Below are 57,671 nucleotides of genomic sequence, written 5' to 3'. Positions count from 1 at the left end.
GTTGGTCGGAGTGGCCGGTTTCAGGACAACGGTGTTTCCGGTGACAATGGCCGACGTGGTCATTCCCACCAAGATGGCAAGCGGGAAGTTCCACGGCGGAATGATGGCGCCAACTCCGAGCGGCCGGTAATAAAGATGGTTGTCTTCACCTGGAATGCGCACCAACGGTTGCCGCTCGCTTAAACGGATCATTTCCCGACCGTAAAACTCCATGAAATCGATGGCCTCAGCGGTATCCGCATCTGCTTCCACCCAGCTTTTTCCCGCTTCGAGCACCATCCAGGCGGAAAACTCATGCTTTTTGCGGCGGAGAATGGCAGCCGCCTTAAACAGCAGAGACGCCCGTGCCTCCGGTTTTACTTTTTTCCAGCTTTTAAAAGTTTCATATGCCGTTTGCATCGCTTTTTCGGCCAATTCGGTATCTGCTTCGTTAACAATCCCGATCACTTCATCCACATTGGACGGGTTGATTGATTTTACCTTGCGGCCGGTTTTGATCCGTTCCCCGCCGATAATAATGTCATACTCTTTGCCCATCTCCGCCTTTACTTTCAATAAAGCGGTTTCAAAAGCTTTCCGGTTTTCCTCTTTGGAGAAATCTGTAAAGGGTTCGTTTTTAAATTCGATCATCAGAGGTACCTCCTTTTTAGGCAAAAACCTTTGCGCAACAGGATAAATCGATTGGACCATTCCCGGACGTTTCCATTTTACCTTATTGTCATTAGGTTCATCAATGAGGGAATTATATACCTATTGTTTAATTTCATTTATGAACATATAATGAAAATGGTCTTTTTCACCTAAATAATATGTAATCAATTAATTTTCTCGAAGTGGAGGAATGGGAAATGTCCCTTTCGCGCAAAGTGGTGCTAACGTTGGCTGGAAATAAAGCGGTTACATCGTTTGTCTCCAACTATGGCATGAAACTGGGAGCCGCCCGTTTTGTCGCCGGAGAAAGCTTGCGTGCTGCAATGGACAGGGTCAAGCATTTGAATGACGAAGGATTGATCGTCACTTTGGATCACCTCGGCGAAAGCGTTACCAGCCGTGAAGAAGCCCTCGAAGCAACCCAGGCCGCCATCGACATTTTCGATGCCATCAAAGAAAACGGTGTCAACTCCAACGTATCAGTCAAATTGACGCAACTCGGTTTGGATATCGATCATGCATTCTGTTTGGAGAACATGAACCGGATTGCCCAAAAAGCAAAAGAAACCCAAAATTTTGTCCGCATCGACATGGAAGATACCCCGCGTTTGGATGTGACCATCGACATCTTTAACACACTGGTGGACAAATACGGAAAAGACCATATCGGATTGGTGATTCAATCCTATCTCTACCGATCTGAGCAGGATGTTATCAATCTGGGTAAGAAAAATGTGAATTTGCGCATTGTGAAAGGGGCATACAAAGAGCCTGCCAGCGTCGCTTTTCCGAACAAAAAAGATGTGGATCGCAACTATGTAAAACTGGTTCAGCTTCACTTGCAAAACGGAAACTATACGGCAATCGCCACCCATGACGAAGCGATCATTCATGAACTGAAAGCATGGTTGAAAGAAAACCGGATTCCTGACAATCTCTATGAATTTCAAATGCTCTACGGAGTGCGTAACGGCTTGCAGCGACAACTTGTCAGCGAAGGCTATAAAGTTCGTGTCTACACTCCGTACGGCAAGGACTGGTATCCCTATTTCACACGCCGGATCGCCGAGCGCCCGGCCAACGCCTTTTTCGTGTTAAAGAGCTTCTTCCAAAATTGATCACTTTTTCTGCTTCTGTTCCTTTTGTCGCTATCCTGGGAACGGGGTCGAGTGACTTTTCCTCCTTCCTGTCACCCGAACCCCAAGGACAGAAGCATTTTTTCCATAAAAAAGCAACACAGATCGGCTGGTTTGCCGCAAACTCCTCCTTTTGCGCCCCTTTTCGATTCTAACCGATCGACTCCTTTCATAAAATTTAGCAACTTTTCCAAAAGGAGCGATCGTATGCACCACCCTGATTCACATGCGTTTGAACAGCGCTTTTGGCTTCCGGTCTTAAAAGACCACTGCCAGTTTATCCTTGATGCCCTTTCCCCCGGAGAACAAGAGGAAATTCAAAAGGCTTCTGCCCTGCTGCAAACCTTCTTGCAACTGGCGAAACGGGCGGAAACAGCTGATTTGGAAGTGTGCCAGAAAGCAGCCGAGGAGCTGAGAGAATTTAAATTGCATCTTTTATGCCGGTTGCTTACCGACCAGTTTTCCTTTCATCTTCCCCCTACGTTCATCAATCACATGGTAAATGAGCTGGAAGAATATATGCGCATCCTGTCCAGCCTTCGCCGCGGTCAAACCCCTCCGCCCCTGCACCCGCTGCATCATCACCTGTTGTGGCTGCCGGACGCGGCCGGACACGCCGAAGGACTGCAAATCAACACGGACGGAGTGGAAAAGAAAATCAAGGAAAAGCAGCACCACTTTATCAAAACCTTTGAATCTTTTTATATTAAGGCGGTTGAGTTAACCGGATATCTGCGCACCCGTCTCCATCATTTCCCGTCCCTGGCCCGTTTCAATAAAGAAGTTGAACTGGAAATCATCCTGTTTCAGTCTTTTTTAAAAGAGCTGGTGGAAATGGGACTGACCAAAGAAGTGCTGGGGACGATTGCTCCGCTGATGGCCGACCATATGTATCGGGAAGAATGCTATTATCTGCACAAACTGGCACAAGTTTCTGCCGCCAGGCAACCCAAATGCTCCCCTTTTCCCAAAGAATGAGACGCATCCAATCAAGAAAGGCCGACCGGACATATTTTATTGAAAACAAACAGGAGGAGTCTGCGATGGGCAGCGTCATCAGTAAATGGGAAAACGCTCTTCTCATGCGGCAAGACGAATATGTGGCTCCGCATATCCCGATCACCCACCGGCTGAGTTCGGATACCCTGAAGCACATGCTTCAGTTTTTTCCCTTTGTCTATCTGAAGCCCGACAATTCCTGCCAGGGAAAGGGGCTGATGCGCATCGACCGGCTGGAAAGCGGACATTTTGCACTCCGCGTACGGGATGACGGAACCCGGTCCGTTCACGCATCGCATGCTTCCCTTCTGCAGGCGATTCACCGCAAAAAAATGAACCGCCGACACTATATCGTCCAGCAGGGAATCAACAGCAAAACACTGGGCGGTCGGATGTTTGACATCCGCACTCATCTCATGCGCATCGACGGCCGCTGGGTTGTCGTCGGCATCGTGGCGCGGATTGCCCGCGAAAAGGGATTTGTCACCAACGCCTACAGCGGTGGCAAGTCATACCACGTGTTTCCGCTCCTGGTCGAAAAACTGGGCTATGGCGAAATGGAAGCCCGCTTTCTGATCGATCAAATGATGCATCTTTCCCGCCGGGCAACCAAGCGGATCAGTTCGGTCTATCCCAAATGGTCCGAATTCGGGCTGGATATCGGAATCGATCAGGAGGGGCATTTATGGATTTACGAAATCAATGTCCATCCCGGAACCCTCGTTTTCAAAAACTTAGGCGACGCAGAACACCAACATATTCTGGAAATGCGAAAGCGGGCAGGGTAAACCGGGATTTTCCGGCGAAAATGCGTTGCAGGCCGGGCCATGTCTCCCTGCTCGCCTCCTCATGTTCCGGATGATCGCCCGGTAACCCCCCACGCTCCCCCCATTTTGCTTCACTTTCTTTATGTGTTCTTCTCTTTCAGCGCTTCCAGGTTGACGCATAAGGCGACGAGGCAATGGCACACTAAGAAAAAACAGGGAGGCGATTGATTTGAATCATGTCATGCACCTCATCATCAAATTTCTGCTGACCAGTATGATTTTATATGCCATCCTCGGCTTTATCTATGGCATCGATTCTTCCACCGTGTTGTTGACCAGCGTAATTTTGACCCTGATCGGCTATTTTGGAGATCTCTTTCTGCTTCCGCGCATGGGAAACGTTTTTACGACCGTGTCCGACTTAATCCTTTCTTTTATCGTTGTCTGGGCGTTGGGAACCTGGCTGTTTGACAGGGACATCGGTACGCAGGATTACCAAACCAATCTCGTTCCGCTGTTCCAAATCTCTCTGGTGATCGCGATCGTATATACCGTTGTTGATTGGTTTTACCACCGGTGGTTGTTTAAATATATGGGGAGAAAAGAAGTTTTTTCGCGATAAAAAATCCCCCGGCCGTCGTGGGCAGGGGGAGTCGGTGATTAACAAACATACTTCTCGGCATCGATAATCCGGGCGGCGATGTTCCGTTTGACAGCCACTTCATTGATCGGCTGGATGCGGGTGAATTTTTTGAGGATGGAAAGTTGGGTTCTCAGTGTATCCCCTTCTTCCAAGGCAGCCAATGTGTGGCGGGCAAGGGCATCCACTTTTTGCATCGAATCATAGACAAAGGCACGGGTATAATCGATTTTGAGCTGCTCTTTTTCTTCGCCATTTTTGGCGACCGCTTTTTTGGTACGGAGAAGAACGCTTTCCATGGCAAAGGTCTCAATTGCGATGTCCGCGATATCCCGCAAGATCTCCTGCTCTTTTTGCAATTCTTGTTCATATTTTTGCACAGCCAGCCCGGCAACCATCAGGAAGATTTTCTTCGCATTTTCTACATAATTTTCTTCCGCTTCCAACACCGGTGCCTCTTCATCCGGGAGGTACGGCATCAGTGTGAGCAAATCTTCCTGCAACTCCTGCGCTTTTTGGAGGAAGGGCAATTCGCCTTTTAACGTTTTGCGCATCAGCGTGGCCGGAATGATCAGGCGGTTAATTTCATTGGTTCCTTCAAAGATCCGGTTAATGCGGGAGTCACGGTACATGTTTTCGATCTCGTACTCTTGCATGAAACCGTATCCGCCGTGGATTTGTACCCCTTCGTCCACCACATAATCGAGCACTTCCGATCCGAATACCTTGGCGATGGAACATTCAATCGCCAATTCCCCGATCGCTTTGGCCGCAACGGCACCTTCGGCGTCTTCCACCCCTTCCAGTCCCGCCTCAAACATGCCGGCAATGCGGTAGACCAAGCTTTCCAACGCGTAGGTTTTTATGGCCATGTTGGCCAATTTTTCACGGATCAGTCCGAATTTGGCGATCGGAATCTTAAACTGTTTGCGCTGTTTGGCGTAGTTTGCGGAGATTTCAAGCGCCCGTTTGGAAGAACCGCAAGTTCCCACCGCCAGTTTGTAACGGCCGATATTCAGGATATTGAAGGCGATTTTATGTCCTTTCCCCGCTTCGCCCAAAAGGTTTTCCACCGGAACTTTTGCATCCTGCAATATCAGTGTTCGGGTGGATGATCCTTTGATCCCCATCTTTTTCTCTTCCGGGCCGACGGAAACGCCGGGGAAGTCGCGTTCGACGATAAACGCGGTGAATTGATCCCCGTCAATTTTCGCGTAAACGATAAAGACGTCGGCAAAGCCGGAGTTGGTGATCCACTGCTTTTCTCCGTTCAAAATGTAATATTTTCCGTCATCGCTCAAAACAGCGGTGGTTTTCGCTCCCAAAGCGTCTGAACCGGATCCCGGCTCCGTCAGGGCGTATGCAGCAATCTTCGCACCCGTTGCCAGGTCAGGCAGATATTTTTTCTTTTGTTCTTCATTGCCAAAGAAGACAATCGGCAAGGAACCGATTCCCACATGAGCCCCGTGGGAGAGTGCAAAGGAACGTCCCAAGGATAATTTCTCCGTAATCAGGCTGGAGCTGATTTTATCCAATCCGAGCCCGTTGTACTTTTCAGGAACGTCGGCGCCGAGCAACCCCAGTTCGCCGGCTTCTTTCAACAAGCGGACCGTATGTTCAAAACGATGCTCTTCAATTTCCGGAAGCACGGGCAAAACCTGATCCCTGACAAAATCCTCCGTCATTTTCGCAATCATTTTCTGCTCTTCGGTAAATTCTTCAGGGGTAAATACCTCTTCCGGTTCGGTTTGGGAAAGCAGATAAGCGCCGCCTTTGACTTTCTTATTTTCTGCCATATCTATCCCTCCAAATTCGATTTGGTCACCTTCAGACGCGTTCGATGAGCCCGGCCGCTCCCATGCCGCCGCCAATGCACATCGTCACCAGACCATACCGTTTATTGCGCCGTTTTAACTCATTCAAAATCGAAACCGTCAATTTCGCCCCGGTGCAGCCGAGCGGATGACCGAGGGCAATCGCCCCGCCGTTCACGTTGACGATATCCGGATTCAATCCAAGTTCCCGGATCACGGCGATCGCCTGGGAAGCAAAAGCTTCGTTTAACTCAACCAAATCGATCTCATCCAGGCTGACTCCCGTTTTCTTTAACAATTTGGGCACGGCTGCCACGGGCCCGATCCCCATCACATCCGGGTCTACCCCGCCGAGAACAAAGCCGCGGAAGACGGCCAAAGGCTCTACTCCCAGTTCCTCCGCCTTCTCGCGGGACATCACCATCACAGCTGCCGCTCCGTCGCTCGTTTGCGAAGAGTTTCCGGCCGTTACGGTTCCGCCCGATTGAAAGGCAGGGCGCAATTTGCCCAGAACCTCCAGGGACGTATCAGGCCGAACGCCTTCATCTGTATCAAAAACCCGTTCTTCCACCCGCAACTTGCCTTTTTCATCAAAAACATGTGTCTTGACCGTAACCGGGACGATTTCATCCTTGAATTTGCCCTCTTGAATGGCCGCATAAGCTTTTTGATGGCTGGCGAGGGCAAACCGGTCCTGATCTTCACGGGAGACATTGTAGCGCTTCGCCACCTCTTCCGCGGTATGCCCCATGGACATGTAGGCTTCCGGCAGATGATCCATCAGCCAGGGATTGGGCGCCGGCTTATAGCCCCCCATCGGCACCATGCTCATGCTCTCCACGCCGCCGGCGATGATGATATCAGCAAAGTTGCACATAATTTTCTCCGCGGCGATGGCAATTGTCTGCAATCCGGACGAACAGAAACGGTTCACCGTCATTCCCGGAACATCCGTGGGCAGCCCGGCTCGCAGCGCTACCAGGCGGGCCATGTTCATCCCTTGCTCCCCTTCGGGAAAAGCACACCCCAAAATCACGTCTTCCACTTCTTTCGGGTCTACCTGAGGAACCCGCCGCATGAGGTCTTTGACCACTTGAGCGGCCAGATCATCGGGACGGGTCGTTTTCAGCGTCCCTTTGTGGGCCTTGCCGACTGCGGTCCGGGCGCCGGCCACAATCACTGCTTCGCGCATGTTCTCTCCTCCCTTTTCTGTGATAATGCGTTGCTGTTGCAGGCCAGGTTGTGGTACCCACCCTCCCTGCGTTCCCAATGGTCGGTCAGGGGTTTACAGGATATGGATTTTTCTCCGGTCAGTTGCGGAGCGGTTTTCCTTTGGCAAGCATGTATTGCATCCGCGCCTGTGTTTTTGGTTCACCGATCAGGCTCAAAAACGCTTCCCGTTCCAGATCCAACAGGTATTGCTCGCTGACGAGCGTTCCTTCCGGAACCGCACCCCCGGCCAAGACATAAGCCAGTTTGCCGGCGATTTTGTAATCGTGCTCCGTGATATAGCCGGATTTCAGGAAACCGTACGCACCGAGTCGCAACACATTGTAACCCGTTTCACCGACAACTGGGATTTTGCGCGGTTTCGGCGCTTTGTAGCCGGCTTTATACAGCCCCAGTGCCACCTGTTTGGCCTCGTAAAGCAAGTGGTCGCGATTGATGGTGATTCCGTCATAAGGTCGCAGGTATTTGTATTTTTGGGCATCAGGCCCGCTCGTGGACACTTTGGCTTGCGCGATCGTCTCAAAAACGTGGTTTACCAACGGCTGCAACGCGACGCGGTCACCGGGGTCAATCCCTTCGGTCCAGCGGAGCAGCATTTCCTTGTTGCCGCCTCCTCCGGGGATCAATCCTACCCCGACTTCCACCAGACCCATATAGGTCTCGGCAGCAGCCTGTATCCTGTCACAGGGCATGCACACCTCGACACCTCCGCCCAAGGTCATTCCATAGGGAGCGGCCACCACGGGGCGATCCAGATACCGGAGGGAACCCATCGCATCCTGGAACTGGCGCACCATCAGATCGATTTCCGGCCAGTTGTAATCTTGCGCCTCCATCAGCATCAGCATCAGGTTTGCACCTACGCAGAAGTTCGGAGCTTCAGCACTGATCACCAAACCGCGGTAATTGGCGCTCACTTCTTTAACCGCTTTCCTAATCATGCTGATGATATCAGCCCCGATCGCCTGTTTGGGCGAGTGGAATTCCAGGCAGGCGATATCATCGCCGATATCGATCAGACTCGCCCCCTTGTTGCCGGCAATCTTTTTGCCCTGCTCTTTGAGACGGGAGAGAGAGATCACCTTTTCGCTTTCATCGACATCACCAAACTTGCCGCCGATGTTGAAAGATTGGACGCGACCCTCTTCCGTCTGGTAGAAGGAAGTCGCTCCGGAGGCGAGCAATTTTTCTACCAGCGGCGGAATCGTCTCCTCTTCTTCCCGCATGCGCGCCACCGATTTTTCAACCCCGATGGCATCCCAGAGTTCAAACGGCCCCAAATCCCAGTTGAATCCCCAGCGCATCGCCCGATCCACGCTCACGATATCGTCGGCGATCTCCTCCAGGTGCTCAGCCGTATAAAGGAGCGCTTTTTTCGTAATAATCCAGGCCAATTTGCCGGCAGGATCATTGGCATAAACCAGCGCCCGTAACTTTTCGGCTTGCGTTTTTCCCCGCTTCGCCTGCTCTAGTGAACGCGCTTTCAATTTTTTGCGCGGGCGATAATCGAGCGTCGCCGGGTCCAGGACGAGAATCTCTTTCCCTTTTTCCGTCTTGACTCGCTTGTAGAATCCCTGTCCTGTCTTCTCGCCCAGCCATTTGTTTTCCACCATTTTCACCAGCAGCGGGGAGACTTGGAATGCTTCTTGTTCTTCCGGGTTCGTCACATTTTCACGCACGTTGTCAGCCACATGGACAAAGGTATCCAATCCGACCAAATCCAGTGTGCGGAAAGTTGCACTCTTGGGTCGACCCATGGCACGCCCTGTTACATCGTCCACTTCATCAGGTCCCAGTCCCAGCTCTTCCATCGCTTTTAGCGTAACCTGCAAACCATACGTGCCGATCCGGTTGGCGATAAAGTTCGGCGTGTCTTTGCAGATTACAACCCCTTTCCCGAGCACCTCTTCGGCAAATGCCTTCATCTCCCGCAGGATGTTGACGTCAGTCAGCTCGTTGGGGATGATCTCCAATAATTTCAGATAGCGCGGCGGGTTGAAGAAATGGGTGCCGAGAAAATGTTTTCGGAACGCTTCCGACCGGCCTTCCACCATCTTGTTGATAGAAATCCCGGATGTATTGGAGCTGACCACCGTACCCGGTTTCCAAACGCTTTCTATGCGGGCGAACAAATCTTGTTTGATTTTCAGATTTTCCACCACGACCTCAATAATCCAGTCCACATCCTTCAAGGAATCAAAGTCATCCTCCAGATTGCCCACCTGGATCAGGTCTGCCGCTTCCTTTGTATACAATGGTGAAGGCTTTTCCTTAAACAATCGCTCTTTTCCCTTTTGCGCCAACCGGTTGCGAACCACCCGGTCTCCCAGCGTCAGCCCTTTGGCCTTCTCCTCCTCGGTCAAATCGCGGGGAACGATATCGAGAAGCAATGTCGGAATCCCCACATTGGCCAGATGTCCGGCGATGGCTGCACCCATCACCCCGGCGCCCAGCACGGCAGCTTTTTTTATTCGTTTCAATCGAGCTCCTCCTCTCTGCGGTTTACACCCAGCCATTCCTGTTCATCTGAATGAATAGTCATTCATAAAAAGGTGAGAAAAAAACCTCTCCTGGGCGGATCGGCTTATTTTGGAGAAAAATGTTTACAACATCAGAAATTTTATTTTGTTTGAAATTAATTTCAATAATATTATTTCTCTGTTTTCTCTCTTCGTCAAGGGGTTGCTTCATACTTTTTTGTCTCTTTTACACAATTGCAAATTCAATCTCAACTCCGGAGTACCGGACGTTCATAATTTCTTGTATACCCACACCCAGACCACGACACCGACGACAATCGCCACTGCGAGAGCGATGAGAAGGCGCACTTGGGCATTGAAAAACGGGTCGGGAGACACTGGAGGAGCAGCAGGGGGAGTAACCGTATCATCGGGTTCTGTCATTCCGGGATCATCCGGCTCCGGGTTCGGCGATGGGCTTTGCCCGGCCTGGAAGCCAAGCGAGTCCTTTAAAATCCGTTTCTTTCCGTCAACCGTTCCTGCAAAACGAATCAAAGCCTTATACTGCCCCGGGGCGAGATCGTGAAAAACATAGGATACTTCCGGTGTACTCTGACGGGATACCAGCGCAGAAGCGGCCGGTTTCCCTTTGCTGTCAACCAGGGTAAACAACCAGTCTCCTTTGGCCGAATTCCCGTAGAGCAGTCTTCCGGTCACTCTGATTGCATCATTGTCAGGAGAAACAGCCGCCTTAATCCCTTCGCGGGTAAAAGGACATGAGGCCTGCAAGAGATAATGGCCCGGTCCGATGATCCCGTCAAATTGAACGGTCGATTTCACCCTGCCCGGCTGATTGCCGATTTTGGCAAATGCCACATCGCGATCGGCGGCATAACGAAAGGCCTCTTTGGTGACAAGATCAACATAAGTCCAACTTCCTTCCACATTTAACCCGTTTGGCACGTCCAGCCGGGCATAGAGGTAAAAGCGCTCTGCAGCCAAATCATACGCCACACTGCAGCGGATCGGATAACTTTGTCTTTGTCCATAGGGCGGAGGAGCGGCAAAAGGCTGTTCCGCTTCGGCATGTTTCGGCACGTCACCCGGGCCGGCAGCATCAAAGGTCACCTTTGCCACATATTTTTTGCCCACGGTAAATAAATGTTGGTTAAACACCGCTTCACAGCTGATCCCCTGGCAAGTCGACACTGTCTGTTTGCCAACACCGTCAATGACATACGTCCAAGTTCCGTTTATTTCAGCATCTTGCCCGACATTAGTCAGTTCGGAGCGAACCACGACCCCCGGGCCCGGCTTTGAACCGGCAATCGTCACTTTGATCCCGGCTGGCCGTGTCTCAGCCAGTACCGGAGGCCAACTGCCCAAAACCAAACAGCAAAGGAGCATCAACACAGCAAAGAACCATCCGGCCAGTTTCCATTTCATCGATCCGCCTCCTCGATTTTTATTCAGAATATTTTATATATTATATTTATTATACCATGTTATTCTACTTAATGATTAAATGAAACCTGTTTAAGGGAAATGATTCCAAAAAAAGAAGTGCCGGTGAGCACTTCCACAATTAATGAAAATCCGATTTTGCGTTGAGGTTATGCATGTGGCGTCCGGGTGGTCCGGGGACGCAACGCCGGCGTCTGCGGAATAAATCCCTTCACCAGATATGCCGCAAAAACAACCCACCAAAGATAATTAAGGAACAAAAAAACAAGCCATTTTTGCCAGATCTCCAAAAAAGACAGCAGATCAAACGCGACAAAATATGCCGGAAGAATTGCTAACTGGGCCCGATCTCCCAATGTTTCAGCTAATTCCCAATAATATACTTCCTCCACCTTCAGCAATTTGTCCCGAAAATAGATCCCTACTATCGGGCGAACGCTGGAATAATAGAAAAAGCCGGGAATCCCTAACAACCGACGGTTGATCGACATAAAGATATAGGTCGCAATCAGAAGTAAAAGATAGGCCATGTGATCCCCCCGTTGCTACACCACCGATAAGTAGGCAAATGAAAAAGCAGTACTCAATTTGCATGCGATTGAAGATTCCTCATTCCATTACCCGACCAGCTCCAAACGCGGTAGGGAAAGAGCCCTTCCCGGACAATGGGATTTCCCGCTTTCATCCTTGATTTCACGATTCATCAAAATGCCTTGTCCATGTTATTATTCTTTGTCCCGATCCCCCTTCCTTCAAAGGAACTGACAAAATTCGCTAAAAATACCCAAAATCCGCTTGTGTCTTCCGTGAAAATGTGTTCCAGGGCGGTCGCCGGGTACTGTTACCCTCCCGAATTGGTGATACATTTATTCCCTGGTTGTGTTTGACAAGATGATCGATTCCGGGCAAGGGAAACAGAAAAAATCCATTGTTCCTTTGAGGCAATGGATTTCCTTCCTATGTATTCATCTTCATTTGGTAACATTCAGATTTTAACACATGTTTTGATTGGGAGAAAGTTCGTTTATTCAGCAATAACGGTTAAATTCACCGCGACGCTTGCTTTTCGTCTTCCTGAATCACTCGATTGCAGGAATGTCAGGATTTTTTGCCACTCCATTCGTTTGCAGATCCTTCCCCTTCAGCCCGATATTTACACCAAACCCGATTGAGTCCTTCATCCTTCTTATTACTATTTATAAGTGAAAGAACATTTTCTTTGATCCCGTTTTTTTCCCCAAAGCGTGAGGATATGAAAAGTCGCATAAATTCCCGATTTCGAGCGATACGCCCGATTATACCGCCTCATCACTTCCGTCAGCACATTTCGCTGCAAAATAAAATTTTGTTTGCTTTCGCTGTAACTTTCCCCGGCAGCTTTGATCCGCTCCAGCAAGGTGCGGCAATCTTCGTATTCGATCCGCTGCCAGCACTCTTCCGGTGTCACATCCGACAAACCGGCCCCGTCAAGCAACTGCACCCATTCCTCCGCAGTGCGAAACGGGAGAAAATGCCTTTGCGGGGGCAACTCCCATTCAAGCTCCACTTGCCTGAACGTCGCCTGCAGCTCCTGACACGTTTCGGGGCCAAAAACGGTCATGCCGTACCAGCCTTCTCCGTTCAGCATCTCTCTCACTTTTGCCAGCACCCTTTCCGGAGCTTGCAGCCAGTGACCCATCAGATTGGTGATAACCAGGTCAAACATACCGAGACCGGAAAGATCATCTTCTTCCACATCAGCCGCAACAAACTGAACGCGTGCAGAAGCAACCCGTTCCCGAGCCATCTCGATTCGCCGGGGGGACAAATCGAGCGCAACCAGCTCTGCCCGTGGGAAATATTCAAGCAACAATTCGGTAAAATAGCCTGTCCCGCAACCGAGATCCAGGATGCGGCCCGGATCAAACACCCGATCTTTTAAACTGAACAGAAGGCGATGGGCCATCCTTTTGTAAACAACCAGGAATTCGTCATATGAAATAGTTCGGTTCATCTGGCGAATGAATTGTTTTTTATTGATTTTCAAGCCCTTTCGCCCTCCATATCACGTACTTATTTTATCACGGCCTTTTTTTCTCCAATCAGTAATCAAACTCCTGCCCTGGTTCAATAAAAATGATCATGATTTGCGGGTACAAGCTGAAAATGAAAGCGAAGTGAAATCAGAGGGTCGTGGCGCCCCGCTGACCGCCATTCAAAACGGGGAAGATCATGCGTGGGGCACCACGGCCTGACCAGCAATGCACCTTTTGCACAAAAAATCTTTTTTATCCCGAAAATGCTTTATAGTTTGCGCTGGAAAAACTGGCGCAACGTTTCGGCGGCGTGTTCCAGCGTGGCCAATTCCTCGGCGGAGAAATGAAATCTGCCTTCTTTGCCCTTTAATTCATATGTACCGCTGATCCAATGGTCAACAGCGGCCGGCTGGTACTTGATCCTCAGAGTTTCGATCTCACCGGAAAGCCAGGAAGTGGGCCGGAAGTGAATGATTTGGAAACCGTCCTTTTCCTTTCCCGTATAAGCCTCATTATGATGTTTAAATCCCAGACGGGCAAATCCATCAAGGAAATGGCCCTGAAGCCCCGAAGCATAGACATCGACTATATCGCGATCTTCAGCATCGACACCGCTTTTGATTTCCAGATCCGTTTGGAAGAAAAAGCGCGTATTCACGGAAGAAACGGGGAGGTGGCGGGGACAGACAAATTCAAAGGGGTATTCTCTTAATTCCTCCGGCTTGATCACCACATCTTCTTCAAATACGGTGATCTTTGCCACCACTTCATTGACATCAACCCGCTGTCCTCCGCTCGGATAGGCAGATGCAAGGCAAAAATGCACCCTCAGCCCTTCCATGACTTGTTTTACTTCACCCCCCTTGAGGACGATCTTTCCCGTCACCGGTTCTCCCATCGTCAAGTTCTCCCGGTCCAGCACCAAATCGACCTGGGCCGCTCCAAAGCCAAGGGAAGCCAGAAAATTTTTGATCACGAGGCTCATCCTTTCAGTCGCTGGAATAAATCAGTTGGAAAATTGATAGCCCATATATCGTATCACAGAATCCCGTTTCAAATAACTGATTTCATTCCAGATCCGCAAACATACTTCCCTCTCTCGCAAGCGTTTCGTTTTTTGTTTTCAGGGGATATTCCAAAATTCCGAATCTCACCGGACGATTGAGTTTGTCCGATCAGGCAAAACAACACAACTTGATTGCCTCGATCGCCTGTCTTAAATCTTCCTCCCGATGGTTGGCCATCAGGGAGAAACGCAGGCGGGCGGTTCCGGCAGGAACAGTGGGCGGGCGAATCGCGACAGACAGGACTCCCTGCTCCTGAAGCCGGTGACTGAAAAGAAGCGCCTGTTCATTTTCCCCGACCACAACGGGAATGATCTGCGTGGCCGAACCAGCCACATCGAGCCCCAAACCGGTCAGCTGCCGGCGAAACCAGCCGCTTTTTTGCCGCAATTCCCGGCGCAACCGGTCTGCATCACGCACCAATCTCAATGAAGCACGAATGCCCGCAATAATGACCGGTGGCAAGGCGGTGGTATAGATGAAGGGACGACATTTATTGATCAGATAGCGAATCCAGTCGCGTTTCCCCGCCACATACGCCCCGTATACGCCAAAAGCTTTGCTGAAGGTGCCCATGTAAAGATCAATTTCCCGGTCAACCCCCAATTCATGCGCCATCCCTTTTCCCTCGTCTCCGAACACGCCCCCGCCATGCGCATCATCCACCACCAGGGCGGCATCATAACGTTTTTTCAGCTCCACCAGATCTCTCAGCGGGGCGACATCGCCATCCATGCTGAAAACAGTATCCGTCACAATTAGTTTCCGTCCGGCTCCCTGCTGATCCGCCGTTTTCAGCAGACTCTCCAGATGATCCGGATCCAAATGCCGGTAAATGTATTTTCGTGCTTTGCTCATGCGGATGCCATCCACAATGCTGGCATGATTCCACTGATCGCTGAAAACGGCATCCGACGGCTTGAGAAAGGCGGAGAGCAATCCTGCATTGGCCATATAACCATTGGGAAACAGGACAGCGGACTCTGTTCCTTTAAAAGCAGCCAATTCCTGTTCCAGCGCCTCCGCCTCCTCGCTATGCCCGATAATCAGACGCGAGGAACCGGCACCGCTTCCTTTTTCCGCCGCTTCACGCATCGCCTGAATCATGCGGGGATGCCCGGCCAGACCGAGGTAGTTGTTGGAGGAAAAATTGACCAGCCTCTTCCCTTTTCTGTGCAAAACGGGGCGGTGCGCATCCGCTGTCGGAATCAAATGCCGGTTCAGGTGATCTGCGGAAAGGGCCTGCAATTCTTCCCGGATCGTACGGTTCCAGAGTGAACTCATGCCGTCTCCACTTCAATCTCAAAACCGAGATCGCGTATCATTTGATGATCCAATGAAGACGCCTGTCCTTCCGTCGTCAGATAATCCCCCACAAAAATGGAGTTGGCCGGGTATAAGGCCAGAGGCTGCAATTGGCGCAAATTCACTTCTCTCCCCCCTGAGACGCGAATCTCCTTCGTCGGACAGACAAACCGGAACAGGGCAAGCACTTTCAAACAGTAGCGCGGGTTCAATTCTTTCAAACCCTCCAGCGGGGTTCCGGGAATCGCATTGAGAAAATTGACGGGGATGGAATCAGCATCCAAATTGCGCAGCTCATAAGCCATCTCCACCACTTGTTCACGCGTCTCTCCCATACCGATGATACACCCTGAACAAGGGGACAGACCCGCTTTTTTGGCCGCTTCCACCGTTTGCACACGGTCATCGTATGTATGAGTGGTCGTGATCCGCCCGTAATGTTCCCTGCTCGTGTTCAAATTGTGATTGTAACGGTCAACCCCTGCTTCCTTTAACCGTTTGGCCTGGCTTTCCGTCAAAATTCCCAGGCAGGCGCAGATTTTCATGTTTAACTCCTCTTTAATCACCTTGACTGCTTCAACCACTTCATCCAGTTCCTTCTCCGTCGGTCCGCGACCGCTGGCCACGATACAATAGGTTCCGGCCTTGCGGCTCAGTGCCTCTCTGGCCCCGGCGACCAGGACATCTTTTTTGAGCAGCGTATATTTCTCGACCGGCGCCTGCGAAACAATTGATTGGGAGCAATAGCCGCAGTCCTCGGGACACAAACCGCTTTTCGCATTGATGATCATATTCAGCTTTACTTTCTTGCCAAAATAAGCTTTCCGCACCCGAAACGCCGCCTGCAAAAGCGGCAACAGCTCGTCATCGGGCGCATCCAGCACAGACAATCCCTCTTCCATTGACAACCGTTCTCCGGCGAGCGCCCGATCAGCCAGAGTTTCCCATCGCGATTTCCCCATACTGCTCAGCCTCCTGTTTTTAAGGTTGAAATCCATTTTTTTATGTCGACATGCTGAAGAAACACCTTTTTAATTTTCGTTGCAGTCAGTCCCCCTTCAATCCACGGAACGGTCCCCCAGACGGGAACACCGGCAAACCGTTCGATCAAACGCGGATTATGCGGAATGCTCGGGTCATCCACACCCGGCTTGAGACCATTTAAAACAACCCCTGCGATCCGCAATCCCCGCTGCCGGATGGCGCTCGCCGTCAACGCTGTATGATTGATGGTGCCGAGCTGCGGATGGGCGACAATCAACACCGGCCACCCGATTTGCACCGCGAGGTCAGCCATTGTCCATTCCTTTCCCAGAGGTACCACCCAGCCGCCGGCACCTTCGACAAGAATCACTTCATGCTTTTGCTGCAACATCTTCAAAGCGGCAAGAATCCTGTCAACTTCGATCTCCTCTCCGGCCAGTTCCGCTGCCAGTCCGGGAGCCACCGGCAAGGAAAAGTTGTAAACCACAATCTCCTGCAAGCGGTCAGTGACACCCGTCCATGCTTTCAGGCGCATGCCGTCGCTCCCGGGGTCGTCCGGCTCTCCTCCGCTCTGCACCGGTTTCATTACGCCGACATCAATCCCCTGATCTGCCAAGGCCAAAGCCAGGCCGGCAGTTACCATCGTCTTTCCGATTCCGGTTCCGGTCGCCGTGATAAAAAGCCCGTTTCCGCTCACTTGGCCGTCACCTCGCGAATCGCCTCATGCAGGATGGACACCATCGCTTGCAAGTCGGGAAGCGGAGTGGCCAGCGGCGGCATCAGTGTAACCACGTGATCCAGCGGCCGTGTCACCAGTCCCAGTTCCCGAGCCTTGCGGCATACCTTCGCTCCGATGGCTTCGGCAAACGGATAGGGCTCTTTGGTCTCTTTCTCTTTTACCAGTTCAATGCCCACCATCATTCCCAGCTGACGCACTTCGCCGACAGCCGGCAAATCTTTCAGCGCTTCCAGATGATCAGCAAGGCATCGGCTCGCTTCCTGCACATGATCCAACAGATGCTCCCACTCATACAAATCCAGGTTGGCAAGCGCTACCGCACAGCCAAGCTGATTTCCCGTATAGGAATGACCGTGGAAGAAGGTTTTCGCTTCACTGTGGTCCGCGAAAAAGGCATCATACACTTCATCTGAAGTAAGTGTTGCGGCAACCGGCAAATAACCCCCAGTCAATTTTTTCCCGACCATCATAATGTCCGGTTGTACGCCTTCATGCTCACAGGCAAACATTTTGCCGGTACGTCCAAATCCCGTCGCCACTTCATCGGCCAACAATAAAACATCATATTGGCGGCACATCTTTTCCACTTCTGACAAATAGCCCGGGGGCATCATGATCATCCCGCCGGCTCCCTGAACCATCGGCTCCACAATCAGGCCGGCAATACGTTCTCCCTGGCTCTTCAAGACCGACTCCAATTCATGCAAACAGGCTTGCTTGCATTCTTCAGCTGTCCCATCAAACCGGTAAGGATAGGGGTAAGGAAGCTTAATTGTGGAAAAGAGCAAGCGATCAAAGGTGGCATGGAACAGATCCATCCCCCCGACACTGACAGCGCCGACAGTATCCCCGTGATAACCGTTTTTCATGGAGAGAAACGTGTTTTTCTCCGGGAATCCGCGGTTTTTCCAGTACTGGAACGCCATTTTCAACCCGATTTCCACTGCCTCCGCCCCGCTGTCAGAATAAAATACTTTTTGCAGCCGGGTCGGAGTAATCTTCACCAATCGCTCCGCCAACAGGATGGCCGGAATGTTCCCCATTCCCAACAGCGTGCTGTGCGCCACTTTTTCCAACTGCACCTTAATCGCTTCATTCAGCGCCGGATGGTTGTGACCATGTACATTCAACCAGACGGAGGCATTGCCGTCATAATATTCCCGACCCTGCACATCGTACAGCTTCACCCCGTCCGCCCGCTCGATGATCAGCGGTTCATCCTGGAGATACTCTTTCATCTGGGTAAACGGATTCCACAAATAACGTCGATTCTTCTCCAATAACTCTTGATAGGAGAATCCGGCCAAGCAAAACCCCTCCCTCCTTATTTGTAAACCTATATTTTTTTAAGGTTTACAATCAAAGTATAACATACCGGCCATCCGGCAGAATACCCGGATTTACCCTGATGAAATGAAACAACCACAGCCCATCTTTGACCGGAAATAGGAGAATGCACATACCTTTTTATCCCTGAGTCAATAGGATATAGAGAACCTTGAGCGGGAGGTGAAAAAATGGGCTTCAGTTGTTTCGGTAGTTGTGGCGGTTTTGGTTTCGGCTGGAGAAGGCTGTTAATCTTCCTCCTTGTCATCGCAACCATCTTTGTCTTTGTTGGTGGAGGATTCGGCTTCTAAACTAAATCATCGAAACATCCCCCGGTAACCCGGGGAGAATGCAAACAAAATGGATTAAACGCAACTTGGAGATCCCTTTTATCACCTGCATCAGAATATTGCCTATTAAAAAATGGCCTTTTCCCTCAAATTGAGGAAAAAGGCCATGTACTTTTACCCGTTGACAGCCATGATCAGCTCGTTTCCCTCTTCCTTCCGATCCGGTTTTGCCTGAGGCATCTCCCCGTCTTCCACGCGATAACAGCTTTTGACGGTTCGAATCACGTCCATTTCTTTCAAACGGGCGAGCACCTGATCCAAATCCTGTTTGCTCACATGATGGGTAACTAGGACGATTTCCGCTTCTTTCTGATTGGTTCTCGGCTGTTGCAGCACCTGCTCCAGCGAGATGTTGTAATCGGACATCAGCCGGGTGATTTGCGCCAACACGCCGCATTCATCGGCCGCAATCAGGCGCAAAAAGGTTTTAAAGCGCTTCTGTGCATCCCCTTTCAGCTTTTTCTCCCGATAGGGTTTGACGACGCTTCGCCCGTTTACACCCAGATTCATATTTTTCACGACCGAGACCAGATCCGAGACGACGGAAGTGGCTGTGGGCAGCTCACCCGCCCCTGGTCCGTAAAACATGGTCTCCCCCACCGCTTCCCCGTATACATAGACAGCATTGAACACACCATGCACAGATGCGAGGGGATGGGAGCGGGCGACGAGAGCCGGCTGTACACAAATCTCGATTCCATCCTGATCATGGGCGGCCACACCCAAAAGCTTCATCTCATAGCCCATTTTTTTCGCATAGGCGATATCTTCCCGGCTGACCGACTCAATCCCTTGCACATCAACATCTTCCAGACTGACCGGGGAATGAAAACCCAGGGTCGACAAGATAACCATTTTACGCGCGGCATCAAGTCCCCCGACATCGGAGGAAGGGTCCGCCTCCGCATACCCCAAAGCTTGCGCTTCCTTCAAAACTTCTTCATAACCGGCTCCTTCGCGGCTCATCTTTGAAAGGATGTAATTGGTCGTTCCGTTTACAATTCCCATGATGCGGGTGACGCGATCTGAAGAGAAGCTGTCCATCAGCGCGCGCAAAATCGGGATGCCCCCGGCTACACTTGCTTCATAATAAACATCGCAATTCATTTCCCTCGCCTTGTGCAAGATCTCCGCCCCATGAAGCGCCATCAAATCCTTATTGGCAGTCACCACATGTTTCCCCTGCTCCAGGGCTTTGAGCAGGTATTGCTTGGTCGGATGGATTCCTCCCATCACCTCGACAATGACGTCGATTTCCGGATCCATCAACAAGTCATCCGCCCTGGTGGTGATCAGATTTCTATCCAATTCGATCTGTCGCTTTTTCTCCGGTTCCCGCACCAATACCTTCGCGATTTCGATTTGTGAGCTTGTCTGGTTGCGAAGTTCTTCCTGATGGCCGGCAATAATCCGCGCCACACCCGTTCCGACAGTGCCCAACCCCAACAAACCGACTTTTACTTTTCTCTCTTCTCTCTCATTCCTCATCTCTTATGTCCTTTCCACAAATACATTTGTTTCTTTGTTGGAGACAGTATAGCGAACCGGACAGAGGATTTCAACACTTTTTTCCACCAATTTTACCGGTTTCAAATAATTCAGACAGAGGAAACCGTCTCAAAACATGCCCAATCCCATTCCCCTGGCAATTCGGACGGCATCTGAACCGATCCCGCGTCCTGCCCCGGGAATGAGCGCCATCTTTTTCACGACAGCTCCTCTTTCGTGTCATGGGTTTTCTTTCCCTTGGAACGGGCATGCCGCACAAAGAGGCGGGTCCAAACGATCAGCACCAGTGTGGTGAAGGCCAACAGCAACGGAGAAACCAATACCGACATACTTATGGACAGCGTGAACACAACTATGACTCGTACGATCGCTTCGATGAGGTACCCGATTCCCCACACCACTGTCATCACCCGCAGGTTATGGCGAAACCGCTCCAACTCATTCCACTTCTGCTCAAAGCTTTCACTGCCGGCAAATTGACGTCCCAAATAAAAAATCAACGGACGCCGGCCGACAAATGCAGATCCGATCATCACCAAGGCGAAAATCCCTGTAAAGAGAGAGTCCTTCGCAATCATGAACCGCGCATTGCCCGTAAAAAACGAAGTGGCAATTCCGACCAGGAAAAAGAGAAACATCAAGAAAGCCAGAGCATCTATTTTCCGGTTGCGCACAAATTCGAGAATAATCCGGATAACGGAAACCCCGCTGCCGAAGGCTAATGCCAGCACATCGGACATGCCAAATTGTCGCAGAATAAAATAAACCACGGAAGGCAAAGCGACATCAACAAACAGAGTCAAGACGATCATCTTTAACTTTTCATTTCTATTCATTTGAAAATCCTTTCTACTGTCCGGAAGATAATAAACGGTCTGGCTGTGTACGGTCAGCCTGATTATCATGCCAATCGAAAGGAAACTTTGTAACCACGGTGCCGGACATCTCCCATGAAAGCGGCAGTGACTTGGCATCGAATACTCCGTTCCAATCCGGTATCCGGTTCCCCGACTGATCTGGATTCGGACAGAAAATTTAGTTTCTATAATAAATAGTTTATCCTACAAATTGATTAACTACAAACAAAACAGTACAATTTTTCGCTTACGGAAGACTGGATAAAAAAATCAGCAAAGGTTATATGCTCATCCGTTCCCTTGCTGATCAGATTAAATGGAAAACGGGATCACGAGGTGTTGGGAATTGGTTCATCCGGACAGGGCGGACCATTCCGAAATCGAGGCAACATCCTTGCTTTCCAAGCACAACAAAATCGGGTGAGGTGCCTCCCCGCCTCCCAATGAGAACATCGAGAGATCAGGGAGACACCCCACCCGTTGAATCACTTTCGCCGAAAAAAATCACCTATGCATGGCGTTTGCGGAAAACGAGGATTCCCAGGCCGGTTGCCAACAATGCACCGCTCCAGGCAATAGCAAGCGGATAGCTAGTAGCCGTTTTTGGCAGTTGTCCGCCCTTGGCCGGTTGCTCTGGCTGAGCCGGTTGCCCTGGCTGAGCAGGCTGCTCCGGCTTAGTTGGTTGCTCCGGTTGAGCCGGTTGCTCTGGTTTATTGGGTTGCTCCGGTTGAGCAGGTTGCTCTGGCTTATTCGGTTGTTCTGGCTGAGCCGGTTGCTCCGGTTTATTCGGTTGTTCCGGCTGAGCCGGTTGCTCGGATTGGCTGCATCCGGTAACCTTAACCGGATTGCTCCAAATGGAACCATTTGGCTCTTTCAGGTAAAAAGCGTAGTTCCCTTCATGACCATTTTTGTTTTTATCAAGATCGTAAACAACTTGATGGGTTTCCCCTTTTTTCAAAGCGGGGATCTCACCATGTTCGATAATCTCCCCTTTTTTCGGGTTTCCCTCTTTCGACCAATACAAGTCATAGGTACCGGCTGCTTCCGATTTTCCCCGCTCAACTGCTACGCTCAAAGAAATCTGATTGCAATCACCTTCCGCCTTTGCGCCCCAGTTGCATGCCAAAGCCATGGCAGGAACTCCCAAAACCAAAAAACCAGCAGCTAAACCTGAAACATATTTTTTTAACATGAAAATCACCTCCGCAATAATAGATTCGTAAGAGAGATGAGAATTTAGCGTATAAAAAATATGTCTATTTTAAAAACATAAATCCATTTTATAAATTTTTTATGTTATCCATTTAACAGGAATCGCTGCAAAAATATAGCAAAGCACCATTGCCTGTCTTTCGGATCTTCGCAAATAAAAAAAGGCTTTCCCCTGCCGAAGAGGAAAACCTTTTTTTACTGCTAAAGTGTCGTATACTCTTTGATGGAAAAAACAGCGAATTTTCCCGCCGCTCAATTTAATGCCGTATATTTCTGAGTCAGGTAGTCCAGATACGGCTCAATCGTCAAATCAGTTCCCGTCGCTTTTTTCACAATTTCAGCTGCAGTATATTTGCTGCCGTATTGGTAAATGTTTTCAGTCAGCCACCCCCGCAACGTTGAAAACTCTCCCCTCTCCATCTCTTCCGGGATCGTGGGATGCGCTTTGAGGGCTGCCTGATAAAATTGGGCACTCAAAATATTGCCGAGCGTATACCCCTGAAACATGCCGCCGATAAAGTCGGCATACCAATGGATGTCCTGCAGCACGCCATTTTGATCGCTCTGTGGAGCCACCCCGAGATCGGACTGATAACGGCTCCGCCATGCTTCAGGGAGGTCCTTGACGCTCAAGCTGCCTTCCAGCAGGGCCAACTCCAGGTCAAACCGGATGATCACATGCAGGTTGTAGGTTAGCTCATCGGCCTCCGTCCGGATCAGGGAGCGCTTCACATGGTTAATTGCCCGGTAAAACTCATCCAGCGACACTCCGGCCAGCTGTTCCTTAAACTCCGCTTGCAGCCGGGGATAAAAATAAGTCCAGAAGGTACGGCTGCGACCGACGATATTTTCCCACAGGCGGGACTGACTTTCATGCACACCGGATGACGTTCCCGTATGCAGCGGGGTTCCTTCATAACATGAACTGATTCCCAGTTCATACAATGCATGGCCCGTTTCGTGAATGGTGCTGAACAGCGCCTCACTCAAATCATGTTCATTCACCCGGGTGGTGATCCGCACATCCCCATCGGCAAAACGGATCATGAAGGGATGAGGGGACAAATCCTGCCGACCGCGCTTGAAATCAAAACCGAGCTTTTCGATCACCTTTTTTCCAAAGGCGAGTTGCTGTTCCTTCGGATAAAACTTGGTCAAACAGGAACGGTCAGTGGGCGGGAGCGATGTGACCTGCTCGACCAACGGAACCAGGCGGCTGCGAAGTTCTGCAAACAGCCGGCGAATCTCTTCCGCTTTCATGCCATAATCAGATCGATCGATCAACGGATCAGCCGGGTGCTGGTGACCGGGGAAAAACGAGGCATACTCCCGGCTGAATTCCAGCGTTTTTTCCAGGTAAGGCTCAACTTTGGAAAAATCATCTTCTTTCCGCGCCTCCACCCAGGCGGCATAGGTCTGCGAAACATGCTGGTAGAAACGGGAAACGAAATCGGCCGGGACCTTGGATTCCGTCACAAAATGCCGTTTGGCCACACGGATTAAAGCCGCATCATCGGCATCATAAGGCAACTCCTGTTCGTAGGGAGTCAACTCTTCCAGCAACCTGCCCAGGCCCGGGTCAACCATCCTGTCATGCCGAATCCGGGCAATCACGGCCAGCTGGCTGCCCCGTGCATCTCCGGCCGCTTCCGGCATGTATGTATTTTGGTCCCAATTCAAAAGAGCGATTACCGAATCCAGATCATAGATTTCCCGCAAACGCTTCCTCAGCTCTTCCATTTTCTTTTCCATTACATCCACCCCAGAGTATCAATATCCTTCCTAAACCCATTGTAACGGATTTCCCAAAAGACTTTCATGTCTTTTTCAGTTCAACGCATCGTTGAGAGGGGCAATATTGAGATTTAACCACCTCTTGTGTGGTGCACTTCGGATCCGAAATATTTCGTTTCTGTGAACGATCTGTTTTTTCCATTCACGTTCGCTCCGAAATCCTTTCTTTTTTCAACGAAATCCCCCAAGGATAATCCGTATTTTTCCTTCTATCGACAACGAGTGTGCAAAGTGTGTATGATAAGGAATAGAAGAATCTTGGGCGAGGAACGGTTACAGATGAAAAAAATCGATTGGATTGAACAAACATTACAAACCCGTTATCAAGAAGAAGGAAACGGAGTGACTTCGCAGGAATTGGCCGAAGCGCTGCAATTGGATCGCTCTACCGTCAGCCGTTATCTGAACGAACTGGTGAAAACCGGACGGGCGCAGAAGAAGGCGGGACGGCCTGTTCGGTATTTTCCGCTCGAACCATATACCGATGCCGGCGGACCACAGCGCCGCAAATCCTGCACAGGGGAATCTGAACTTTTGCAGGAAGCGATGGCCGCACTTTTATATCCGCCACATGGTTTGCCGATCCTGTTTACCGGGGAGACCGGGGTGGGAAAGACGCATTTGGCGCAAAAATTGGTGGAAACGGCCATAGAAAAGGAATTTTTATCGAAAAAAACGCCATTTATCGCTTTTAACTGCGCGGAATATGCACAAAACCCCGAGCTTTTGCTGGCCCAACTCTTCGGAGTCAAAAAAGGGGCATTCACCGGCGCCGATGAGAACAAGTTTGGCCTTGTGGAACGGGCCAATGGCGGCATCTTGTTTTTGGATGAAATCCATCGTCTCCCTCCATCCGGACAAGAAATGCTTTTCCACTTGATCGATCAAGGGTTTTATCGCCGTCTGGGAGAAACGGGCGTTGAGCGCAAAGCCGATATCCGGCTGATCGGAGCAACAACGGAAGCTCCGGAAAAAGCCCTTCTTCCCACTCTGCTGCGCCGCTTCCCCGTCCGACTGGAAATTTTACCCTTGCGGAAAAGGCCGCGGGAGGTTCGTGAGCAACTGCTTGAGCACTTTCTGGAGGCCGAAGCCAAACAGATGGGGGTTCCCCTCAGCATCACCGCCCGGTGCCGTTCCTTCCTTTTGCAATATGACTGTCCCGGCAATATCGGACAGCTGAAAAGCGATATCCAAATCGCATGTGCGCGCGCATTTTTGCGCAACCTCGAAACGGACGGTAAAAAGAAGGTGACCATCGATTTTCATGATCTGCCCACCTATCTCCAGCCGCAAAGACCGGTTACTTCTGCCGTCAAAAACGCGATTGCCGGAGGAAATGACGGACAGGAGGGAATTTCCGGAAATATTTACCGGAAGCTCACCGTAACGAAAGAGTCCCTGCTTAAAAAAAAGGCTTCACCTGCCGAACTTGCGGAGCAACTGCAGGAAACGGTGAATCGCTATGTCCGCAGCCTGTCCTTTCAACAGGAAAGCCGGCCCGTCGACCCTGCGATCATCCGCGTTCTGACCCGGGCCCTGGAAGAGGGAGGCGCCAACGAAATCAGAGGAATTTCCGATGAACAGCTCTACGCGATCGCCCTGCACATCCAGGCTTGGCGGTCCAATCCAGGCAGTACCCGCATCGCGCGGAACGAACTCGAACAGGTTGAAACAGAATCCGTCTATGAGCATTTGGCCCAAAAAATCGCCATGCTTCTCGAGCGGGAGCACTCGCTCCGGCTGCCACCCGAAGAGATCAAGCTGATTTCTCTTTTTCTCTCATTAAATCAACGGCCAGAGGAGCAGGAGCAGCCGAAAAGACTGATCGCCACGGTCTGCCTGACCGGCGAGGGAGCAGCTGTCGCCTTGCAATCATGGCTGGAAGACCATCTTCCCGCAGAAGATCAGGATGTGGAGATCCGTTCAGTTCAGATCGATCCGCAAACGCGCACATCAGAGAAGCTGGATCTCCTGCAAAGAGAGTTTCGGCTGATTGCCGTCGCAGGAACCGTTCCACCGGAGTTGGACGGTGTTCCATATATTCCAGCCTGGGAACTTTATCAAAAACAAGGCTTTGAACGCTTGCGGGCCATTCTCGCCGCCAGCCGTTCCCGGATGACTGCCGAAAACGGCTTGACCCTGCGTCCGTCGGAGATTCCCGCACTCATCGAGCAAGGCTTGTCCGAAACGGTCATTCACTTCAATCCAAAACAATTCGTCCAATTGATCCAGACCAAAGCTGACACCTTCCGGCGTGTTTTCAGCTGGGAACCCGAACGGGAAATCGGTATCTGGATGCATCTGGGCATCTACACGGATCAGCTGCTGGCCGTACAGCTGGCGAACAGACGGATGGAGAAATCCGCGGGGGTGCTGCAAACCGATCTTCCACCGGACCGGATCAAGCTGTGGGAGCAATTTTTATCCGCCCTATCTACCGCTCTGCACGTGCGCTATCCACCATCGGCCGCAAGCGAAATGGCCCGCCTTTCCACCACTTCTTAGTCGCTGTTCACGTGCAAAGAGTGAATACCTTATTTGCACACTTAGGGTAACGGCAAACTCAAGCAGAAAGGAATTGGTTCTTTTCCGCAGCGGCTTTGCACGAAGGAACCGGAAGCAAAGAGAAGGCACCCATCCGCGACAGACTTCTGTTTCGGGATTTCATCAACAAACTGAAGTGTGCAAAATCCTGTTTACACACTTTTTTGTTTGCCGCTTATGATCGGCTTCTTTTCATTTGGCATAAATCTTGCATGATATTTTCTCGGATTTCTCTTGGCCTGCGAAGAATCTCGAAAGAGCCATTCGGGTTAAGATATGGATGTCAGAGAAGGCAGAGGAGCAAAATGAATCACGCCATTCGGTTAATGATCGTGTGCAGCCTGGGAGCGAGCTCCGGAGCGCTGTGCCGAAAAATAAATGAAGCCGCTCGAAAACGCGGATTGGAACTGATCGCGGAATCAACTTCCGCCCTCCGGTGGGCAGAACAATTGTCCAGGGCAGATGTCATCCTCTACGAGCCGCAGATCAGTCACCTCAAAACGGAAATGGCGAAGATCGCCGACGAAGAAGGCATACCGCTGGCAATGGTCGATCCTGTGGCATTTGCCACCATGAGCGGCGAAAAAGTTTTGGATCAAGTGTTAACACTAATCAAAAGGTAAGCGATTACCCAGACTCAACCGGATTCACTTTTTGCAGGCAGATCAAGAGAACCCTATTGGTGATCATTCTTCACACAATGGTATAGAAACCCAAAACAGAAAGGAAAATGCCCGATGTCAGAAAAAACGATTACCATTAACAACCCAAGCGGACTTCACGCTCGCCCCGCAGCCCTTCTCGTAAAAGAAGCCAGCAACTTTAAAAGTGCGATCAAGCTCGTGAAAAACGGAAAAGAAGTTGACGCAAAAAGCCTGCTCGGCGTAATGTCCCTTGCCGCGAAACAGAATGACCAGATTACCGTCCGCGCTGAAGGGGAAGACGCAGAAGCTGCCGTCAACCACATTGCCGCTTTCCTGGAACAACTTTCCGAAGCCTAAAAAGGGGGATTTGCGTTGAGCCAAACGTTACAAGGAGTTGGAGCGGCTCCAGGCCTTAAGTTGGGCCAAGCCGTCTGGTGGCGCAAGGAAAAGCCGGTCGCTCCTTCCCGAACCATCACTGATCCAAAATCTGAAATCGAGAAATTAGACCAAGCGATCGCGCAGGCAAAAGAACAAATTGAAAAACTGCGCGAAATCGCCGCGGAGCGGATGGGCGAAGAAGAGGCGGCCGTATTTGATGCTCATTTCGCTTTTTTGGATGACCCGGCCTTTACCGGCGAAATGAAAAACCGTATTGAAAATCAAAAGAAAAATGCCGAAGCCGTGTGCCAGGATGTTACCGAAGAAATGGGTGCACTCATGGCTTCTTTGGATGACGAATATATGAAAGCGCGCGCAGATGACATTCGCGACGTGGGTTCACGGTTGCTTTTGATCCTGCTCGGAAAACAGCCGTTTGATCCTTCTTTGCTGACCCCGGGAAGCGTGGTCATCGCTGAGGAGCTGACTCCTTCGGACACCGCCCAGTTCCCGGAAGGGGTCGCCGGCATGGTGACGGCCAAAGGAAGCAAAACGGCCCACGCCGCCATCATGGCCCGGACGCTGGGAATTCCGGCTGTACTCGGTCTGGGATCCAAGATCGAACAAATCAAAGACGGGGATACCATCGTCGTCGACGGGGACAAAGGCACGATTCAGATCAATCCCGACCAGGATGTGATCAACCGGGTGCGCACGCAGATTGAACAGCAGGAAAAAGCGCGCGCTCTGGCGTTAAAAGAGGCAAAAGCGGAAGCAAAAACGGCCGACGGAAAACGGATTCAGGTTTTCGCCAACATCGGCAGTCTCAGCGATATTGAGATTGCCCTGAAAAATCACGCCGAGGGCGTCGGCTTGTTCCGCACCGAATTTCTTTACCTGGAAAATGACCACTGGCCGACAGAGGAAGAGCAATACCAAGCCTATGCGAAAGTACTGTCTTCCTTCGGCGAGCGGCCTGTTGTGATTCGCACGTTGGATATCGGCGGAGACAAAGAGCTTCCCTACGCCAAATTGCCGAAAGAGGAAAATCCTTTCCTGGGCCACCGGGCCATCCGTTTCTGCCTGGCCAACCCGGATCTGTTCAAAACGCAATTGCGCGCTTTGCTGAGAGCCAGCGTTCACGGAAATCTCTGGATCATGTTCCCCATGATCGAAAACTGCTCGGAAATCCGTCAGGCCAAAGCTCTCCTCAATGAATGCCGCGAGGAACTGATCAGCGAAGGAGTGCAGGTGGCAGACAAGATTCCGGTGGGAATCATGGTGGAAATCCCTGCAGCTGCCATCGCCGCCGATCTCCTGGCCAAAGAGGTCGACTTCATGAGTATCGGAACCAACGATCTGACTCAGTATACCCTGGCGGCAGACCGCGGCAACGAACAGGTGGCCCATCTGTACGATGCGGCTCATCCGGCCGTTCTCCGTCTGGTGAAAATGACCTGCGATGCCGCAGCAAAAGCAAATATTCTTGTGGGAATGTGCGGCGAACTGGCCGGCGACCCGAGTATGACGGAACTTCTCATCGGACTGGGTCTGGCTGAATTGTCGATGAGCGCCAGCACGATCCCGGAAGTGAAACAGCAAGTTCGGAGCACCGACACTGCTGAAGCGAAAAAACTGGCTGAACAGGCCATTCTGCTGGAAGATGGCGATCAGGTGCGAAACCTGGCGAAAAAAGGTTAATAAAAAAGATCCCGGGCTTTCCGCTAAAACCCGGGATCTTTTTTTGACTGAAATAAAAAAGGAACCTTAGTACTCCCAGGTTCCTTTTTCACTAACAATCATAAATAAATCCGTACTCTTTCCATTTTCGTCGTTGTATCACTAAACGGTCACTTCTTCTTTTTTAAGCTCGATTCCCGGTTGGACGACCTCAATGGGTCCCGTACCTCTCCGCAGCATTTTGGTAAATGCCTGGGTCGGTTTAAGGACATCGAGCATGTACTCAATGGCAATCATGGGATCTACGGTATGTCCGCAGGTGTAACAATCAAGCGCGGCGAAGCCTTTTTCCGGATAGGTGTGAATGGTCAGGTGGCTCTCAGACAACATGACCAGCACCGTGGCCCCCTGTGGGTCGAATTGATGGGATTGAACAGATAAAATCGTCGCCCCGCAAGCACTTGCCGCCTCTTTTAAACGTTGTTCCAAAAACTTTACGTCATTGAGAAGATCGAACTCAACGCCCCATGCGTCCATGGCTACATGCCTTCCGAAAGTAGAAAATTCCATCTCTTTCGGCCCCCTTCCTAGCAAAAAGTTGGTGTGAGCCAAATTCCGCTAGGATCTGCTTGTTCACCACGGGGGAAGGTTAGTCCAGTGAGGTCCCAACCCTTTAAGTGAATCCTGGATCCTACTAGCTCAATGTCACAATGATTAACTTAACATAATCTTTTTATGTCTGCAATAGTTATTTTACCCCAATTTCCGAAAGAAACGTGAAGATTTTTAAAAATTCAGTTGAATGAACAAAAGTTGATTTTACGCCTTTTTCTCCGGTAAAGCGGAACACTTGGGAGGGTCAGTGTCACGAAATATTACAAAAAGCGAATGTTATTAGAAGGTTTTTCTTCTCTATATGTAGAATATTGCAAAATCTATGCTGCGAGAGGAGGCTTAACCCTGTGGCAACAAACCCGATTCGGCAGATGCTGCTGGAGGAACTGGATCTTCTCGTGCGCACTACCCATCGCCTCATCGACCAAATCGAAGAGGATGACTGGTCATTCCGTCCGCACGAATCGATGCGCACTCTGCAAGAGCTGGCCACCCACCTTGTCCAAATTCCTGCCACTGACCTGGCAATCTTACAGGAAAACGATGAAATAGCGATCCGCAAGCTGGAAAAAAATCTGACCCCAAAAACGCGTGAAGACTACCATCGCATTCTCACGAAAGGCTTTGCCGAGCTTACTGCCTATATGGACAGCCTTTCCGAGGACTTCTTTATCCATCGCAAAACAAGGGCATACTACAACCAACAACCTGTAACGCAAGCCAAATGGCTGATCGAAATCATCACCCATATGGCTCATCACCGCGCGCAATTGTTTAATTATCTGAAAGAATTAAAACGGGATGTGACGATGTACAGCCTTTACTAAAAAATAAGGTGGCGGAAAAAGAGAGAATTCCTCTCTCCAACCGCAACCTTACTCTTTTGTTTCAAATCTCTTTCACCCATATGTTCATGTCCTCAAACTCGCCGGCAATCTGGCTGTTTTGAATGAGCCTTCCCTTATAGGTAAACCCCAGCTTGGAAATCACCATATTCATCCCTGTGGAAACGGCCCGCGTCAGGGAAAACAGATTGGGCACCCCTTTTTCTTTCATTCGTTTTTCCAAATCAAAGATGAGAACGCTTAAAAGTCCTTTTCCGCGATAATCGGGATGCGTGGCGCAATCCGTGATCTCCGCAGAATTGTACTCGGCAAACACATCTGCAGATGCCGCACTCACGATTTTGCCCTGATGGGTGATAACGGAGAAATAAACTTCGTTATCCATGCATTCCAGGATAAATTCGGGGTCGTGAATCGGAGTTGGATAGGTTTTAAATACCAATCGATACAGCTCGGCCAATTGCTCCGCATCCCGGTGATCGGCGTGGCGTAATTCAAATCCCGGTTCCAGCTCCGGAGGCTCGTCGAGTTGCTCAACTTGCTCCGCCATCTCGACGATTTCGTCTTTCTTCTCCTCATCTTTGCTGTTCGCCCGCTCTTCTTGCAAAAAGCGTGACAGGATACAGGCCGGGTCGCCGTCAAAAAAACCGCTGATCTCACCTTCCTGGTGAAAACCGAGCTTTTCGAATAACGGAACATCCTCGGGAGCGGCATAAATCAGCACTTTCCCGATCCCCTCCATTTTCGCCAAATCCTCCAGATGCTGTACCAACGCCTCTGCATGTTCCTTCTTGTACTGCATGAGCTTAATACGGCTGTTGTACTCATCCACTTCATACGAAACACTTTGGGGGGCAGGTTGTTTTGCTGTCATTCATCCATCCTCCATTTTTTTGATCCGAACACCATGCCACACTATCTTGTTACCCTGGTTCACGCAGAAAAAACTTTTTTTCAAACTTAAAATGCGAAAAAGCCAGCTTTGTTATACGAACGAAATTATAAAAAAATCCAGAATTTATTTGTTCCTTATGTGTAATTTTTATTTTCACAGGGTAGAATAGAAGCGAGATGTTCTTTTTAAAGGTCCCGCATGGGGGGCATGATTCTTCCCGGAACAGCATTTATGCCATAACCGGGGCTTTTTCGCAGAAACCTCTTCCCAGGGGGGGGAATCTATGTATTTGACACCTCATGAGCGCAACCTTATTATCCGTGCTCTGACGAAAGTTTTGGAAACGGAACCCCCGTATGCACGGGCGGATGAATACAAAAAATTGTTGGATCGGCTGAAAAGTGCGCAAGAGCGGGATGAGGATACTTTGTTGGAATTTGATTTCAATCTGGATGACGGATAACACCGCGTGAGAACCAGTCACTCTTTCTCTCCATAAGATATGGCGAAGGAGTGATTTTTTCTATGGCTCACATCGTGATCAGGTTGTCCCGATTCCGCCTTTACCTGTACAGAGACTCTCAATTAATCAAGTCCTATCCGATCGGCATCGGCAAGGTGGCGACCCAAACCCCCCAAGGTGTTTACACGATTGTCAACAAAGTTCCTTATCCTTACTCCTACCCCGGCGGTCCCCTCAGTCCGTTCGGCACGCTGTGGATGGGTCTTTCCCGCCCTCACTACGGCATTCACGGCACCAACCGCCCTTCCTCCATCGGCAAACGCGTCTCCAAAGGCTGCATTCGCATGCACAACCGCGATGTGGAAGACTTGGCACGCTACGTCGGAATCGGCACAAAAGTGATGATCCTCCCTTGACCGCTCCCAATGCCTCCAGTCGGGAATCACAAAAGAAACAAGATTTTCCCCGATCCGTGATCTCAAATGCGGAAATTTCTGCCCGAGAACCCGCGGCCCTTTGAACTGCCATTTCGATTGCTTTAAACGTTTCCTGAACACTCATCGTCCATTGCCAGTTTTACAATGAAGATTAGATAGTGTGAAAAAAAGAGAGCGAAAATCGGTCAGGCTGACAGGAGGGAGAAGGCAACTCATTCCCTTGCCTGACACTCGCTCTCGTTCCAAGGCTGAAGCAGGAATTTTCTTGCCCCGAAGATATAATGGTGTTACCAGCCTGCTCGCGGATGGCGCTTCAGCGAAATCCCGCGAAATAAAAAACAGGGTTTCAGATCCTCCGTCTCTTTCAGGTGCTGCGCAGTCACGAGGAGTGAAAATTTGCCACGGGCCCGATCATCGTTCAATAAGATTCCGGCATGTTCCCTGGCAAAGGCAATCGCATATTCCCTGCCTTCCTCCAAACGAAAACAAAAAAGATACGCATCGTTGGCACGATCGTACATCCACGTATGTTCGTACCCGGAAACGGACTGCTTCAGTTCATCCGACCATTCCGGCACCGACAACACCAGCACCGGCGCTCCCTCTTCCTGCAATTTCATCCATCCTCCGTCCTCCGGGATCGCGGCTTCTCTTATTCTCGGAATATATCGTTTGCTCATCATCATCCTCCATCTGTGAAAGTTTTCTGTGAGACCGGCATCCTGAAATCATCCCTTAAAGAGTTAAATGCCTTCCCTGTTCTTCTGCCTCTCCACCAATCGGTGCAGCAGCGGGACAATGCAAGTCAGATCCCAGCCGGGTACCTGCTCCTCATCGACTGCTCCCACATCGCCGATGATCAGGGTGGGAACCGGATTCTCGGTATGGACGGAAATGCGCAAATCTTCGCTGTTCCCGTGATCACTGACCAAGACGATGGTATCACCTTCGGGGCGCAAGCGAACCAGCTCCCCCAAAAAACGGTCATAGGTTTCCACCACATAGGAAACAAGGTCAGCGTCATGTTTGTGCCCGGCCCGATCGCTCAAAAAATATTCGTGAATGACCAGATCATAATCCCTCGCGATTCCCCACAGATGCCTTGCCGCTTGTTCCGGGGCAATCTCTTCAATTTCCGGTATGAACGATTTCAGCGTGCGGCGGGTGAGATCATGATAAACCGCCCGTCCTGATTTCAGATCCTCCAAATAGCGAAACGGCTCTCCCAGTGAACGGATGGCCGCGGTGGTCACGGAAACCCATCCCCTTTTCGTGGCCGGACGCTCAAAATATTCTTTGGTATACGAATTGGCAAAGGTCGCTTTCCAGCCTTTTCGTTGAAATTGGAGGTAAATATTGTCCGCTTCGACCCATTCCCGCAAACGCTTAAACGGATAACCGCTCATATGTTTTCCCATTGCCGCCGGTGCGTTTCTCCCGGTAAAAATCGCCGCCTGACCGGTGGCGCTCTGCGGCAATCCGTCAACCCCCAGCTTCGCATCGGTCTTCAGGAGCCTGACCTCTCTCCCGTGCTTACCAACCGCCTCCCCGGTCAATGGCTTTCCGCCTAACAGGGAACGCATGTGCAAAGCGTGCTGTGCCCAGGGATTATGATCCGCATCGTCTCCCAAGCCAACCCCATCAATAAACAGCATAATGACTGCGATTTGTCTCCACCTCCGATTCAAAAAAGCATGTACTGTCATTGTAACAAAAGCTGCAACCATTTTGGCTGAACCCCGGTGGCTGAGGTGACATCTTCATCCAAACCGTTTTTTTGTTAAAACATGGGTTAAATTTTATTTTTTTGAACATACTACAACTAGGAGGTGTGTTCCAAGATGTATTACGTCATCAAGGATTCTGACAAATTGCCACCATCCATAATCCATGAGGATAACTACTTCGCATGGTATAACCCGATGAAAAAGGACCATCGGGTCGAATTTCGCGGCACGATGAATCAGTGCTATGATTTTATGGCTTCCCGCTATCCCAAGCGGTGAATTTCTCCCACTCACAAAATTGACAGAATAATGGAACATGAGTTTTTAAAAAAAACCGGAGACCTCTGTCCCGGTTTATTTTTTGTTCCCATGTTTTTTCTCCCGGACCGGAGGAAGAATCCGGCGAAGATCCACTTTTCGTTCCGGTTCCCAAGTCATGGGATCATTTTCATCAAACTGCTCGAGAAATTGGATCACTTCACGTGTGATTGGGGTCGGCGTCGAAGCACCGGCGGTTACGCCAACAATTTTTTTTCCTTTTAACCAATTGATATCGATTTCGGAAACATCGGAGATGCGGTGCGCTTCCACCCCGGCGATTTTCTCGGCGACCTGGGCGAGACGGTTGGAGTTGTTGCTGCGCGGGTCACCGACAACCAGCACCAAATCCGTCCCTTTGGCCTGCTGTGCCACCGCTTCCTGCCGCAGCTGCGTTGCCAGGCAGATCTCATTGTGAATCTCAACGGTCGGGAATCGTTCCCGCACCTTATTCATAAGGTTGGCCGTATCCCACTGGCTCATCGTCGTCTGATTCGTCACCAGCAGTTTATCCGTATCAAAATGAAGCTTTTCGATATCTTCTTCCCGCTCGATCAAATGGACATGGCCGGGTGCCACCCCCATTGCCCCTTCCGGCTCCGGGTGTCCGTGCTTGCCGATATAGATCACTTCATAGCCTTCAGCAACCTTCTCACGAATCAGGTCATGGGTGCGAGTGACATCGGGACAAGTGGCATCGACAATTGTGAGGCCTTTTTCCCTCGCTCTGCGGCGAACTTCCGGAGAAACTCCGTGAGCAGTAAAGATAACCGTTCCTTTATCCACTTTCTCCAAGATTTCCAACCGGTTTTCCCCGTCTAAAGTGATGATTCCTTCTTCTTCAAACGCCTCAACGACATGCTTGTTATGCACAATCATTCCCAAAATATAAATCGGACGCGGAAGATCAAGGTTCTTTGCCGCTTGCCGTGCCAGAACCATCGCATCGACCACTCCGTAACAATAGCCGCGCGGTGTGATTTTTACTACTTCCATTGCTGATTCCTCCTGACCCCGTATCACCTTCTGGCCCGAGGTTTAGTCTCTCCTATTATAGCTTATTATCAAAATTCGACCAAGGGACGCACATCTCTGCTCAAAGATAGGCTGGTACACCAGGTACATCTATACCAGACCATTCATAATATACACTGTCATCATGAAGAGAGGATGTGAGTGTATGACGGAGAGAAGACCAGTCAAACCGATGCAGCCCGTTACTCCGGCACCGGCGGAATCATCCGCTCGCCCGGCTCCACCCACCGAACCGGCCAAACCATACAAACCGATGCCGAAGCCACCGATGCCGCCGGTCATGCCGTTGCCGCAACCACCTGTGACCTTGCCAACCCATATGTACTGCGATCCTCAGATGCTGCGCCAACTCTATCACCAAATGAAAATTTGCCACCGATATGAACGGGAAATGCTCAAATGGTATATGCGCTATTGCGCGGGAACTCGCCGCCGTCCGTTTTTCGGCGCCCCCTGTGACTCCTGCCGGGAATCTTCAGCTTTCGGTTCATCCTACCACCGACCCCACTCTCCCTTTCACCACCATCCCGGCTACTATGAATCCTCTTCATCCAGCCGGTATTGGGAAAGCTCAAGCTAGATTTTACTCCTGTTCTCCCTCCCCATACCCGTCAGGGGAGGTTTTGCTTATTGAACAAAACCCACAAAATGCGGGGAAAGCGATTATTTTGCCGAATTCTTAATCCGTTCGCGAATATACAATGCAGCGAGAATAAAAGAAATAATCATGAAAAATATTAACAGTCCGGGTGATTCCAAGCTGTTACTATACATTGGTTGAACTCCCTCCTGCGCCACATGTGTTTTCACTTTAATCTTACTGGAAATCGGCACCGGGTTGCTCCCATATTCGCACAATTACATGAAAAAAGCAGGATGCTTTCACTCGTTGCGGCACCCGAGGTTCCTCGATGTCAAAAATCCCTCCGTTCCGTCCTGATCCGGGAATAATTTTGTCTAATGAACAGGTAATTTGACTGATTATGTCGACCGGGAGGAAATCAGGGTCATGATTGTCAAATAACCTGTTTAAAGGAGGGACGGATGGTGACTAACCGAGTTGGGCAAGCAAAAACAATCGCTGAAAGGCGTCTGAGTTACAAATACCGTGTCTTGCAACGGCGGGTTCGTCCCGCGGTGAAACGAGCTTTTCTCAAGATCGCAAGAGAGATGTTTCTCGACCAGCTCTCCCGCGGTGTCTCCATCAAAAAGAAGGATTAAGCGTTTAACCAATGCTCTTTATTGTTTTCCATCATTCCATGAAAACAGGGGACACAAAATTTGCGCCCCCTTTGCATAGATGAAGCATCTGCTTTTCAGCATCGCTTCATTGCCTTTCTCTCTCCGTTTTGATTTTGGTTTTGGAAATCTGAACTGCCTCCCCTTCCGGGCGGCAGTTTTTTTTGAAGCTGTAGCGGCAAGACATGGCCATTTTTATCTGCTGGCGAGTTTCCTCCGGGCCTGATGATCTCTCAAGCGGATAAACCGGGTTAATTCTTCCGTCATCCTCCAGTATGAAAAGGGAGTGATAAGATATATTCCGGAAAACTTATCCAAAATCACTTCCAGCAGCTCTTTCGCCACCTGAATCCCTTCTTCTCTCCCCGCCTCTTTGTTGTCTTTCGTCGCTTCCATCCGTTTCAACACCGATTCCGGGATCTTGATTCCCGGCACCTCATGATGGAGGAAAAGCGCATTGCGGTAGCCGATTAAAGGCATCACCCCGATGAATACCGGGATGCCGATCCCCTTGGTCGCTTCATAAAGATTAAGGGCCCCCTGCTCGTCATAAACCGGCTGGGTCATGATAAAATCCGCACCCGCCTCCACCTTTTTCATCAGCCGCTTCACTGCCGCATCCAGATTGCGCACATGGGGATTAAAGGCTGCTCCCACCACAAAGCGCGCTTTCTGCTTCAGCTTTCTCCCCGAAAAAGAAATACCTTCATTCAGCTGCTTCACCATGCGGATCAGTTCGATCGAAGACAAGTCATAAATGGAGCTGGCCCCCGGCAAATCGCCGATCCGTGTCGGGTCCCCCGTAATCACCAGAATCTGATCGATCCCCAATGCATGAATGCCCATCAAATGTGACTGCTGGCCCAACAGATTCCGATCGCGACAGGCGACATGCAGAAGCGGATCAATGCCAAGGCGATCCCGTAAAATTGCGCCCAAAGCCAAATTGCTCATCCTTGCCGTCGCCAGGGAATTGTCGGCCATCGTGATCGCATCCACGCCGGCGCGGTGGAGCCGTTCAGCCCCAAGCAAAAACTGAGAAATGTCCAGATCTTTCGGCGGATCAAATTCGCAAATAATGGCCCGGCCGCTTTTCACCTTATCGACGACATGGGGATTGGACCGTGCGCGAACGGCAATCGATTCAACCGCCCCGTCATAAATGGCATCGGAAGAAGGGTTTGTCCGTTTTACCTTTTCTCTCCCCTCCAAAGCCGCCGCCAGTTTGCGGATGTGATCCGGAGTCGTCCCGCAACATCCCCCGAGAAGACTGACACCCTGATCCACCAGAAGATGGGCAGTTTCCTCAAAATAATCCGGCGAAGACTTGTAATGCAGCTTTCCTTCGCTCATGCCCAGCCGTCCGGCGTTGGGAAAGGAAGTGAGGATCATCCCCTCAGGCACGATCGTTTTTTCCAGCGCGCGCAAAATCTCCATCGGTCCGAGCCGGCAATTGAGCCCGACTCCATCGGCCCCCCGTTCCGCCAGAAGCCCGAAAGCCTCTGTAAGCGTATAGGCATCCCTGGTTCTGCCTACTTCCAGCATGGAGAGTTGAGCGATGATCGGCAATGAGGTGAGCGGACGGATCACCTCGACCGCCAGCAAGATTTCCTTCAAATCCAAAAAGGTTTCCAGCAAAATGCCGTCCACTCCGGCCAGCAGCAGCGCTGTCGCCTGCTCTTCATACATCGCGCGATATTCCTCTTCATCAAACACCGGAACCCGCCCGGCGCAAATCGAACCGATCGCCCCGATCACATAAGCATCATCCCCGACGGAATCGCGCGCGATCTTGACAGCTTCCCGATTCATCCGAATCACTTTGTTGTCCAGCCCATAGCGGGTTAACCGCTCACGGTTTGCCCCGTAGGTGTGCGTTTCAATCACCCGCGCTCCCGCTTCGTAATAAGCCTGATGCACTTCGCTGATCAGGGAGGGGTTACTGAGCACCAGCTCTTCAGAGCAATGGCCGATCGAAACTCCCAGCTGGTACAGGTAAGTGGTAAGGGCTCCATCCCCCACGATCAAAGAAGACTTCAGCTGTTCCAGCAGCCCCGGTTTGCGCATTTCTCTTTTCCTCCTTACCTCGCATTAAAATATCTGGCTTCCGGATGGGCAAATACCATGGCAGAGACGGAAGCTTCCGGTTCCATCATAAAACCGTCCGTTAAAGCGACACCGATTTGTTCCGGTTTCAGCAAGCGGAACAGCTTAGCCTGATCCTCCAGATCCGGGCAGGCCGGATAACCGAACGATACGCGAATCCCTTGATATTTTGCGGCGAATCTCTCTTTCATTGTCATCGAAGCAGGATCGGGAAAGCCCCAGACCTTGCGCATCACCTGATGCAAATGCTCGGCAAACGCCTCTGCCATCTCCAGGGCGAGCACCTGCAAAAGATGGGAATCGAGATAATTGCCTTGATCTTTCCATCTTTCGGCCAATTCACGCACATTGCCGCCGGCTGTCACTGCCAAAAACCCGACATAATCCATCTCTCCCGATTCAACAGGGCGAACGTAATCAGCCAGACAAAGATAGGGCGATGCTGTCTGCCGTGGGAAAGAAAAGCGTTCAAGCACACGGGAGGGATCGGCCGGGTCATAGATGAGAATATCATTGCCAACCGATTGCGCCGGGAAAAACCGGTACATCCCCTGCGGTTTCAAAAGCCCTTCCCGTGCAGAGCGATCAATCAGGTGATCCACATATTGTTTTAATTCAACCGCCTTCTCATTTCCCGACCGGAGCAATTGTTCGACGTTGCCGCTGAGGCCAAGGTGTTTGCCCAGAAGCATTTGTTCATTGATATACGGACGCAAATGGGAAAGCGGGTAATCACGGTAAATGTGCTGCTCCAAATCCGGCGGGACAAAAATCGGCGCCTTGCGGTCAACACTGCTTTTCACCAGCGTCATGGTAACCGCTCCCGCTCCAGATTCGCCTGCTTTTGCCTGTGCTGCCCGCTGCTTCTCGTTTAACTCCGACCGGAGGCGAATCCGCTCTTCCGGATTCATCAAACGATTGGCCAGTTCCAGACCGTTCATGGCATCTTTGGCGTAAACAACTGCCCCATCGTATTCAGGGGCAATCCTCGTTTCCGTAAACTTGCGGGTGAGCGCGGCCCCCCCCACCAAAATGGGCACATTGATATTGGCCTTTTTCAAATCCTGTGCTGTGACCACCATCTGCTGAGCCGATTTTACCAGCAGCCCGGACAGCCCGATCAAATCGGGTTTCTCTTTCCAATAGGTCTCAATCAATTGCTGTGGCGGCACTTTGATCCCCAGATTGATCACTTTGTAACCATTGTTGGCCAGAATGATCTCCACCAGGTTTTTCCCGATATCGTGCACGTCGCCTTTGACAGTGGCCAGCATGATCGTCCCCCGGGTGTGCGTTTCCACCTGATCCATATGCGGCTCAAGATAGGCGACCGACGCTTTCATCACTTCCGCGCTTTGCAGCACTTCGGCGACGATCAACTGATTGTCGTTAAAAAGGCGTCCCACTTCATCCATGCCGGCCATCAATGGGCCGTTGATAATATCGAGCGGGGAGTATTTGGCCAAGGCCTGATCCAAATCCTCAAACAACCCGTCTTTGCTCCCTTCGACGACATATCGGGCCAGCCGCTCTTCCAGGGTGAAGTGTTCCAGGGGTTGTTTTGCTTCCACTTTCTTCGAGCGGTAAAAAGAGGTGAACTCAGCCAAAACGGCATCATAGTTTTCATGATTGGTCTCAAAGAGCAACCGCTCCGCCAGACGCTTCTCTTCATCCGGGATCGAAGCGTAGCGTTCCAACTTTTCCGTATTGACGATCGCATAGTCAAGTCCGGCTTTGGTACACTCATAAAGAAAGACGGCATTCAGCACTTCGCGCCCGGCTGCCGGCAACCCGAACGACACATTGGAGATCCCGAGAATGGTCGAACACGACGGCATCGCTTCCTTAATCCGCCTGATTCCTTCCACCGTCTCCCTGGCCGATCCGATGTATTGTTCATCGCCCGTCCCCACCGGAAATACGAGAGGGTCAAAGATGAGATCCTCAGGCCGCAGTCCATGCCGCTTGACCAGCAAATCAAAGGAACGTCGGGCCACCTCCAATTTTCGCTCTGCCGTGACCGCCATCCCCTCTTCATCAATCGTGCCGACGACAACCGCGGCGCCATAACGATGAATCAGCGGAACCACTTCGTTAAACCGCTTTTCCCCTTCCTCCAGATTGATCGAGTTGATGATCGCTTTTCCCTGAGAATATTGAAGCGCCCGTTCAATCACTTGTCCATCGGTCGAATCGATCATGAGCGGGGCTTTGATCTTCTTCGTCACAAAAGAGAGAAAGCGCTCCATATCCTGAAGTTCATCCCGGTCGGGATCGGCCAGACAAACGTCGATCACCTGTGCTCCGCCCTTCACTTGCTTGCGGGCGATTTCCGATGCCTCTTCATACTTGCCCTCAATGATCAACTGCTTAAATTTGCGCGAACCGATCACATTGGTTCTTTCCCCGACGAGTATCGGCCGGTTGTCCTCTTCCAGATAAACGGGTTCAATTCCCGAGACTGCCGGAAGATAGGAAGGAACAGGCCGGCGCGGTTTCTTGTCCCGCAGCGCCCCGGCAATCGCCCGGATATGATCGGGGGTGGTCCCGCAACAACCACCTGCCAAATTGAGCCAGCCCGCCTCGGCAAACTCCGCCAGCTTCCGGGCCAGCTGTTCCGGCGCTTCCAGATAGTTGCCGTTCTCATCCGGCAGCCCGGCATTGGGATAACAGCTGACCGCAGCCTGCGACAACCCGGACAGCGTACGGATGTGATCCGTCATAAATTCGGGACCGGTCGCACAATTCAACCCGACAGCCAATGGATTCAAATGTTGGATCGAAAGGTAAAACGCTTCGATGTTCTGCCCGGCCAGCATCGTGCCCATCGGTTCGATCGTGCCGGAAATGATCAGCGGAACCTGTTTTCCCGTCTCGGCAAAAGCCCGCTGAATGCCGATTCCGCCAGCCTTTACATTAAGCGTGTCCTGCGAGGTTTCCAGGAGAAGCAGATCAACACCGCCCTCGATCAACGCCTTGGCCTGAAGATAATACCCTTCCGTCAGCTGCTCAAAGGTTGTTCCCCCGGTAACCGACAATGTTTTGGTCGTTGGCCCCATCGCTCCGGCCACATAGCGCGGCCAATCCGGGGTAGACCATTGATCCCGCGCTTCCACGGCGAGACGGGCCGCAGCCAGATTGATCTCTTCCGTGCGCTGCTCCAATCCGTATTCGGACAAAACCGTTGGTGTCGCTCCGAATGTATTGGTTTCGACGATATCGGCTCCGGCTTCATAGTAAGCTTCATGAATCGAGCGGATCACATCGGGGCGCGTCAGGTTCAACATCTCATTGCAACCGTCCCATTCCTCTCCGCCGAAGTCTTGCGCTGTCAGGTTCGCCCGCTGCAACATGGTCCCCATCGCACCGTCAAGAATCAAAATCTTCTCTTGCAATCGTTTGTGAATCGCTGTTTTTTCCACAATGTCCACATCCCTGTAAAAAATAAAAACACCTTCATCTCCGAAAGATGAAGGCGTGTGTTTGCCAGGTTATTGCTCTCATCTTTCAGAGAAGGTCCTCTCTGCTGGAATTGGCACCACATTGGATTAACCAACAGGTTGCCGGGCTTCTTCGGGCCAGTCCCTCCGCCACTCTGGATAAGAGATCTTTTTAATTATTTAAATAATATATAAATGATTTCGTTTTATGTCAACTCATTTAAAAGAATAATTCTTCTTTCTCCATCTCTTTTTTGGCGCGATACATTTTCTCGGTCGCATCTTTGAATCCCTCAAGATCCCCCATTTCTTCACAGCAATCGGCCAATTCATAATAAATCAGATAGATTCGCTTTTTAAATTTATATTTCACTGCCACTTGAACTGCCCGTTTAAAATACTCAACGGCATCCGTATAGTGCTTCATCTTCTTCATCAGTTGCCCCAGCATCAGCAAGGCGGTACTCTTCTCAAAGGGATCATGCGACTTTTCGGTCCAGCCGAGCGCCTTCTCCAGCACTTCGCGAGCCTCGTTAAATTTGCCCTGCAACATGTATATATGGCCCAGGGAACAATGAACGCGGACAACCTCATCTTTATTGGAAACATGATCACTTAATTCAAGGAGAAACAAAAAGCAGGATTCAGCATCCTCCAGCTGGGAAATCTCCTTGTACGACGTACCCAAAATGTTCCACAGACGGAACATCTCATCATAATCTTTGCTGGACATCGCCATCATCGCCCCTTCACGGGCATAACGGATGGCATCATGGTACATCTTCATCCGTCTTAACAGCCCGGCTTTCAGCGAATACATCTGGATGACCATCTCTTTGTTCTGGATCTCGGATTGATACTGCCAAAGCTCGTCGAGATTCTTAAGCGCTTCATCAATCCGGCCTAGTTTCTCCAGATAGATCACGCGGTTCAGGGACAGCTGAAACTGAATTTGCTCCGGGCTTTCGTTTTGCTCCCGGCATGCTTCCAGACCGCGTTCCACATATTTCAGCGCCTGTTCATAATCCTTGTGGGTTGCGCGGCACTGTGCCAGACCGCAATAGCTCACCGCTTCCAGATTGCTTTTGGGAGAGTAGGGGTCCTGATAGGCAAGGCGAATCGCTTCGCTCAGTTCCCTTTCGGCTTTGCGCCAATCCTTTTTGGCTGCGTAAATTCTGCCCTTTAAATAATGAATGGTCGCCTGGTGCCGGGAAAACGTTTCCTCCGAAATATTGGATAACAGTACTTGCGCCCGTCCGGGATTGCCCAGTCCGATCATCGTCTCGATCGCCGTAAACTTTACCTGCATACTTTCCAAGCTTTCGCTGTCTTTTTCGATCATTTCAGGAATTTCACTTAAATCAAGACCTAATTTACTCATTAAATACAAAACTTTATCTTTATTTACATGGGGAACCCCGCGTTCGATATTGCTGATCGTCGCCGTGGAAATATGCTCATCAGCCAGGTCCTCGAGCCGCAAGCCACGTTCTTTGCGCACTTTACGGATGAATTTGCCAATTTCACTCATTTCAATCACATTCATCGGCGATCTCCCTTTCGGAATACTTGTTATTTCTATATTACTTCATCTATTTTATTTTATAAAGAAATGAATAAATAAAAATTACCATATATAGGAGTGTAATTTTTTCCAGTCGAAAACCTGAAAGAAAAAGCCGGGTGCATCTGGACATCCCGGTCAATCTTTCACAATTTCAACATGATTCGTTCTTTGGATTACCATCGCCCAGGTGCTCCCGTTTCAAGTACTGAACAAACCCGAAAACAAAGATTTGGTGCGTTTTTTCCACTTTTAAGATTGGAGCTGAACGGTAAAATTTGCCGAACAGTAAATCAGGATATTGATATGCATGATCCGCTCAAAATACCCGTTCTGCGGCAGTGACCACAAATCGCTCTCCCGCCACCGCCAGCAGCGACAACCCTCCCCCGCTGATAAGTCCCGTGATCACGCGGAGAAGATTGTTGCTTTCGCGCCAGCCCCATTTTTGCGTAAAACCGTCAACCAGCATCGGAATCTGGCTGATGATTCCCAGATACCATGGCAACCGCAGCGGCATAAAGAAGAACACCGGGATCAGCCCATACCCGAGCAGGATACTGAAACAGCGGGCACAAATCGGCATCGGTTTTCCCCTGATGCGCAAACAGCGCTCCGGACGCCGGTGACAAGGAACGCATTCCGCCCACTTCATCCACCATCCCATCCTTTTCCCTCCCCGCTAATGACAGCTGCAATTGGGCATATCGCAGTCGCAATCCGGCCCATCACAATTAAAATGATGGCAATTGCATTCCGGCACATTTTTATGAAAATGATGGCAATTGCAATCAGGGCAATCCATCGGTAAACAATCACAGGAATCACAGACAGTGCAGTCATTTTTTCCTTTTTTCCGCTTCCTCCTCCGACAATAACAGTAACCCCAAAACAACGAAAACAAGACGGCAGCCGCCAGCAAAATCCCCCCTGCCATCCATTGCTGTTTATAAAAAAGCACGCCGGCCGACAAATATAAAATGAGATTTAAAGTAAGCTGCACAAAAAACACACGATTTTCCCCTTTACAGCCATTTGCTGTTGGTGTTTATAATCTTTCTCAAAATCCCCTTTAACTCGCTTTAATGCAGGAATTCTCCACTTCCTAGAATAAAGCAAGTTGCCCATTTCAGAAATAGTGCAAGCAAGGCGGAAAGAGCCCGGAACTCAAAAAATCCCCTCCAAAGTCATGCAATTTAACAAGCCTGCTGTGATGCAAGCCCGGCAATTACAGCGAATGTTTTTGAATGAAATTGAATGATTTTGATAGATAATGATTGTTTTTTGAAAGGGTTTTCGTTATTATAAAGGTGAACTCATGAGGTGATCAAAATTGTTGACTCCACAGCGGCATCAATTGATTCTGACAATGTTAAAACAACAGGGCGTTGTCAAAGTGCAGGAGTTGGTAGACGCTACCCAGGCTTCTGAATCGACGGTTCGCCGCGACCTGATTGAATTGGAAAAACTCAAGCTGTTAAAACGCGTCCACGGCGGCGCTGCCCTGCTTCAGGGCAAAGGTTCCGAGCCCAGCATCGCGGAAAAGTTCGCGAAAAACCTGGAAGAAAAGAAAGCGATCGCACGGCATGCCGCCACCTTGGTGGAAGATGGAGACTGCATCTATCTTGACGCCGGAAGCACGGTCGGGGAGCTCATCCCTTATCTGTCCGGCAAACAAATCGTTGTGGTCACCAACGGTCTTTCCCATCTTGACCGGATGGATGCCACCAACATCAAATGCCATATTCTGGGCGGAATGGTAAAAGCGTCTACCAAGGCAGTGATCGGAAGCATGGCACTCGATCAACTCCGCCACTTTCGCTTTGACCGTTGTTTTTTGGGGGTAAACGGAATTCACCCGGAAATGGGGTATACCACTCCCGATCCCGAGGAAGCCCGGTTGAAAAGATTGGCCCGCACCCTGTCCGGCCAAACCTATGTCCTGGCTGATCAGAGCAAATTTGCCGAAATCTCCTTTGCCCAATTCGCCGAGATCGAAGAGGCTGTTCTTGTAACAAGCCGGATTCCTGAAGAAAGCCGGGCAGCCTATGAAAACAAAACTTATGTAATCGAGGTTGGAACGCCATGATTTATACCGTAACCCTCAATCCATCAATCGATCTTGTGGTCAACGTACCATCTTTTCAGCTGAACGGACTCAACCGGATGCAGAAAGAGCAGAAATTTCCCGGAGGAAAAGGGATTAACGTCTCCCGCGTCCTCAGCCGGCTGGGAGCGGAGACAACGGCCCTCGGCTTTATCGGCGGATTTACGGGCGCTTTCATCCGCGACACTTTGCACGAGGAAGGAATCGGAACCGATTTTATCCGGGTAGACGGTGACTCGCGCATCAACATCAAACTGAAGACGGAAGACGGCGAAACTGAAATCAACGGGCAAGGGCCTTCCATCAGCGAAGAACAGATTGCCCTGCTTCGGGAAAAACTGAACGCACTCGCTGAAGGAGATGTGCTCGTTCTTGCCGGCAGCATTCCGCGCTCCCTGCCCGCCGGTCTGTATGAAGATCTGACCGGGATCCTCAGCCCGCGGGGAGTCAAAGTGGTTGTCGATGCCTCCGGTGAAGCACTCGGCAAGGTGATCGTCCATCGCCCTTTTTTGATCAAACCGAATCATCATGAACTGGGGGAACTGTTCGGCGTTACCCTGACCAATGCCATGGAGATTCTTCCCTATGGACACCAACTGCTTGAGCAGGGGGCCCGACACGTGATCGTCTCCATGGCCGGGGCGGGTGCGCTCCTCTTTGCGGAAGAGGGAACCTTTCAAGCCACTGTCCCACAAGGAAAAGTGATCAATTCTGTCGGGGCCGGCGATTCGCTGGTTGCCGGTTTTCTGTCCACCTACGTCCGGACGGGGGATCTTCTGGAATCGTTCCGATGCGGCATCGCTGCCGGAAGCGCAACTGCTTTCTCTTCCGATTTGTGCACCAAAAACCAAGTGGAACAGCTACTTCCGCAAGTGAAAATCAAGCCGGTCGTCCATCCCATTGATTTGGGAGCAATTTAGCAACTGACCAATCACCCGGTTTTATCCCCTTCAGTGGCTGATAAAACCGGGAACCGATACTTTCAGGGAGGTGCCCTACGATGAAGATTACGGATCTGCTAAAAGAGGATACGATCATCATGGAACTCCGGGCCGGCGATAAAAGCGCTGTCATTGATGAACTGGTCGAAAAGCTGGACGGAGCCGGCCGCTTGCATGACCGTGAAGAATACAAGCAGGCCATTTTGAAACGGGAAGCTCAAGGATCGACGGGGATCGGCGAGGGAATTGCCATCCCGCACGCCAAAACCAAGGCGGTAAAAACTCCCGCCATCTGTTTCGGACGGAGCCTGAAAGGGATTGACTATGAATCCCTGGACGGACAGCCTGCCCGTCTCTTCTTTATGATCGCCGCTCCGGAAGGGGCTGATGAAACTCATCTGGAAACATTATCCCGCCTGTCGGTATTGCTGATGGATCATGACTTCCGCGAAAAACTGAATCAGGCCGGGACAGCAAAGGAAGTGATCGCTTTAATCAATAACAAAGAAGCGGATCAGGAGGAGGAAGACAGCATAGAAGAACAAACAGAACCGGAAAAACTGATCCTTGCCGTCACCGCTTGCCCGACCGGAATCGCCCATACCTACATGGCGGCTGATGCCCTCAAGGCCAAAGCAGCGGAGATGGGCATCAGGATCAAAGTGGAAACCAACGGATCCACCGGGATCAAAAATCGCCTGACCCCGGCGGAAATTGAACAGGCCACCGCCATTATCGTCGCAGCGGACAAGCAGGTGGAAATGGACCGGTTCGCCGGAAAACACGTGCTTCAGGTACCCGTCGCTGATGGAATTCACAAAGCAAAAGCGCTCCTTGAACGAGCTTTGAAACAGGATGCACCCATTTATCAGGGGCGGGGAAACGTCGAAAAGGAAACAACGGGAAAACAGCGGCTCGGCTTTTACCGCCACCTGATGAACGGGGTCAGCAACATGCTTCCCTTTGTTGTCGGCGGAGGAATTTTGATTGCGCTTTCATTCGCATTTGGCGGAATTCACGCGAATGGGCCGATCGCCCAAATCTTGAATCAAATCGGCGGGGCGGATGGAGCTTTTCATTTCATCGTGCCGATTCTGGCTGGTTTTATCGCCTCCAGCATAGCCGACCGTCCCGGTTTTGCTCCTGGTGCTGTCGGCGGTTTTCTGGCGGCAAACGCGGGTGCGGGCTTTCTCGGCGGCCTGATTGCCGGATTTTTGGCCGGTTATGTCGTCGTGGGCCTGAAAAAGGTGTTTTCGATCCTGCCTCAGCAACTGGAAGGGATCAAACCGGTTCTCTTATATCCCTTATTTGGAATCATGATTACAGGTATCCTGATGATCACTGTCATTAACGGACCGGCGGTTCTGCTCAACAAAACGCTCACTTCCTGGCTGGGCAGCCTCAGCGGAACCAACGCGGCCATCCTCGGCTTGATTCTGGGCGGCATGATGGCCGTGGACATGGGCGGCCCGATCAATAAAGCGGCTTTCACCTTCGGACTGGCCGCACTGCAGACCGGAAACCAGCTTCCGCATGCAGCCGTCATGGCCGGCGGAATGGTACCGCCGCTGGGCATTGCGCTGGCAACCACTTTCTTTAAACACAAATTTACCGATGCCGAGCGTAAATCCGGCCTGACCAACTATTTGCTGGGTGCTTCCTTTATTACAGAAGGAGCAATCCCGTTTGCCGCAGCCGATCCGGTACGCGTCATCGCCAGCTGTATCATCGGCTCTTCCATCGCCGGCGCGCTCAGCATGTTGTTCGGCATTCATCTGCCTGCCCCCCACGGCGGACTGTTCGTGATTCCGCTCGTCAACAAACCACTGCTCTATATTCTCGCGATTCTCATCGGCTCTGCCGTTACGGCGGCAATGCTCGGAATCTGGAAGAAAAAAGTGCAATAAACCAAGAATCCGGCCCTCGTTCGCGGGGGTATTTTTTCTCCTTTGAAATTGACAAAAGATTGTAAATAAAAGGAAAATGGGATATTATTGGGTTGTAATGCATCATTTTCAAATGAATGGAGATGTTCTGTGATGCCCTTTAAAAGAAAGGTTTTCTCCCTGGCGGTGATCAGTTTTCTCCTTATCACCGGCTGCACCGGGCATGAAAAAGCCCCGACCCCGGAACCGAAGCCCGCTCCCCCTGCCTCATCCGTCCCACCCTCCCACCAGCAGACCCCCTCTCCTCAACAATCCACTCCGGGCGACAAACCCGCACCGATCAATGCCAAAAACAAAGCTCTCGTTCTGGAGATCAAACAGCGCGCCCAGCAGGGGAAGATTTTGCATTACCGCTTTATTTGCGGCAAATCCCTCATCGATTCCGATGTTCATCAAGCCTTGGGAAATCCGGACACGACCGAGTCGGCGGGAAAAGGGATTTATGATACTTATAAAAAACAAGGCCTTGCTTTTGGCTTCAATCACGGGTTGCAGATTTTTGACATTCGCTCCTACTCTGCGGAAATCCAAAAGCTCACGTACCGGGACATCACCGAAACATTGGGCCGGCCTTCATCCGTCAACAGCATCAGCCACCAAAAAATCCTCGTTTACAAGGTGAATTCCAAATATCAATTAAAATTTATTTTTAATGAACCAATCTCCGGTTCGACGCATCTGGATCATTATTCCGTCTTCTATCCCCCGGCCGCAGTCAATAATATGGCCGGCTGACAAAAATGCGGGGCGTGGTGTTTCCTTCCCGCCTTCAGGTTTCACCGGAAGAAAACCCACGCCCTGCTCTTGGTTGAAATCTTTATCTTTAATAAAATTATAATCCATCATTCATGAATCTGTCATATTTAGGCATATAAAATTCTATATATCTCATTGGTTTCCCGCTAAAATATTTGATAGGGATTTACCCGACCAATGTCTAAATCTATCTTTTGGCACGACAATGCAATGAATGGGTTTCTACAAGGAAAGGCCGGTTTTTTTAGATAGACATTTCACTTAAGTGTGGTGATCAGATGAAAAAATGGCTTTTCATTTTATCGATCCCCCTGGTGGCAGCAGGACTGGTCGTCGCCGTGATGTCAATGCACAAATACAAAACCTACGGGGAACAAGCAGCCGCAACGCGGGCGATGGAAGCAGTAAAACCTGCTGCGCCAAAACCGGTGCCTTCCAAGAATGTTGTGATCTACTTCTCTCCCCATGCTGATGATGAAGTTTTGACCATGGGGGTTCCGCTCATTAACGACATTCGGGCGGGAAAAGAAGTATATCTGGTGCTGATGTCGCCGGGAAGCCATTCGTTTGCACGTGAACGGATCAACGGAGCCTACGACATTGAATCCAATCGTGCAGAATTGGCCGGAAAAAAATTAAAAGACAATCTGTACAAATCCTATCACGATCCCTATAAGGAACATTACAAAGACGGATGGCTCACCCGCAAAGAATTCGGGGATGCGCGCCTTCGTGAATTTTACCTGGCTGCTGCCGCTTTTGGCATTCCCAAGGACAGAATTCGGGTATACAATGTGGTAAACGATAATTTTCTGTACAGTCAGGTAAGAGCCATTATGGCGTCATATGCCAAAAAGTTCCCCGATGCAACCTTTAAAACGATGTCCCGCTATGATGTTCATCCTGACCATGCCATGTGCGGCCGGGTTATGGATGATCTGTTCCGGGAACACATCGTCAAGCACTGGGTCGCCTATCTCTCGATCACAACTGACCGGATCATGAAAGTGAAGGTTCCCGGAAGCCAGATGGTTGTTCTCCGCAATCCGGCCGATAAAGCCATCCTTCTTCGGGCGTGCAAAGCCTATAACATCTGGAAGCCGACAGAAGGGCTTTATGCGATCGGTTACCACAGTGTTCCGATTGAATTTGATATGCTGATGAAAAAACCTTATACAAAAAAAGTTCCATTATAGTTGCAAAGCCACCTCCTCATCTCGCGGGTGGCTTTTCCCGAAAAAAGGCGATCCGCCCTGATCAGGAGCAGATCGCCTTTTTTTCAACAGTGCTTTATCCATTTTGAATCGGTTCCAACCGGGCGAACTCTTCCTCCGTAAACAGCCTCGAACGGATGACAAACCGAACCCCCAGCGGAATCTCCAATGAAAAGGAAGCCCCTCTCCCTTTGACAACATCAACGGTTAACTGGGTATGTTTCCAGTATTCAAACTGGGAACGGGACATATAAAAAGGACATCCGGCAATCTCGCCCAGTCGGACATCGCTGCTTCCGATCCGAAAAGTTCCTTCTTTAAAACACATGGGAGAGGAGCCGTCACAACAACCGCCGCTCTGGTGAAACATCAGCTTTCCATGCTGCTTGCTCAGCTGATCAATAACCTTTTTCGCCTCGGGCGTAACCAGAACGCGTTTGACTGTTTCCATGTCCTCCACTGTCCTTAAAAGAAGCCCATCGGCTTTTTATCATAGGAAATCAGGAGATTTTTCGTTTGGCGATAATGTTCCAGCATCATTTTATGCGTTTCCCGTCCGATTCCCGATTGTTTGTATCCGCCAAAGGCCGCGTGTGCCGGGTAGAGATGGTAGCAGTTCACCCAGACGCGCCCGGCCTGAATCCGTCTGGCAATCTGATAAGCCTGATGCGCATCCCGTGTCCAGACACCGGCACCCAAGCCGTAGAGCGTGTCATTGGCGATTTCGAGCAATTGCTTTTCATCCTTAAACGTCGTCACCGAAACGACGGGGCCAAAGATTTCCTCCTGGAAAATCCGCATTTTGTTGTGGCCGACAAACACGGTTGGCTCAATGTAATAGCCGTCGGGGTACTTGTCGTTCTTGTACGGCTTTCCACCCGTCAGGCATTTGGCTCCCTCTTCGCGGCCGAGCTGGATATAGTTCAGGATCTTTTCATACTGGTCGTTGGAAGCTTGTGCTCCCATCATCGTTTCGGGGTCGAGCGGGTCCCCCATTTTAATTTTCTTCACGCGTTCCATAGCCCGTTCGATAAATTCTTCGTAAATCGACTCCTGAATCAGGGCCCGGGACGGACAGGTGCAGACTTCCCCCTGGTTCAAGGCGAACATCGTAAATCCTTCCAGGGCTTTATCGAGGAAGTCATCATCTTGTGCCAGCACGCTTTCCGTGAAGATGTTGGGCGATTTCCCCCCGAGTTCCAGCGTGACCGGAACAATATTTTCCGAAGCGTACTGCATAATCAGGCGTCCGGTGGTCGTCTCACCCGTAAAGGCCACTTTCCCCACTTTCGGCGAGGTGGCGAGCGGCTGGCCGGCTTCGGGACCAAATCCGTTGACCACATTAAGCACGCCGGGCGGCAGCAGATCAGCGATCAGTTCCACAAACAGAAGGACGGTAGCCGGAGTCTGTTCGGCCGGCTTTAACACCACGCAATTGCCGGCAGCCAGAGCGGGAGCCAGTTTCCATGCCGCCATGAGCAGCGGAAAATTCCAAGGGATGATCTGGCCCACAACGCCGACCGGTTCTTTGATATGAAGGGAGAGCGTATTGGCATCGATTTCGGAAACGCCGCCCTCTTCCCCGCGAATCACGCCGGCAAAATAGCGAAAATGATCAATTGCCAGTGGAAGGTCCGCATTCAGTGTTTCACGGATCGGTTTTCCGTTATCCCACGTTTCTGAAAGCGCTAACTTTTCCAGGTTTTCTTCGAGACGATCAGCAATTTTCAAAAGGATATTGCTTCGTTCCGCGACGGAAGTGTTTCCCCATTTTTCTTTTGCCTGGTGCGCTTTTTCCAATGCCAGATCGATGTCTTCCTTTTGAGAGCGCGGCACTTTGGTGAACACCTTGCCATTGATCGGAGACGGATTGTCAAAATACTCCCCGCCGAGCGGCGGAACCCACTCTCCCCCGATAAAGTTCTCGTATCGCGGCTTGTAATGAAGCAGGCTTCCTTCGGTATTTGGCGCTTTAAAACCGGATAACTTCACACTCATCAGCGGCTTCCTCCCTCAGCTTTTTTTGCAAACCAACCATGAACTGCTGAACAACAATATAATTATTATTTAGCAATAGATTCAAAAATTCCTGCCCAATAAGGAAATTTATTTAAAAAATTCATTCATTTTAAAATATGGATTTGTCCCACATACAAACAGGGGCCAAAGAGAGCAAAAGATATAAAAACCACCCGCCAAAATGCGGCGGGCCTGCCTGTGTCAGTTGTTGATATAGCGTTCAAACACAAAGCCAAAGTCTTTCACATGGTATTTCTCCCGGGTCTCGACGAGCCAGTTAAATGCCGCCTGGTTCAGTCCTTTAAACTGTTCGACCAAATTGTTATCATCATTCTTGAACGAACTTAAGGTGGTGGAGGCCAATTCCAGACTCTGTTTGGCAAATGCCAGAAGAATCTCGTTTTCACGCGAGAGTTCCGCAATCTTCACCAGCGCTTTGTATAAATCCTTAAGTTCCTCAAGATGCTTTTTGTGCACATCGATTGTATATTGTTTGGAACCCATGGTAAACTTGATCTCAATATCCAGATCAATCGAACCGGCTGTTTCCAGCATCACATTGGCGATTTTGTGAGCATGGTAATCATAGCGATGAAGCATCCGCTTTTTGCTCGTGGCACTGGTACCATCCAAATGAATCAGGGCTTTGTTCGTAAAACAGTACTCATCCGATTTTGACTTGATGAGAAAGAAAATTTTCTCGCCATCTTCATGAAGCACATAATCGTCTGTGTCCACCTTATCGTAATTTTCCGGCTTGATCACACTTCCGACATCACTGATTCCCAACACATCGGCGGCAACTTTTCCAAACATCGGATCAACCTTTCCCATTTGAAATCAAAACATTGTCATTCTATTCCAAAATCATTATAACACAATTTGTCAGTATCACCTGCCATGCTGATCCGTTCTGACTCCGTCTTGTAAGTTGAGGATCATGGCAAAAAGCGGAACCAAGCAGGAGAGAGGAGGCATTCACCGTGAACGATCCGTTGCCACCCGTGCATTTGGACAAACGGTATTGGGCACAGCTGACCGATTTGCCGGACAGGGTCCAATGGGTGATCGAAAAACTTGAACAATCATTGCAAATCATGAGGGAAAATCAATCGGAGACTGGGCAGGTGTTAAAAACGGCGCAACAATTGAGCCACATGCTCGGGGAAATGGATCTGGAGATCAACAGTTTTGAATTGGATGAAGTGACGAGGGAAGTGATCAACGCGCTGCTGGACCGGACTTATGTGGACGAAGCATATGAGGAAGTACTGGAGTTGGATGCCATGCTCGATCAGTTATGGGAGAATGGTTTCCTCGATGACTCCGACCCGATGGCAGAAGAGGTGGCAACTGCCATCAGCCATTTATCCGACTGTTTTGTCAGTTGCGGCGACCGGCTGAAAAAAACGCGCGCTTCCGAAGACATTCATACGATCATCGAAGCCATCGAAATCGTCATCTCCGGCTTTAAAGAACTGCTTCGATAACGGATGCGGTCATTTTCTCCATTTTAAACCGGGAATAAGTCGGGGAACACGTTTTTTGTATTCCAGATACTGTTCACCAAACGTTTGAACCATCAACCTCTCTTCAATACGAATACGGATCAGGAAAAGGATCAGAATCCCGAGAAAGCCCAGGAATAAGACACCAGCCCCGGTCGAGAGCGCAGAGCCAAGCACCATCCCGATAATTCCGGTATAAATCGGATGCCTCGTGATTCGGTACGGCCCTTCCGTGCATAATCGGTGAGCCTCTTTAACCACTGCGACCGATGCCCACATTTTCCCCAGTTTCCATCTGGCCCATAAAGTGAACAACGTCGACCCAGCCAGCAGAACCGCGCCGACAACCTGCAACCAGAGAAGGTGAAAAGCCAAAGCTCCCGGATACCGGACAGCAATGTACTGGATCACACCCCAGAAAAGCAGAAGGATCATCCAGTCAAACTGGAGGCGCCTTTGCTGCACGGCCGGAGCATGATAATGATTGTAAATCGCTCCGCCGATCCAGGCCAGGATAAAGATTCCCCAACAGATCAGGTTCAAATGAACAAAATTCATATTCTTCTCCCCAAATCCAATGGATATCCTCAACCGCCGCTGGCTTAATTCAATCATACGACAAACCGGCAGAAAATTGCCCCAAGGTTTTCAAAACCATTTAACCACACTTGCAACGCCGGCGCCGTCTTTCCATCCCACACACTGATCCCCTTCATTTCCCCTCCTCGCCGGACTTCTCCAATTGCTTTTAAGCTTGTGAACAGCCTCCCTCTTCCCCTGCCAGGACATTTTTTACAAAAAATAGGAGAATGCACAGTCGTTTTTTGTCATGGTCAAATATGATATACCGAAATTACCGTTAGGGGGTGAAACGAATGGGTGCTTCATGCGGTTCGTGTTACAGTTCCTGTTACGGGTCGTGCTACGGTTACGGATTTGGCTGGAGAAGCCTGCTGATCTTCCTGCTCGTCATCGCCACGATCTTTGTCTTTATCTGCGGAGGATTTGGATGTTAATTAGAAAAACAGCTACACAAATGAACTTCGCACCGGATTCCCTCCCGTATCATGCAATAGCCACGCCAAATCCGAATTAAGCCGATCTTTGTCACAATTTGCAAAGTCGCGACCCATTTTTCCTCCTTCAAAAACATTTCCCGCATCAGTCGGGACTTGTGACTCAAAAACAACCTCCTGCCGAGTTCTCAACCATCGGTCAGACATTTCCTCAAGGGATGTTGGGGCCAGGATATTTCCGGCCATCCAACATCCTTTCGTCTGTTTGATGACATTCCTGCCGGCCATGAATTTTTCAACACAAACATGCCGACTTGCGGCGAAAACGCTGCCAGCATGAATTTTGAACATTTTTCATCAACTGAACAACATGTATTTATCAGAATTAAAAAATATATTATACTTTTATCATTCATAAATAAATGAAAGGAGATTCGGATGAAAAAATTCATTTTGCCTCTTCTTTCTTCATTGGCCGTCTTCTGGCCATCAGTCCCGCAAGCCCTGGCTGCAACCGATATCTATGCCAATTATGCGGAACTGTCATCGCACTATAAACAGGGCACGGATTATACGATTGAAACCCAGTCGAAACCAAACGATGTGCTGATTCTGGCCATTCATGGCGGAAGGATCGAGAAGGGAACCGATCAACTGGCAAAAGCAATCGCGCAGGACGATTACAGTTACTACATATTTAAGGCCAACATTTATAAAGACACCAATAACGATGACCGGAACGATTTACATTTAACCGCTTCCCACTACGATGAACCAACCGCCCTGCAAATGACGGCACAAAAAAACCGCATCGTTTCTCTCCATGGAGCCAAGGGCACGGAAAAAATCGTTTACATGGGAGGACTCAACCAAAATTTAATGAGCAATCTCTCAGAGCGGTTGACTGCCGCCGGTTTCCGTGTCGAGAATGCCCCTGACAATCTCAACGGGAACCACCCGGAAAACATCGCCAATAAGAATCGGATTCTCCAAGGAGCGCAGATGGAACTCACCACAGCCCAGCGCGATGAGCTCCTGAACGATTCTGCCAAGATGCAAAAATTTGCTGATGCCGTCCGTGCAGCCATCTCTGCCTCCTCTTCCCATCCGGATGGCAGAACCTATGAATTTGGGAGCGACAACTTTTCCAACTCCATTTGGCTCAACGGTGGCAATCCGTTTTATCTGACCGGCGACGATTACCTGAAAGGCGTCCAAAGCCCCATTGATCCGAGCCAAAAAGAAAAAATTCGCTTTGATTTTTATGACCAAAACGGAAAACTCGTGTTATCCCACTCGGCCGAAGCTGTTGGCCACAAACGGTTCAGCTATTCCACCGGCCTCCCAACCGGCTACTATAAAATAAAAATCGTGAACGTTTCTGGACACCCCTCCTGGATCTACGGAGGCCTTGTCTATTAAAACCAAAACATGCATGGGACTTTCTCATCCATGCGTGTTTTTCTGTAAGGAGATCTTCATGCTATCAATCAAACGGCAAACCTCGCCCGCTTCATCTGTTTGCTCCTCAGTCCCTAGGCTCGCCGGCCTGAGACTCCCTCCGTTATCCGTTCTTTTCCCCTGCTGTGAGACTGTAGCTGATTAACCACTCTCTTGCTTTTTCATCTTCGAAGTATCGGATTTTCGGGAGTACCAATATTAATACTTTTTCACGGAAATCCGCATGATCAAAAAGGCTGGCATTCGTCAAATCCGTTTTGGCGAACACGGTTTCAATACACTCACATTTAGCAAACCTTGCATTTTGAGCATCGGCATTTGTAAAATCTACATAAGACACATCCGCTTTATAGAAATCATGTTACCGCCGGTCTATAATTGACCCAGGATCGCCGAAAAAGAATTGACCCACTCCCCGTCGAATAAATCCCCTTCGAATAATACCGCCAAATTTCTTC

54 protein-coding genes and 1 riboswitch (1 of these 55 running past the window's edge) are annotated in these 57,671 nt (G+C 50.3%); of the genes, 22 read left to right on the top strand and 32 right to left on the bottom strand.

All coding sequences use genetic code 11. From position 1 onward, the window contains the following. Positions 1-633, bottom strand: the 5' end (the start) of a protein-coding gene (gene pruA / locus I8U17_RS04545) for an L-glutamate gamma-semialdehyde dehydrogenase (protein ID WP_198059118.1). It extends 915 nt beyond the left edge of the window; 633 of the gene's 1,548 nt are visible here — the first part of the coding sequence; the start codon lies at positions 631-633; its stop codon lies off the left edge, out of view. Positions 634-848: 215 nt separating this feature from the next. On the opposite strand from pruA, the gene I8U17_RS04540 reads away from it, so the two are divergent. The 4 genes from I8U17_RS04540 (at position 849) to I8U17_RS04525 (ending at position 4,175) form a co-directional block, all read left to right on the top strand. After that, positions 849-1,769 (top strand): proline dehydrogenase family protein, encoded by a 921-nt coding sequence (locus I8U17_RS04540; protein WP_198055850.1) that lies wholly within the window; start codon positions 849-851, stop codon positions 1,767-1,769. A 225-nt stretch (positions 1,770-1,994) separates the two neighbouring features. Continuing rightward, on the top strand, positions 1,995-2,765 hold the full coding sequence (locus I8U17_RS04535; RefSeq protein WP_033100062.1) for a DUF2935 domain-containing protein: 771 nt from the start codon (positions 1,995-1,997) through the stop codon (positions 2,763-2,765). A gap of 65 nt (positions 2,766-2,830) precedes the next feature. After that, complete coding sequence (locus I8U17_RS04530; protein ID WP_198055849.1) at positions 2,831-3,574, top strand: YheC/YheD family protein; 744 nt, start codon at positions 2,831-2,833, stop codon at positions 3,572-3,574. A gap of 208 nt (positions 3,575-3,782) precedes the next feature. Further along, entirely contained in the window at positions 3,783-4,175 is a 393-nt protein-coding gene (locus I8U17_RS04525) for a DUF2512 family protein (RefSeq protein ID WP_052154020.1), read from the top strand. A 38-nt stretch (positions 4,176-4,213) separates the two neighbouring features. On the opposite strand, the gene I8U17_RS04520 is transcribed toward I8U17_RS04525, so the two are convergent. The 16 genes from I8U17_RS04520 to I8U17_RS04445 form a co-directional block, all read right to left on the bottom strand. After that, positions 4,214-5,989: an acyl-CoA dehydrogenase family protein gene (locus I8U17_RS04520; RefSeq protein WP_033100060.1), complete on the bottom strand. Its 1,776-nt coding sequence runs from the start codon at positions 5,987-5,989 to the stop codon at positions 4,214-4,216. A 31-nt stretch (positions 5,990-6,020) separates the two neighbouring features. Then, positions 6,021-7,199 (bottom strand): acetyl-CoA C-acyltransferase, encoded by a 1,179-nt coding sequence (locus I8U17_RS04515; protein WP_198055848.1) that lies wholly within the window; start codon positions 7,197-7,199, stop codon positions 6,021-6,023. A gap of 118 nt (positions 7,200-7,317) precedes the next feature. Next, positions 7,318-9,753 (bottom strand): 3-hydroxyacyl-CoA dehydrogenase/enoyl-CoA hydratase family protein, encoded by a 2,436-nt coding sequence (locus tag I8U17_RS04510; RefSeq protein WP_198059088.1) that lies wholly within the window; start codon positions 9,751-9,753, stop codon positions 7,318-7,320. Positions 9,754-9,775: 22 nt separating this feature from the next. Then, positions 9,776-9,928, bottom strand: a complete 153-nt coding sequence (locus tag I8U17_RS04505; RefSeq protein ID WP_160173815.1) for a hypothetical protein — start codon at positions 9,926-9,928, stop codon at positions 9,776-9,778. A 59-nt stretch (positions 9,929-9,987) separates the two neighbouring features. Next, on the bottom strand, positions 9,988-11,142 hold the full coding sequence (locus I8U17_RS04500; RefSeq protein WP_198059087.1) for a hypothetical protein: 1,155 nt from the start codon (positions 11,140-11,142) through the stop codon (positions 9,988-9,990). Positions 11,143-11,309: 167 nt separating this feature from the next. Then, positions 11,310-11,690 (bottom strand): hypothetical protein, encoded by a 381-nt coding sequence (locus I8U17_RS04495; protein ID WP_033100055.1) that lies wholly within the window; start codon positions 11,688-11,690, stop codon positions 11,310-11,312. 662 nt (positions 11,691-12,352) lie between these two features. After that, on the bottom strand, positions 12,353-13,186 hold the full coding sequence (locus I8U17_RS04490; RefSeq protein ID WP_198059086.1) for a methyltransferase domain-containing protein: 834 nt from the start codon (positions 13,184-13,186) through the stop codon (positions 12,353-12,355). Between the two features lie 257 nt (positions 13,187-13,443). Further along, positions 13,444-14,151 carry a sporulation protein gene (locus tag I8U17_RS04485; RefSeq protein WP_198059085.1) on the bottom strand — a complete coding sequence of 236 codons (708 nt, stop codon included), beginning with the start codon at positions 14,149-14,151 and terminating at the stop codon, positions 13,444-13,446. A 199-nt stretch (positions 14,152-14,350) separates the two neighbouring features. Then, positions 14,351-15,523 carry an 8-amino-7-oxononanoate synthase gene (gene bioF, locus I8U17_RS04480; RefSeq protein ID WP_198055845.1) on the bottom strand — a complete coding sequence of 391 codons (1,173 nt, stop codon included), beginning with the start codon at positions 15,521-15,523 and terminating at the stop codon, positions 14,351-14,353. Next, positions 15,520-16,506, bottom strand: a complete 987-nt coding sequence (bioB, locus tag I8U17_RS04475) for a biotin synthase BioB (protein WP_033100050.1) — start codon at positions 16,504-16,506, stop codon at positions 15,520-15,522. Before bioB ends, bioF begins: the two co-directional genes overlap by 4 nt. Positions 16,507-16,511: 5 nt before the next feature. Further along, on the bottom strand, positions 16,512-17,225 hold the full coding sequence (gene bioD / locus I8U17_RS04470; RefSeq protein WP_198055844.1) for a dethiobiotin synthase: 714 nt from the start codon (positions 17,223-17,225) through the stop codon (positions 16,512-16,514). Next, positions 17,222-18,574: an adenosylmethionine--8-amino-7-oxononanoate transaminase gene (gene bioA, locus I8U17_RS04465; protein ID WP_232330907.1), complete on the bottom strand. Its 1,353-nt coding sequence runs from the start codon at positions 18,572-18,574 to the stop codon at positions 17,222-17,224. Before bioA ends, bioD begins: the two co-directional genes overlap by 4 nt. 483 nt (positions 18,575-19,057) lie before the next feature. Further along, entirely contained in the window at positions 19,058-20,431 is a 1,374-nt protein-coding gene (locus tag I8U17_RS04460; RefSeq protein WP_052154048.1) for a homoserine dehydrogenase, read from the bottom strand. Between the two features lie 218 nt (positions 20,432-20,649). Then, positions 20,650-21,288 carry a VC0807 family protein gene (locus I8U17_RS04455; RefSeq protein WP_198059084.1) on the bottom strand — a complete coding sequence of 213 codons (639 nt, stop codon included), beginning with the start codon at positions 21,286-21,288 and terminating at the stop codon, positions 20,650-20,652. 529 nt (positions 21,289-21,817) lie between these two features. Continuing rightward, on the bottom strand, positions 21,818-22,501 hold the full coding sequence (locus I8U17_RS04450) for an LPXTG cell wall anchor domain-containing protein (RefSeq protein WP_198059083.1): 684 nt from the start codon (positions 22,499-22,501) through the stop codon (positions 21,818-21,820). Between the two features lie 272 nt (positions 22,502-22,773). Beyond that, entirely contained in the window at positions 22,774-24,273 is a 1,500-nt protein-coding gene (locus I8U17_RS04445; protein ID WP_198055841.1) for a carboxypeptidase M32, read from the bottom strand. A gap of 321 nt (positions 24,274-24,594) precedes the next feature. Here I8U17_RS04445 and I8U17_RS04440 point away from each other — a divergent pair, with 321 nt between their 5' ends. From I8U17_RS04440 to ptsP, 4 genes are all read left to right on the top strand, one after another. Beyond that, a complete protein-coding gene (locus tag I8U17_RS04440) occupies positions 24,595-26,820 on the top strand; it encodes a sigma 54-interacting transcriptional regulator (RefSeq protein WP_198059082.1) in 2,226 nt (741 codons plus the stop codon). A 344-nt stretch (positions 26,821-27,164) separates the two neighbouring features. Then, entirely contained in the window at positions 27,165-27,482 is a 318-nt protein-coding gene (locus tag I8U17_RS04435) for a PTS sugar transporter subunit IIB (RefSeq protein ID WP_198059081.1), read from the top strand. Between the two features lie 114 nt (positions 27,483-27,596). Then, positions 27,597-27,860: an HPr family phosphocarrier protein gene (locus tag I8U17_RS04430; protein ID WP_033100043.1), complete on the top strand. Its 264-nt coding sequence runs from the start codon at positions 27,597-27,599 to the stop codon at positions 27,858-27,860. Positions 27,861-27,875: 15 nt separating this feature from the next. Then, positions 27,876-29,582, top strand: a complete 1,707-nt coding sequence (ptsP, locus tag I8U17_RS04425) for a phosphoenolpyruvate--protein phosphotransferase (RefSeq protein WP_033100042.1) — start codon at positions 27,876-27,878, stop codon at positions 29,580-29,582. Between the two features lie 141 nt (positions 29,583-29,723). Here the strand turns inward: ptsP and speD are convergent, their stop codons facing one another. Further along, positions 29,724-30,131, bottom strand: a complete 408-nt coding sequence (speD, locus tag I8U17_RS04420; RefSeq protein ID WP_198055836.1) for an adenosylmethionine decarboxylase — start codon at positions 30,129-30,131, stop codon at positions 29,724-29,726. Positions 30,132-30,523: 392 nt separating this feature from the next. Between speD and I8U17_RS04415 the strand changes: the two genes are divergently transcribed. Further along, on the top strand, positions 30,524-31,003 hold the full coding sequence (locus I8U17_RS04415) for a DinB family protein (protein ID WP_235281611.1): 480 nt from the start codon (positions 30,524-30,526) through the stop codon (positions 31,001-31,003). A gap of 61 nt (positions 31,004-31,064) precedes the next feature. On the opposite strand, the gene ablB is transcribed toward I8U17_RS04415, so the two are convergent. Further along, positions 31,065-31,895, bottom strand: coding sequence for a putative beta-lysine N-acetyltransferase (gene ablB / locus I8U17_RS04410; protein WP_033100040.1), 831 nt, complete (start codon positions 31,893-31,895; stop codon positions 31,065-31,067). A 304-nt stretch (positions 31,896-32,199) separates the two neighbouring features. On the opposite strand from ablB, the gene I8U17_RS04405 reads away from it, so the two are divergent. Both I8U17_RS04405 and I8U17_RS04400 read left to right on the top strand, forming a co-directional pair. Continuing rightward, the gene (locus tag I8U17_RS04405) at positions 32,200-32,379 is read left to right on the top strand and encodes a hypothetical protein (RefSeq protein ID WP_033100038.1); all 180 of its coding nucleotides are present in this window, start codon (positions 32,200-32,202) and stop codon (positions 32,377-32,379) included. 62 nt (positions 32,380-32,441) lie between these two features. Then, a complete protein-coding gene (locus tag I8U17_RS04400) occupies positions 32,442-32,795 on the top strand; it encodes a L,D-transpeptidase (protein ID WP_198055835.1) in 354 nt (117 codons plus the stop codon). A gap of 308 nt (positions 32,796-33,103) precedes the next feature. Here the strand turns inward: I8U17_RS04400 and I8U17_RS04395 are convergent, their stop codons facing one another. Next, entirely contained in the window at positions 33,104-33,496 is a 393-nt protein-coding gene (locus I8U17_RS04395; protein ID WP_033100036.1) for a hypothetical protein, read from the bottom strand. 63 nt (positions 33,497-33,559) lie between these two features. Continuing rightward, the gene (locus I8U17_RS04390; protein ID WP_198055834.1) at positions 33,560-34,543 is read right to left on the bottom strand and encodes an alkaline phosphatase family protein; all 984 of its coding nucleotides are present in this window, start codon (positions 34,541-34,543) and stop codon (positions 33,560-33,562) included. A gap of 114 nt (positions 34,544-34,657) precedes the next feature. On the opposite strand from I8U17_RS04390, the gene I8U17_RS04385 reads away from it, so the two are divergent. After that, the gene (locus I8U17_RS04385) at positions 34,658-34,822 is read left to right on the top strand and encodes a hypothetical protein (protein WP_160173813.1); all 165 of its coding nucleotides are present in this window, start codon (positions 34,658-34,660) and stop codon (positions 34,820-34,822) included. A gap of 75 nt (positions 34,823-34,897) precedes the next feature. Here I8U17_RS04385 and I8U17_RS04380 read toward each other — a convergent pair whose 3' ends face one another. Further along, positions 34,898-35,857: a 4-hydroxy-3-methylbut-2-enyl diphosphate reductase gene (locus I8U17_RS04380; protein ID WP_198059080.1), complete on the bottom strand. Its 960-nt coding sequence runs from the start codon at positions 35,855-35,857 to the stop codon at positions 34,898-34,900. A gap of 184 nt (positions 35,858-36,041) precedes the next feature. On the opposite strand from I8U17_RS04380, the gene I8U17_RS04375 reads away from it, so the two are divergent. After that, positions 36,042-36,476 carry a hypothetical protein gene (locus tag I8U17_RS04375; RefSeq protein ID WP_198055833.1) on the top strand — a complete coding sequence of 145 codons (435 nt, stop codon included), beginning with the start codon at positions 36,042-36,044 and terminating at the stop codon, positions 36,474-36,476. A 467-nt stretch (positions 36,477-36,943) separates the two neighbouring features. Then, positions 36,944-37,117 carry a hypothetical protein gene (locus I8U17_RS04370; protein ID WP_160173812.1) on the top strand — a complete coding sequence of 58 codons (174 nt, stop codon included), beginning with the start codon at positions 36,944-36,946 and terminating at the stop codon, positions 37,115-37,117. A 213-nt stretch (positions 37,118-37,330) separates the two neighbouring features. On the opposite strand, the gene I8U17_RS04365 is transcribed toward I8U17_RS04370, so the two are convergent. The 5 genes from I8U17_RS04365 to I8U17_RS04345 all read right to left on the bottom strand — a co-directional run bounded on the left by I8U17_RS04365 (position 37,331) and on the right by I8U17_RS04345 (position 45,088). Beyond that, positions 37,331-39,202 carry a bifunctional homocysteine S-methyltransferase/methylenetetrahydrofolate reductase gene (locus I8U17_RS04365; protein ID WP_198059079.1) on the bottom strand — a complete coding sequence of 624 codons (1,872 nt, stop codon included), beginning with the start codon at positions 39,200-39,202 and terminating at the stop codon, positions 37,331-37,333. Positions 39,203-39,216: 14 nt separating this feature from the next. Next, positions 39,217-42,603: a methionine synthase gene (gene metH / locus I8U17_RS04360; RefSeq protein WP_232330916.1), complete on the bottom strand. Its 3,387-nt coding sequence runs from the start codon at positions 42,601-42,603 to the stop codon at positions 39,217-39,219. A gap of 135 nt (positions 42,604-42,738) precedes the next feature. Beyond that, positions 42,739-42,847, bottom strand: a riboswitch (SAM riboswitch). Positions 42,848-42,901: 54 nt separating this feature from the next. Continuing rightward, a complete protein-coding gene (locus I8U17_RS04355) occupies positions 42,902-44,227 on the bottom strand; it encodes a helix-turn-helix domain-containing protein (protein WP_198055830.1) in 1,326 nt (441 codons plus the stop codon). A 337-nt stretch (positions 44,228-44,564) separates the two neighbouring features. After that, a complete protein-coding gene (locus tag I8U17_RS04350; RefSeq protein ID WP_232330906.1) occupies positions 44,565-44,912 on the bottom strand; it encodes a DUF2085 domain-containing protein in 348 nt (115 codons plus the stop codon). Then, positions 44,897-45,088, bottom strand: a complete 192-nt coding sequence (locus I8U17_RS04345) for a hypothetical protein (RefSeq protein WP_033100029.1) — start codon at positions 45,086-45,088, stop codon at positions 44,897-44,899. Before I8U17_RS04345 ends, I8U17_RS04350 begins: the two co-directional genes overlap by 16 nt. Positions 45,089-45,578: 490 nt before the next feature. Here I8U17_RS04345 and I8U17_RS04340 point away from each other — a divergent pair, with 490 nt between their 5' ends. From I8U17_RS04340 to I8U17_RS04320, 5 genes are all read left to right on the top strand, one after another. After that, entirely contained in the window at positions 45,579-46,334 is a 756-nt protein-coding gene (locus I8U17_RS04340) for a DeoR/GlpR family DNA-binding transcription regulator (RefSeq protein WP_033100028.1), read from the top strand. Further along, positions 46,331-47,272 (top strand): 1-phosphofructokinase, encoded by a 942-nt coding sequence (gene pfkB, locus I8U17_RS04335; protein ID WP_198059077.1) that lies wholly within the window; start codon positions 46,331-46,333, stop codon positions 47,270-47,272. Before I8U17_RS04340 ends, pfkB begins: the two co-directional genes overlap by 4 nt. Before the next feature lie 80 nt (positions 47,273-47,352). Beyond that, the gene (locus I8U17_RS04330) at positions 47,353-49,200 is read left to right on the top strand and encodes a PTS fructose transporter subunit IIABC (protein ID WP_033100026.1); all 1,848 of its coding nucleotides are present in this window, start codon (positions 47,353-47,355) and stop codon (positions 49,198-49,200) included. A 132-nt stretch (positions 49,201-49,332) separates the two neighbouring features. Next, positions 49,333-49,974: a YjgB family protein gene (locus I8U17_RS04325; protein ID WP_052154016.1), complete on the top strand. Its 642-nt coding sequence runs from the start codon at positions 49,333-49,335 to the stop codon at positions 49,972-49,974. Positions 49,975-50,273: 299 nt separating this feature from the next. Continuing rightward, on the top strand, positions 50,274-51,191 hold the full coding sequence (locus I8U17_RS04320) for a PIG-L deacetylase family protein (RefSeq protein ID WP_033100025.1): 918 nt from the start codon (positions 50,274-50,276) through the stop codon (positions 51,189-51,191). Positions 51,192-51,285: 94 nt separating this feature from the next. On the opposite strand, the gene I8U17_RS04315 is transcribed toward I8U17_RS04320, so the two are convergent. The 3 genes from I8U17_RS04315 to I8U17_RS04305 form a co-directional block, all read right to left on the bottom strand. Then, a complete protein-coding gene (locus tag I8U17_RS04315) occupies positions 51,286-51,660 on the bottom strand; it encodes a DUF779 domain-containing protein (RefSeq protein ID WP_033100024.1) in 375 nt (124 codons plus the stop codon). Positions 51,661-51,674: 14 nt separating this feature from the next. Beyond that, positions 51,675-53,207, bottom strand: a complete 1,533-nt coding sequence (gene exaC, locus I8U17_RS04310) for an acetaldehyde dehydrogenase ExaC (RefSeq protein WP_052154015.1) — start codon at positions 53,205-53,207, stop codon at positions 51,675-51,677. 222 nt (positions 53,208-53,429) lie between these two features. Next, on the bottom strand, positions 53,430-54,044 hold the full coding sequence (locus I8U17_RS04305; protein ID WP_198059076.1) for a PH domain-containing protein: 615 nt from the start codon (positions 54,042-54,044) through the stop codon (positions 53,430-53,432). Positions 54,045-54,211: 167 nt separating this feature from the next. Here I8U17_RS04305 and I8U17_RS04300 point away from each other — a divergent pair, with 167 nt between their 5' ends. Further along, the gene (locus tag I8U17_RS04300; protein WP_033100023.1) at positions 54,212-54,718 is read left to right on the top strand and encodes a hypothetical protein; all 507 of its coding nucleotides are present in this window, start codon (positions 54,212-54,214) and stop codon (positions 54,716-54,718) included. Positions 54,719-54,727: 9 nt separating this feature from the next. Here I8U17_RS04300 and I8U17_RS04295 read toward each other — a convergent pair whose 3' ends face one another. Next, entirely contained in the window at positions 54,728-55,294 is a 567-nt protein-coding gene (locus I8U17_RS04295; RefSeq protein WP_052154014.1) for a methyltransferase family protein, read from the bottom strand. 317 nt (positions 55,295-55,611) lie between these two features. Between I8U17_RS04295 and I8U17_RS04290 the strand changes: the two genes are divergently transcribed. Together I8U17_RS04290 and I8U17_RS04285 are read left to right on the top strand one after the other, a co-directional pair. After that, a complete protein-coding gene (locus I8U17_RS04290) occupies positions 55,612-55,752 on the top strand; it encodes a sporulation protein YjcZ (RefSeq protein ID WP_152568486.1) in 141 nt (46 codons plus the stop codon). A gap of 438 nt (positions 55,753-56,190) precedes the next feature. Then, on the top strand, positions 56,191-57,174 hold the full coding sequence (locus I8U17_RS04285) for a poly-gamma-glutamate hydrolase family protein (protein ID WP_033100021.1): 984 nt from the start codon (positions 56,191-56,193) through the stop codon (positions 57,172-57,174). Positions 57,175-57,316: 142 nt separating this feature from the next. Here I8U17_RS04285 and I8U17_RS04280 read toward each other — a convergent pair whose 3' ends face one another. Beyond that, the gene (locus I8U17_RS04280; RefSeq protein ID WP_370589212.1) at positions 57,317-57,553 is read right to left on the bottom strand and encodes a pentapeptide repeat-containing protein; all 237 of its coding nucleotides are present in this window, start codon (positions 57,551-57,553) and stop codon (positions 57,317-57,319) included. Positions 57,554-57,671 lie beyond the last annotated feature (118 nt).

This window comes from Thermoactinomyces sp. CICC 10521 (assembly GCF_016055135.1).
GTDB classification, from domain to species: domain Bacteria; phylum Bacillota; class Bacilli; order Thermoactinomycetales; family Thermoactinomycetaceae; genus Thermoactinomyces_A; species Thermoactinomyces_A daqus.
The sequence above is the reverse complement of the archived record's forward strand: the minus strand, read 5'-3'. Positions and strand labels throughout refer to the sequence as shown.

Excerpts from the sequence above, each read along its gene's own strand:
- I8U17_RS04305 (WP_198059076.1), bottom strand. The coding sequence starts at position 54,044 with ATGTTTGGAAAAGTTGCCGCCGATGTGTTGGGAATCAGTGATGTCGGA.
- I8U17_RS04395 (WP_033100036.1), bottom strand. The coding sequence starts at position 33,496 with ATGAGCAAACGATATATTCCGAGAATAAGAGAAGCCGCGATCCCGGAG.
- I8U17_RS04390 (WP_198055834.1), bottom strand. The coding sequence starts at position 34,543 with ATGGTTGCAGCTTTTGTTACAATGACAGTACATGCTTTTTTGAATCGG.
- bioB (WP_033100050.1), bottom strand. The coding sequence starts at position 16,506 with ATGGGGAAATCGCGATGGGAAACTCTGGCTGATCGGGCGCTCGCCGGA.
- metH (WP_232330916.1), bottom strand. The coding sequence starts at position 42,603 with ATGGGGACCATGTTGCAGCGGGCGAACCTGACAGCGCAAGACTTCGGC.
- I8U17_RS04375 (WP_198055833.1), top strand. The coding sequence starts at position 36,042 with ATGACGGAGAGAAGACCAGTCAAACCGATGCAGCCCGTTACTCCGGCA.
- I8U17_RS04450 (WP_198059083.1), bottom strand. The coding sequence starts at position 22,501 with ATGTTAAAAAAATATGTTTCAGGTTTAGCTGCTGGTTTTTTGGTTTTG.
- I8U17_RS04440 (WP_198059082.1), top strand. The coding sequence starts at position 24,595 with ATGAAAAAAATCGATTGGATTGAACAAACATTACAAACCCGTTATCAA.
- I8U17_RS04520 (WP_033100060.1), bottom strand. The coding sequence starts at position 5,989 with ATGGCAGAAAATAAGAAAGTCAAAGGCGGCGCTTATCTGCTTTCCCAA.
- I8U17_RS04355 (WP_198055830.1), bottom strand. The coding sequence starts at position 44,227 with ATGAATGTGATTGAAATGAGTGAAATTGGCAAATTCATCCGTAAAGTG.
- I8U17_RS04445 (WP_198055841.1), bottom strand. The coding sequence starts at position 24,273 with ATGGAAAAGAAAATGGAAGAGCTGAGGAAGCGTTTGCGGGAAATCTAT.
- I8U17_RS04455 (WP_198059084.1), bottom strand. The coding sequence starts at position 21,288 with ATGAATAGAAATGAAAAGTTAAAGATGATCGTCTTGACTCTGTTTGTT.
- ablB (WP_033100040.1), bottom strand. The coding sequence starts at position 31,895 with ATGACAGCAAAACAACCTGCCCCCCAAAGTGTTTCGTATGAAGTGGAT.
- I8U17_RS04290 (WP_152568486.1), top strand. The coding sequence starts at position 55,612 with ATGGGTGCTTCATGCGGTTCGTGTTACAGTTCCTGTTACGGGTCGTGC.
- I8U17_RS04540 (WP_198055850.1), top strand. The coding sequence starts at position 849 with ATGTCCCTTTCGCGCAAAGTGGTGCTAACGTTGGCTGGAAATAAAGCG.
- I8U17_RS04325 (WP_052154016.1), top strand. The coding sequence starts at position 49,333 with ATGCCCTTTAAAAGAAAGGTTTTCTCCCTGGCGGTGATCAGTTTTCTC.
- I8U17_RS04405 (WP_033100038.1), top strand. The coding sequence starts at position 32,200 with ATGTATTTGACACCTCATGAGCGCAACCTTATTATCCGTGCTCTGACG.
- I8U17_RS04435 (WP_198059081.1), top strand. The coding sequence starts at position 27,165 with ATGAATCACGCCATTCGGTTAATGATCGTGTGCAGCCTGGGAGCGAGC.
- I8U17_RS04460 (WP_052154048.1), bottom strand. The coding sequence starts at position 20,431 with ATGAGGAATGAGAGAGAAGAGAGAAAAGTAAAAGTCGGTTTGTTGGGG.
- I8U17_RS04350 (WP_232330906.1), bottom strand. The coding sequence starts at position 44,912 with ATGGGATGGTGGATGAAGTGGGCGGAATGCGTTCCTTGTCACCGGCGT.
- bioF (WP_198055845.1), bottom strand. The coding sequence starts at position 15,523 with ATGAGTTCACTCTGGAACCGTACGATCCGGGAAGAATTGCAGGCCCTT.
- I8U17_RS04330 (WP_033100026.1), top strand. The coding sequence starts at position 47,353 with ATGAAGATTACGGATCTGCTAAAAGAGGATACGATCATCATGGAACTC.
- exaC (WP_052154015.1), bottom strand. The coding sequence starts at position 53,207 with ATGAGTGTGAAGTTATCCGGTTTTAAAGCGCCAAATACCGAAGGAAGC.
- pfkB (WP_198059077.1), top strand. The coding sequence starts at position 46,331 with ATGATTTATACCGTAACCCTCAATCCATCAATCGATCTTGTGGTCAAC.
- I8U17_RS04380 (WP_198059080.1), bottom strand. The coding sequence starts at position 35,857 with ATGGAAGTAGTAAAAATCACACCGCGCGGCTATTGTTACGGAGTGGTC.
- I8U17_RS04285 (WP_033100021.1), top strand. The coding sequence starts at position 56,191 with ATGAAAAAATTCATTTTGCCTCTTCTTTCTTCATTGGCCGTCTTCTGG.
- I8U17_RS04530 (WP_198055849.1), top strand. The coding sequence starts at position 2,831 with ATGGGCAGCGTCATCAGTAAATGGGAAAACGCTCTTCTCATGCGGCAA.
- speD (WP_198055836.1), bottom strand. The coding sequence starts at position 30,131 with ATGGAATTTTCTACTTTCGGAAGGCATGTAGCCATGGACGCATGGGGC.
- I8U17_RS04365 (WP_198059079.1), bottom strand. The coding sequence starts at position 39,202 with ATGCGCAAACCGGGGCTGCTGGAACAGCTGAAGTCTTCTTTGATCGTG.
- I8U17_RS04495 (WP_033100055.1), bottom strand. The coding sequence starts at position 11,690 with ATGGCCTATCTTTTACTTCTGATTGCGACCTATATCTTTATGTCGATC.
- I8U17_RS04535 (WP_033100062.1), top strand. The coding sequence starts at position 1,995 with ATGCACCACCCTGATTCACATGCGTTTGAACAGCGCTTTTGGCTTCCG.
- I8U17_RS04430 (WP_033100043.1), top strand. The coding sequence starts at position 27,597 with ATGTCAGAAAAAACGATTACCATTAACAACCCAAGCGGACTTCACGCT.
- I8U17_RS04320 (WP_033100025.1), top strand. The coding sequence starts at position 50,274 with ATGAAAAAATGGCTTTTCATTTTATCGATCCCCCTGGTGGCAGCAGGA.
- I8U17_RS04500 (WP_198059087.1), bottom strand. The coding sequence starts at position 11,142 with ATGAAATGGAAACTGGCCGGATGGTTCTTTGCTGTGTTGATGCTCCTT.
- I8U17_RS04315 (WP_033100024.1), bottom strand. The coding sequence starts at position 51,660 with ATGGAAACAGTCAAACGCGTTCTGGTTACGCCCGAGGCGAAAAAGGTT.
- I8U17_RS04385 (WP_160173813.1), top strand. The coding sequence starts at position 34,658 with ATGTATTACGTCATCAAGGATTCTGACAAATTGCCACCATCCATAATC.
- I8U17_RS04295 (WP_052154014.1), bottom strand. The coding sequence starts at position 55,294 with ATGAATTTTGTTCATTTGAACCTGATCTGTTGGGGAATCTTTATCCTG.
- I8U17_RS04510 (WP_198059088.1), bottom strand. The coding sequence starts at position 9,753 with ATGGCTGGGTGTAAACCGCAGAGAGGAGGAGCTCGATTGAAACGAATA.
- I8U17_RS04505 (WP_160173815.1), bottom strand. The coding sequence starts at position 9,928 with ATGAAGCAACCCCTTGACGAAGAGAGAAAACAGAGAAATAATATTATT.
- I8U17_RS04345 (WP_033100029.1), bottom strand. The coding sequence starts at position 45,088 with ATGACTGCACTGTCTGTGATTCCTGTGATTGTTTACCGATGGATTGCC.
- I8U17_RS04515 (WP_198055848.1), bottom strand. The coding sequence starts at position 7,199 with ATGCGCGAAGCAGTGATTGTGGCCGGCGCCCGGACCGCAGTCGGCAAG.
- I8U17_RS04400 (WP_198055835.1), top strand. The coding sequence starts at position 32,442 with ATGGCTCACATCGTGATCAGGTTGTCCCGATTCCGCCTTTACCTGTAC.